This window comes from Chryseobacterium oleae (assembly GCF_900115055.1).
GTDB lineage: Bacteria > Bacteroidota > Bacteroidia > Flavobacteriales > Weeksellaceae > Chryseobacterium > Chryseobacterium oleae.
This window is the reverse complement of the sequence record NZ_FOVD01000005.1, coordinates 230687-288357: the sequence shown is the minus strand read 5'-3', so window position 1 is coordinate 288357 and position 57671 is coordinate 230687. Positions and strand designations below refer to the sequence as shown.

Below are 57671 nucleotides of genomic sequence, written 5' to 3'. Positions count from 1 at the left end.
GCTAATTCTTACAAATCCTGTTACTTTAAGGTCAGAGTTAACAGATTTTACATAGTCAGCAACAGAGATACTTCCGTCTTTAATGAAAGACTGGTGTACCAATGTGTTGTCTTTGTAGAATTTCTGCATCTTACCTTTAAGGATGTTGTCGATAATGTTTTCAGGCTTACCTTCTTTTACAAGAAGTTCTCTTTCGATCTCTAATTCTTTGTCGATCGTTTCCTGAGAAACTCTGGTTTCATCCAAAGCGATAGGGTTCATTGCAGCAACCTGCATAGAAACAGACTTAGCAGCTTCGTCAGCACCGTCTACTTTAGCAGAAAGGGCAGTGATCGCAGCGATTTTGTTTCCAGCGTGGATGTAAGCTCCAAGGAATGGTCCTTCGATTCTTTCGAATGCACCGATCTCGATTTTCTCACCGATAACTCCTGTTTGCTCGATTAATTTTTCAGCAACAGTAAGTCCGTGGAAATCTGTAGCTAAAAGCTCTTCTTTGGTAGCAGCGAAGATAGCCATTTCAGCTAATTCGTAAGCTAGCTCGATGAAAGCTTCATTTTTTGCAACGAAGTCAGTTTCGCAGTTTAGAGAGATTACCACACCTAAAGTGTTATCCTCGTTTACTCTAGCGATTACCGCACCTTCAGAAGATTCTCTGTCAGCTCTGTTTGCAGCTACTTTCTGTCCTTTTTTTCTAAGGATATCTACTGCTTTTTCGAAGTCTCCTTCTGCTTCAACTAGAGCTTTCTTGCAGTCCATCATACCTGCACCTGTTTGGTTTCTTAATTTCGCTACGTCTGCAGCAACTGGTGTATAAGACATAATATCTATTATTTTTTATTTAAGATTAGTATTAATTTTTAGCTTAATTTTAGAGCAGGGCAAAGATAATGATTTTAATGATAAACTAAAAAATGACTTTTCACGTTATTGATATATTTAATACTATTTTAAAGACTTGATTAATGAAAAAAATCTTTCTACTCATATTTCTATGCATTTTTACACTAGGTTTTTCCCAAAAAAAGAAAAAATCGAAATCTAAAGCTGTGGTAGAAAAAGAAACGGTAATCATCTATACAGAACAGGATGCGGAGGCTTCAAAAGAGGCCAGAGTGATCGCCGGTTTCCTGAAACAAAACCCCGGACATGCCAAATCAGATTATTTTAAAAGAAAACTGATCGATATGATCATGGCAGATAATTCTCCTGAAGCTAAACCTACCATTAGACCAATAAGCAAAGAGAAAATTGAAAAAATCGTTAAGAATAACGAACTGAACAGCGGAAAAGTGATGGCCGCTAATAAAGCATCTGCTGAAAATAATACCAAAAATACCGATAAAACGAATGAAGCTATCAAAGCTTTGAAAGAAGAAAGACTGGCAAGTTTTGCTTCGGTAAGTTCAGCAAAAACAGCAGGTGTTGCCAAATCAGAACCCAGTGATGCCAATAAAAAGACAGCAGCAATGCTTACCCATCTTTTCAATAATGATATCAATAAAAATGAAGCTTATATCAATATCAAAAACAGTTCAAACTGTAATCTGATCGTAAAAATAAGCGGAAAAAAATATTATAATCTGACGGTTCCTGCAAAAGGTCAGAATTTTATCCTGATTGATAAAGGGGAATATGTATTGACAACCATGGTATGTGATGCAAAGTATTCTTCAATCAAGAAAGTGACGCAGGATATTGAGATCGCTCTCAATATTGCTGACTAGAAAAAGAACAACAAGAAGAAAACTAAATAAAAAGCCGGTTAAGAAATTTTCTTAACCGGCTTTTATTTTATCCTTTAAACTGTCCCATTGCAATGAATTTCTCCTGCCTTTGGGTTTCAAGTTCCTGTCCTGAGAATTTTGAAAACGCTTTGATATTCTGTAAAATTGAATTTTTCAGATTCAGGTAAGCTATTTCCGGGTCATATTGAGCACCTCCAAGTGGTTCTTCAATAATACCGTCGATGAATTTTTCTCTTAAAGCATCTTTCGGGGTAAGGTTCAATGCATTAGCTGCATCTTCCTTGTGGTCCCAGTTTCTCCATAAAATAGAAGAACAGCTTTCAGGGGCAATTACGGTATACCATGTATTTTCTAGCATGTATACTTTGTTTCCTACACCTATTCCCAAAGCTCCACCACTTGCTCCTTCACCAATGATATAGGTGAAAATAGGAGTTTTAAGCTGAACCATTTCAAAAATGTTTCTGGCGATAGCTTCACCCTGTCCTCTTTCTTCAGCTTCCAATCCAGGATAGGCTCCCGGTGTGTCTACTAAAGTGACTACAGGAATGTTGAATTTTTCAGCAAGCTTCATCAGTCGCAAAGCTTTTCTGTATCCTTCCGGATTCGGCATTCCGAATCTTCTGTACTGTCTTTCTTTGGTTGTTCTCCCTTTCTGGGTTCCGATGATCATTACTCTCTGACCGTCCAATGTAGCTAAACCGCCGATCATAGCAGGGTCATCTGCGAAATTTCTGTCTCCGTGAAGTTCCAGAAAACTTCCTTTGTCTACCATTCCGTTGATATAGTCGATTGTATAAGGACGATCCGGATGGCGGGATAGTTGTACTCTCTGCCAAGGGGTAAGGTTTTGGTAGATTTCTTTTTTCTTTTCCAAAATCTTATCCTCAATCTGGCTGCATGCTAATTTTACATCAACACCACTTTCTTCTCCTACTAAAGAACAAGTCTGAAGTTGATCCATTAGATCTTTTATAGGAAGTTCGAAACTTAAATATTCCATTTCTTGAAGTAAATTAAATCTTTCAAATTTATGAAAAATTATGAAAAACTATTTAAAATTATTGATAGCATTGTTTATTCGGGAGATACTTTCCTCTTTTCCAATAAGTTCCATGATATCCGGAACATCTGGGCCTTTCAGTTCTCCAACCAAGGCTAAACGGAGTGGCATCATCACTTTTCCCATCCCCAGGCCTTTGTTTTCCGCGAAATCATGGATCGCCTGCTTGATAGTTTCTGAAGTATAATCAATGGTACCAAGGTTTTCTGCAAATTCTCCTAAAACGGCGGAAGTCTCGTCGTTCCATGCTTTTTTGGATGCTTTCTCATCATAAGAAGCAGGCGCTTCGAAGAAAAATTTCCCGTTTTCGTAGATATCTTTCGGGAAGGTAGCTCTTTCTTTCATCAAACCGATGATCTTTACGAGCTTTTCATCTTCTATGTTTAAATTGAGATCTGAGCTTTTTAAAATTTGAAGTAATTCTTCGTCAGATTTTAATTGGATATACTGGTGATTGAACCATTCTGATTTTTCTTTGCTGAATCTCGCTCCGGCTTTATGAACTTTATTTAAATCAAATTCTTTTGCCATTTCATCCAGGGATAAAACTTCTTTATCGTCGGCAGGAGACCAGCCTAATAAAGAAACCATATTGATGAATGCTTCAGGAAGATAGCCGCTTTCTCTGTAACCTTTAGATACATTTCCTGTTTTAGGATCAGTAAAATTTAGCGGGAATACAGGGAATCCGAATTTATCACCGTCTCTTTTGCTTAATTTTCCGGAAAGTCCTTTCTTTAAAAATTGTTTTACAGAAGCGGTTAATGCATTGTCTTTTTCATTCTCACCCAACATAGATTTGAATCTTGGACTTTTTACTTCAGAAAAGAAAGATTTAATAAGTGCTGCAGATTCTTCAAAAGAAAATTCATTGTTTTTGGCTACAAACTCTTCCGTGAAAGATTTTGTAATACTATCAATATTATCTTTATTGATTAATGTTGAAACGTCAGGCTTTAAAATCAGCGAAAGGTGCGCAAACTGCGGAGCTTCCCAACCCATTGCTTCGTACAGTAAAGTATGTAGACCTAAAGACGGAAGCCATTCTTCACCACGGATCACGTGAGAAATTTCCATTTCGTGGTCATCGATGATGTTGGCGAAATGATAGGTTGGCATTCCATCGTTTTTCACTAAAACTTTATCGTCTAAAGTATTGGTGTTTACGGAAGAATGTCCACGGATAATGTCTTCAAGATTTAAAGTTCTGTCAATTGGCATTTTGAATCTCACCACATAAGGTGTCTTCTCATCCAGTAATTTCTGAACTTCCTCCTGAGAAAGGGCAAGACTGTTTCTCAGTTGGTTTCTGGTTTTGTTGTCATAAGAGAAAACATCTCCTTTCGCTTCGAACTCTGCACGTACGGCATCAAGCTCTTCAGGCGTATCAAAAGCGATGTAGGCATAGTCTGTTTTCAGGATCTGCTCCGTATATCTGTCGTAGATATCTCTTCTTTCAGACTGTCTGTAAGGTGCAAATTTTCCTCCTTTCTTAGGACTTTCATCAGGAATGATGCCGCACCATTCTAAAGCTTCTTCTATGTATTCTTCAGCGCCTTCCACATATCTGGCGGTATCTGTATCTTCGATTCGAAGGACAAATTCACCACCCTGGTTTTTAGCAAAAAGATAATCATATAATGCGGTTCTTACGCCTCCCAAATGCAAAGGTCCGGTAGGACTTGGAGCAAAACGAACTCTTACTTTCTCCATTTCAATTAAAATTTTGGTGCAAATTTACTTAAAATTACCTGAGTTCGGGTTAAGAAAATTAGGATAATAAGGCTGGAAGCTTGAAGCAGAAGGCTTGAAGCTATTATTGAACGATAATTTTTAACAATTACCCTAAAATTTAATGATATGAGTTTCAGGAATGAATAAAAATCTGATTTGGGATTGAATAACTTCCATCTTCCTGCTTCAGACTTCCATCTCTTTATCTATTTTTTAAGCATCAAAAGTTTAAAGAACAAGACCGGGTTTTTATATTTAACCCTATACTTTTCTTTTTTCCATTCTGTTCGCAGTTTTTCTTTTTCGGATTCTGAATGCGTTTCCGATAAAAGGATTTCGTATTTGAAATGGATCAGCTTTAGCCTGTATTTTTTATAAAGTTCCGGATCAGCTTTGATATAGCCGATGTATTTATGGGTTACCTTTTCATAGGAATCTTTCATCAGCTTCCAGTTTCTCGAAAGGCTGGTGGAAAGGATTCTGTAATAAAATAGTTTCTTATCTATAAATCCAATTTTGTACCCTTTAGAAGTAAGTCTCAGATTCATGTCCCAGTCTTCCGTATTGATGTTTTCATCAAATGGGTATTTTACGAGCAATTCTGTTTTTACGAACGTTCCTACATTGGAAGTTCTGTTTTCAGAGACATTTTCATGGAAAAAATTGGGGAGACTGTCTATGACCTGTTTCTTCTCTTTTGGCGTGTAGGCATCTGTTGTGGTATCTTCGGACTGATAATATTTATACCCGTCGGAAAGGATAAAGTCTACCGGATTTTCCTGAATGTAGGCTACCTTCTCTGCAAGACTGTCTTCCGTATACCAATCATCTCCGGAAAGCAGGGAAACATATTCTCCCGAAGCTTCGGAAACAGCTATGTTGATATTTTTTGCCACCCCGAAACTTTCTGTATTCCTGATCATTTTATAGTGCTGCCCAAATTGGGAAAGAACACGCTCTGCATTTTCAAAAGTCTTATCCTTTGAAGCATTATCCAGTAGTATGATTTCATAATTGGGATAGGTCTGTGAAATGGCGGACATACAAGCCTGTTCGATGAACTTTTCATGGTTCATGGTGATGATAATAAGGCTTACAAGTGGAGGAGTATTCATTGTTTAATCAATTAATAATTTTTGGAAGACTGAATCGGTAGATTTTCTTACCATAATCAGGAATGAAAGTATGATAATCTTTTTAAATAGAAAAAGTATAATAAAAATTTCTATTTTTCAGGTTGAGATAAATATGTTTTTAATTTAACCTGCTGACCAAGATTATTGCATCATGGTATATATTTTTGTTAAAATAATGTCTTCCACATTATCTACAGGAACTCCGCTTTGTCCGTAAATGAAAAAGCTTTCATATCCCTCATAGTTGGGAACAGCTTTTTTGATGTGCCACTTTACGGGAAGATAGCTTGATACATCATTGGAATATCCCAATACGGTTAATTTCATGGGATCGAAATGGTTGTATAAGTCAATAGCATATTGAGAAACGGCTTCACGACTTAAAGCGATAATATTCCAGTCACCGATCTTCAAAATTTGGATATAAACGGTTGCAGATTTAGCAAGAGTACCTGAAGTATACTGATGAATAATTCTGTTGGCCCATCTTACATTTCTTTCAGAGGTCTGATCGAATTTTCCGGTGTTCGCTTTTTTAATACTCACCGCCTTATTGAAAGTGAAATTATTAAGCGGGATAGCAATGGAGTCAAATTTAACAGTAATTTCCCCGGTAACAGCCGACGATGATGCCGAAAATAAATTACTGAAATCCTGAGTCAGTTTATTAGCCGTTTGATCCGGAGTATCTGTTTTATAAGGATTAATATCACCTGCACATCCCTGCATAAGCTGTACATTGTTAATGTTCTTTAGTATACCGAGTTTATCTCTTGTAGCGCCCACATAATTGGATGAAATGGTCACGAAATCGCGGGGCTGACTATGCCACACAGGATGGGTACTTGCACTCATAATAACACCGTTCACAGTATTGGTATTGCTCTGTTTGGCCATAACCATGGTGATGTTGTTGTCTAAATCTTTCGAAATATCTGCCCTGTTGTATCCTATATTGGTTTTGCCTTTGACAAAACTTAAATTACTGTCTGTCTTATTGTTAATTGCATTTTGTGTAGCCGTTAAAACAGAATTTTTTACAATATCGAGATATTTGGGATCAGGATTGCGGTAGAAGTCCTGAAGACATGAATAGCCTTGAGACAGAGGCGCATAATGGGTATGGGAGCAATTGATTAAAATTGCATTTTCATCGATATTGAATGTATTTTTTATTTCGGCTTTTATTTTACGTGAAAAAGAATAATTGATGCCACACAGATCCAGGGTAATAATAAGTGCTTTTTTTGAGTTTTTTTCAAAATAGGACGCATATGCATAAATCGGCGTCTGGTTATGCTGAGCGTAGTATAGTTTATTCTTACTGGAAGTGAGGTATAATTTATTATTAGTATAGGCAATATTGGATAAATAGGTGCCGTAAGTGGTACGGTTAGGAGCTCCGATTTTTGACCAGCTGTCGTTAGAGGATGAAATACTTCTAGTCCACAGATCGTTGTCATATTTAGACAAAGCAATCAAGTTCGTTCCATCGTTGGTTAATGATCGTACAGCATTGGCTTTTCCTATATTTTTCCAGGGCACATTAAACGGACTGGTATCTCTTACCCAAAGCGTATTGTTTTTCTTGGTTCCGTACAGTTTATTATTGAGAAAGGTAAGCCCGGTAGTTTCGTAGGCAAATCCGATATTCACCCATGGACTGTCATTTTCATCTGGATTTTTCGTCCACAGTTTATTGTATTTGTCTGTGCCGTACAGCTTGCCGTTTCCATAGGCCAGTGCGGTTACATAATAAGCCGTTCCTATCGAAACCCAATTGAGCGCACCGGCAGTGATATCAGCTTGCCAAAGCTTGTTGTCACTTGTCGCCATATAGAATTTTGTATCTGAGGAACACATAGCAACAGCATTTTTTGCGATGCCCGTTTCCTGAAAGCTGATACTGAACCTTCCCTGTTTGGGATCACCGAAGCCGGCGAGAGGAGAAGACAGTATGGTAGCGTTTGGGTTGATGGATTCTTTCGAAAACCCTACTAAATAGTTTTGTCCAAAGATGAAATTCTGAAGCAAAAACAGGGTGATAAAGCCTGCAAAGATCTGCACTTTAGTTCTAGACATTGTTAATTCTCTTTTACAATTTTCTGTTCAAAAACTTCTTTATTTTCGTAGGTTCCTTTAAGGAGGTATATTCCTGCCGGCAGATCGGAAATATCAATGAAATTGATATCTGAGTAGGTTTTTAGCAACCTGTTATCCATACTGAATATCTGTAGAGAAGTAACGGTTTTTTCTATATTAAGTTCTCCTGATGTTGGATTAGGGTAAAATAATGTTTTGCTGTTTTCAGATACCGGTTTTCCCTTAACCGATACATTGTCTATAAACCAGTTGTTGCCATCATCATCTTTCTTTACAAAAGCAATATAGATTTGTTTTTTGTCAAATTTTGATAGATTGATTCTTTTCAGGCTGAAATTTTTGCCGAATGAAGCGTCAGTATAAGAAGCGATGGTTTGAAACTGATCACGATCGAGTTGTGAATCTGTGGATATTTTGATCTCGTATTTTGTAGAATTGCCAACAAATGAGTTGTGTTGCAAAAAGGTGAGAAAATTACCCTCATAACCTGTTAAATCTATTTTAGGACTGATTAGCCAGTCTTCATTTAATTCACCTGAATTCTCGTACCTTACAAAGAAACATTGATCAGATCCGTCCTTATTCAGACTCTCTAGCTGCCAGTTATTAAAATCATCACCGGCATCATTTTTTCCTCTCAAAACAACCCATTCTTCAGGCGATTTTGAAAGGCCGTAACTATTAAAATTATCAGAAAACTGACCGTAAAAGAAAGAACTGAATAACAAAAGACCTGTAAAAATCAATTTCATATTTGTGTTTTTTCTGGATAACAGATTGATTTATAATTAAAAACAAGTCAGAAAATGATCTTGTCTAAAATCATTTTTTGACCCGGGAAATTTACATTATTTTTGAATACAACGTGAAAACAAATAAAGATTAATTCAAATAAAAGGATATATTTATTTTTGCTTCAAATAATTGAGTCCTAAACTAATACGTTTGAATTTATTTAAGTTGGCTTTCTGTTTTAATAGAATTGCTAATGGTGAGTTATTTTTCAGGAAACAGACTACTGGGGAGCTTGGATTTCTGCAGTGGGTAAATCAATTAATTGCCCCAGATATTGCCCAAAAATTTCAGGATCCAGTCGGTAATCTTCATGGAAGCCTTCGTAATCCTGCGGATAAATATAAAAATTAAGATCGAAATTCACTTCTTTGGCCAATGTAGAGAAAATAGCAAAATCGCCCCATACCGAACTGAACCAGCTAAGTCCCTTAGCTCCGGCTTTTGCAAACAGAACGTTCGTCCAGGCTGCACCACTTGGTCCTATGATATAATCAGCGTTGTTCACCATGTAGATTTGTTCGTGGATGTTGAGATCTTCAAAGAAAACTTCCTCAAACCCATATTTTTTTGCCGTTTCAAAGATTTCCTCATCGTTATATTTTCTATATTGGGATCTCCTTGAGATAAATATTTTTTTAACAGGCTCGATTCGGACTTTACTTAGGTCTAAATTATCGAAAGCTATTTTTCTAAGATACTGCAGAGAAGATTTCGACAGCTTGGCAAATCCTGCCTCATATTTTACACCAGGCATAATATTCGGGACTGCATAATTGGTACTGGTGATATGCCACAGCTTTTTAAACTGATAATAATTTTTTTCGTGGCTCAGGAAGACAATTTTATAATCCTTCAGAAAAAACATCAGAAGATCTTTCAGATTTTCAACCTTTTGTACATCCTGATCTATAATAATCAGTTTGTTCTTCGCGTCAGGGATATACTGGAAAAATTCAACTTTAGACAGAATATCTACCAGAAAATGATAATAGTTGAAGGTGAAAGTTCCACCCAGGAAAATCGCTTCATCATCATAGTACACATTCTTATGATTCTTTACTTTCGCAAGCGTCATAGAGTGCTGCAACAGATTGTTCGTATTGTATACGTACGTTATCCTGTCATCATCATGCCATCTTTCATAGAAGATCTTATCTTTTTTCAGGTTTAAGAAATACGTGGAATTGGGAATACAGAGCACATCCTTAAGCGCCAGAATCTCTATGGCGTTTTTAGGTGTTTTTACAGAAACCTGGGGAGCATCAAACGTTTTAGGCAAAAAAAGTTCTGCCTCCTGTTTTTCGCTAACGAGTATTTTTTCTGTACAATACTGAGAGGGGATAGAATCCAGCGGTAAAAAATCTGTTACCAGTCTTTTTGCCTTTCTGAAAAAAGACTTGATATAATATTTTTTTCTAAGTGCTTTAAGCTGTTTTTCTAAATTTTCAATTTGTTCCTTTGCATTCATACGCTATAACTTAGGATGACCTAAGAAGTTCGGTCGTTATTTCCGGAGGACATAGACTGTTCTTTTCTATATAATTTCCTGGTAATAACGAATGGTTTCATCAACCATTTTATCAATGCCAAATCTGGTTTCAATTAATTTCCGGGCATTCAGTGATATCCTGTTTCTCAGATCATCGTCTTCAAAAATGAGACTTATCTTTTCATGGAAGTTTCCTTCCTCAGCAATAAAGCCATTTACAGGCTCCTGTATGATCTCTTTAAACGAATCTATAGAGGAACATACAACAGGTTTCTGCATTGCCATTACTTCCAGCAAAGATAAGCTAAAATTTTCACCTTTGGAGGGGAAGCACACGACCTCTGCCTTGCTGATAAGCTGTACAATTTCCGGCCCCGGTTTGTTGCCATAAAAATGGATCGAATTTTGGGTCTCTTTATCAGGAATATGCTCAGTGATATAGGTCGGATAATGATTGGGATTCCCTATGAAATGAAGCGATGCTTCAGGATATTTTTTTTTAAGCTGAATAAAAGCACTGATCACCGTTTCTGCACCTTTTTCAAAAGATAAATTGCCTAAATAAAAGACGGATTTAGGAATGATTTCCGCATTCTCCTCAGGTTTGTAGAATTTTTCATCAATGCCATTATAGATCAGTCTTGGGTTTTTGATGTCGAAAAGGCTTTTATTGATCGTCTCATTGTATTTTGAGATCGTAATAATGTTTTTTGATTCTTTAAAAGCTGCTTTTTCACAGAAGACTCTTCCTTTATGAACTTTTTTGTACCCGAAATATTTTTCCAGAACGGACCAGGAGCCATGGCATCGGATCACATAAGGAATGGTTTTAGGAATTGAAAGTGCTAAACCATCAAAGTCATGTGTTTCTGCAATATCAAAATGAAGATTGTTTTTTCTGATCCAGGTACTTATGGTATCGGATATTATTTTTTTCTCCGATAAATAGGTTTTAAAATGAATCTGTTCGAAAGCTTTCACTTTTCCGGTAAAAGACCTTAGCAGTTCAAGAAGAGGATTCGCTTTGAAGATATCCTTCACAGAATGGATCTTTACACCATCTTCTTCTATATCAAATGTGTATTTTGAGATCAGGAAAATATGGACGGAGATTCCTCTCTTCACAAGTTCTGCACATAAATTTTTATAAAAAACGCCTGTACCACCTACTTTAGGGGTGCGGGAACATTGGTATTCCCGGGTGACAATAAGTACATTTTTTATTTCTTTCATGAATTCAGTTTAAATACTGTGTTTACCCAATGGTCGAGTGTATACTTATAATAAACTTCTTCAGGCAGCTTTTCGTATGGCGTATTGAAAAATTCTTTTTTTACATTGCGGAAATTCTTATCCAGCACCAAAATATTATTAGGATTGTAAAAATCATAAGTTTTAATGGTAGGATTATCGGTGATCACCTTTTTCTCCAGAGCCATCGCTTCAAATATCCTGAAACTTAGTCCCGTCTGGTCGGCACGCATCAGATCAAGAATAACCTTGGTGTTTTTATAATAAGTGGGAAGAGCATGATGTGGTATTTTTTTTCTTCCGAATTTTAAAATTTCAATATTTTTTTTGTCAATGATCTGGTTCAGCTTGTTTTTCCAGCCTTTCTTTCCTGCGATATACACTTCAAACTTAACTTTCATCGGGCAAAGCCTGTTGATCAGAAGATTGAGCGCAGAAAGTCTTTTCTGATCGTAGGACGTGATATAGAACAGATCTAGTTTCGGACGCTGTTTGGATGCCGGAACATGATCGAGATAATTATAATTGGTGATTTTTTCGAATCCGAAATTCTTTACATCATTATCGTCAAAAGAAAATATAGTGTCAAAATAGTGCAGAAGGTGTGTAGCAGGATTCCTGGCCATGCTGTCGTAAAGGTAGGCGATGTTACGGTCTGCATATTCTCTGATCTTTTGGTGGATGCTTTCGTCAATAGCTTCAGGATTGATGACCAGAATCTGATCCTGTTTTCCGATTTTTTCCAGAGATTCAAGAATGAAACTTTGTCTTTTGTAATATTTGGGGTTTTTGCCCAGAAAAATTTTGCTGAAAGTGTTTTTTATACGCTCACCAGTATTTTTATGGGTAAAGGCTCCGATGTTGATATGGCACGCCTGAATGCCTCTATCACTCAGTTTTTCCACTATGTGCTCATCATAATGCCAGAAATCGAAGCTGATTAAACAAATTTTCATACTGCAAAAATAAAAATTTCATATTTAAATTTATATTTTTGATGCAAAGCCTGGCCATAATGATAAAGAAAATTTTAATTGATGCTGAAAGATTGAAGTACCCGAAGTCTGGAATTGCGAACGTATGTGTTTCATTAATAAAGGGTCTGGACGAAAAAGGCTCTGATTTTGAGTATACTTTTTATGGTCCAAAAAAAAATATTCCGGACACGAAAAAAAAATTTAAAATGATCGACTGGAAGTTTTGGCAAAAGAAAATTTCTGTCAATACCGGATCTTTTTCACTTATTCATACAGCACATCAGCTTTCTGACTATTTTCATACGATTAAAAGCGGGCAAAAAAAGGTAGTTACGCTCCATGACCTTAATTTTCTTCACGACAACAGTTCTGAACAGAAAATTGCGAAAACGACAAAGCTTGTTCAGAAAAACATCGGAAATGCAGATGCTGTGGTCTGCATCTCAGAATTTGTAAAAGAAGACTTTCTTAAAAACAGAGAACTTTTTACACTAAAAAAAAATGTGAAAGTAGAAGTGATCTACAACGGACTGATTTTTCCTGAAACGACAGACTTCAGCTCTGAAAATAAATACAGTTTTATCGGAAAAAAATATATTTTAAACATCGGGGTGCTTTTCCCAAAAAAAAATCAGGAAGTTCTTCTGGATCTTATTTCAAAAAATGACAGAGAATTGGTGCTGGTCACTTCTTCGGCAAAATCAGCCTATAAAGAAAAATTTCTGGAAAAAATAAAAACGCTGGGATTGGAAGACAGGGTACATATCCTGGAAAATGTAGATAACAATGAAAAATATTTCCTTTTGCAGCATTGTGAATCATATTGTCACCCGTCATTGGCAGAGGGCTTCGGAATTCCACCTGTAGAAGCGATGTATTTTGGAAAACCTGTCTTTTTAAGCAAGCTGACGAGTCTTCCTGAAATAGGAGGGGATCTGGCTTTTTATTTTGATGATTTTTCCGCAGAACATATGCAGCATGTCTATGCTTCCGGAATGCAGATGTATGGCTCTAAAACAGACGAATATGCCTCTCAGTTGAAGGAAAGAGCCCTGAAGTTCGGATATCTGGAGATGGCCGGAGCATATGAAAAATTGTACCAGGAGCTTCTGAATTAAAGCTTGATTTTCCCGAGCCTTAATTTCCATTTGAAAATATCAAAGCTGTCGCCCCCTTTGATATCGATTCTTTTGATCTCAAATTTATTTTTCCATGGGTAATAGGCAATATTGTTGCCGATACGTACCGCCGAAGTGATTCCTGCTTTTTCAAGTATGGAAAAGAATTGTTTTTTCTGTTCACCTTTCTTAGGAAACTTACCGTAAGGGTAGGCGAGTACTCTCGTAAAAGGAATTTGTTTTTCCTCCAGGGTGCGGATGTTTTCCTGAATATCTTCAGCAGCTTCCTGCAGCGAGATTTGTGAATAGTTTCGGTGGGTGTGGCTATGTAACGCAATCTCTACATGTTCAGGATTAAGAGATTTGATCTCATCGAATGTCATCATTTCGCGTTTTTTGTCTGACTGATCATTCGAGATAAGCCCGGTAGGGATGAAGATCGTAGCTTTCAGCTGATATTTTTCCAATAAGGGAACCAGATACTGAAGATTGTTGAGATAGCCGTCATCGAAAGTAAGAATAAGCTTATGTTTCAATGTTTGGTCTTTATTAAGATCATTGAAAAATAAGGTATTGTAGTGGCTTTTAATATATTGGAACTGCTTTTCCAGACTTTCAGCAGAGACGGTCAGACAATCTTTACCGGAAATTTCTTTCTCCGGAAGTATTTTATGATACATGAGGATGCGGACACTCTCCTCTTTTGAAAATCCAAGTGTCCTTTTAGCAAATCTGAGCATGGTTATATGAATTTTGAAAATCGTATGTTTTATGGAATTTATACCGATAAAAATTGCCAACGATCCATATAATTCTATTGTTTTTATTTACTGACTAATTTATTCCTTGAATAGTAGATGAGTCTACATAAACAGACATCTGTTACAATCCTCAAATTTAATTAATTATTAGATGCGCTAGCTTAAAAATACATTAAAATAAGATTTAAAAGCTTGAACAGTTGATGACAAAGCTAAAGAAAGTAAGGCCGGATAAAGGCTGTTAAAAGATAAACAAAGGGTATCCGACTATCTACAACCAGTTGCGTTTTAAAAGAAGTACAGAATACTGTTAAACCATATGAACTTTGGATAAAATATCCTGTCAAGGATAGCAGAACTATTCAGATCCGGGTAAGTTTCAGACTTCCTTTCCCTCATTAAAATAAAAAACTCTTATCCCGAACTCAGGTTAGATAAAGAACGGTCATAAAAAAACAGCCGGAAGCAATTAGAGTAATGCAGTCCGGCTGTTTATATTTTTTAATTCAAAAGATATTATTTGAATTTGTAAATCTCGTTAATCTTGATATATTTCAGGAATGTGTAAAATGCTCCTGTGATTGAGATATAAAATCCGGCCACACCATCCAGAAAACCCAGTTTGAAAAAATAGGTCTTCGTAAAATCGTAAAAGGGAGAAAAAATAATTTTAAAAAGGGATACCGATTTTCCGTTCAAAACCTTTTTTTCGGCCATCAATTGGGTGTAATTATTGATTTTCTCAATATGATGGGCGATACTTTTATAGGTATAATGATTGATATTTCCCGGTAGTTTTCCTTTTTTATCCTGAGTGATAAAACATTCATGTACCAGATCATCGGTATATTTTCCGTGACCTTTTTTGAAAAATCTTTCTCTCCACACGTTACCCCAACCGCCATATTTTATGGTTTTCTTCAGTAAGATATTGTTGAAGTGAATCTCATAGACTTTATAGGGAGGATTGGCACTTTTTAAAATTTCTTTAATAGCATTTACTGCCGTTTCGTCCGGAACTTCGTCGGAATCAAGGAACAAAATCCATTCTCCCGAAGCTTCAGACAGGGTATAGTTTTTCTGACAGCCGAAGCCGAGAAATTTTTTTCTGATAAATTTTACTTTCGGAAACCCGCTACAGATCTCCTCAGTTTTGTCTGTGGAAAAAGAATCAACGACAATGATCTCATCAGCGATCTCATGGATGCTACTGATACTTTGCTCAATGACTCTTTCCCCATTTAAAACAATATAACAGACTGATAACTTCATTAACGAAATTCTGTAATAGTTTTTTCAATGATTTTGACACAGTCTAAAAGCTGCTCTTCAGTAATTACCAAAGGTGGTGCCAATCTGATGATATTTCCGTGGGTAGGTTTTGCAAGAAGGCCGTTTTCTTTTAACTGTAAGCATAGATTCCATGCTGTAGAGCTGTCCGGAGTATCGTTGATCAGAATAGCATTTAAAAGACCTTTCCCTCTTACTTTGGTAATAAGACTGTTCTTTTCAATGATTTTTTCGATTTCTGATCTGAAAAGCTGCCCAAGCTGCTCTGCTCTTTCTGAAAGTTGTTCATCCGCCACCACATCTAAAGCGGCTACTGCCACAGCACACGCAATCGGGTTTCCTCCGAACGTAGAGCCATGTTGTCCGGGCTTAATAACATTCATGATGGAATCATTAGCCAATACTGCAGATACGGGATACATGCCTCCGGAAAGGGCTTTCCCTAAGATCAGAATATCCGGCTGTACATTTTCGTGGTGACAAGCGATCAGCTGTCCTGTTCTTGCGATACCGGTCTGAACTTCGTCTGCGATGAAAAGGACATTATGTTTTTTACATAGCTCGGAAGCATTTTTCAGGAAACCTTCGTCCGGAACATACACACCGGCTTCACCCTGAATAGGTTCCACTAAAAATGCGGCGATATTTCCTGCTTCTCTGTTTAATACTTCTTCTAATGCTGTAGTATCATTGTAAGGAATCTTGATGAATCCTGGTGTGAAAGGACCATAGTTCAGGTTGGCATCAGGATCATTGGAGAAAGAAACAATAGTAGTTGTTCTTCCGTGGAAATTATTTTCACAAACGATGATCTTGGCTGCATTTTCTGAAATTCCTTTTACCTCATAGCTCCATTTTCTGGCCAGTTTTACGGCAGTTTCTACGGCCTCAGCTCCGGAATTCATAGGCAGAACCTTATCGAATCCGAAAAGGGTAGTGATCTTCTGCTCGTACTCACCTAATTTCGAATTGTAGAATGCTCTTGAAGTAAGAGCCAGTTTTTGGGCCTGTTCCACTAATGCGGCTACAATTTTCGGGTGAGAATGTCCTTGGTTCACAGCAGAGTATGCTGAAAGAAAATCATAATATCTATTACCTTCTACATCCCATACAAAAACGCCTTCTCCACGGTCAAGAACCACTGGAAGAGGGTGATAGTTATGCGCTCCATGTTTGTCTTCAAGGTCAATAAAATACTGTGAGTTTTTTGCTGTTGCTGCTGTTGACATATGTTTTGGTTTTCGACAAATTTAAGCATTATTAATGAGATGCATGAACAAAAACGTAATACGGTACACGCCAGTAATTAAAGTGTATTTTAAGGCAGGATTAGGCTGTTTTAGAAAATATTCCTTTTACAAATCAGACAAAGCAGGTTTTATATCTTTATCATATGTAATTTTTTTTCTTTAAAAATTTCAGAAAAAAAGCATAGCCATTTTTGGGATATGCTGTTTTCGTTATGCTCATCAAGTTATATACTACTGCTTATTTCACGGTATACTGTTTTTTCTCCATCCGAAAGACTAAAGTCGGCTTTCTTTTTTGAATACTGCTTCTTCGGAGAGTTGTATTCCATTTGAATGGTAAGTGTTGCCGTATACTGTTCTGCGCTGTGCTGGTATTTTTTATCGATTTGCTCTTTTATATCATTTGGAATGTTGATTTCTGAGATGAAAAAAGCATCAAAGCCATAATCTTTCTGTTCGGCCAGGATGGTTCCGGCGCATTCCACATCTCCTATTCCTTTGATGTTCCACGTAAAAGTTTCATGAGTTTTTTCACCATTGTCTACATAAGATGGTGCAAAGAAGAGAAGATTCCAGAAGGGCTCTTTCCGTTTATTGGTGTAAAAAAGGGATTCATTTTCCAGAGTATTCAGATACTGATTTCTGAATACCTCTGCATTTTGATGTTTTTCCTGGATTGCGGCTGTTTTCAGCTTCCAGTTTTCTACAACTTTCTGATGATCTGAAGCACTGAGAAACACACCTTTTTCATCCACTTTCACTGCAAGAGGATAAGAGCTCTGTTCCAGTTCATGGAGAATTTCCAAAAAGTTGTTTTCAAACGGCAGGGGAGCGCCTTCTATTTTTTCTATCAGCCAGTTTTTGGTGTGATCTTCATTCTCGGTTTCCTGTATATTGAGCTTACAGGATGAGTGAAAGCCTTTTTTTTCTCCAAACTGTACTTCAAGTGAGTTTTCCACATGATAAATGTGGCTCCCTGAATATTTCTGAAAAGGTTTTACCCGGTTTTCTTCCATGCTTTTTTTGTTGGTGTGAACTTCTTCTTTAGCTACCTGAGAAACATTTGATGTCAAGTCATCATTGTGTTTTTCAAGTCTGATTTAATGAGGGATGTAGTTGGCTTCGTTTTATAAATAATAGGCGAAAAATTCTCTGAAAACGGAGTATGCATCTCTGGCTTCAAAATAGCTGGGACTGGAGCTGGTTACGTTATTAAAATGATGTCTTTTAAATAATTTTTTAATACGCGTTTGATGATAATATTGAGAAACCGAGACAATGCTTTTATAGGATAAACTGTCAGCTGTTTTTATAGAATTAATGACCGTCTTCTCGGTAGTATCTCCATGATTGTCTGTAATAATGTTTTCAGAAGGAATTCTGTTTTCAATCAAATATTTTTTCATTTCGTTTCCTTCCCAGTATCCTTCTTTACCAAAGCCACCACTTACTAAAACTTTTTTTACCTGATGATCCTGATATATTTCAATTGCTTTGTCCAGTCTGGCCTTCAATCTTGGGGACAGGGTTCCGTCCTTATTCACTGTGTTACCAAATACAACCGCTAATTCAGCATTTCTTCTGGTGTTCGTTAATCCGTCTGTAATGATATAAACAGAATGAATGAGAAACCATGCTGCTCCCAAAATGAAAATATATTTGAAGATATTTTTAACCATATGACCAGTAGATATTCGTACTGAATTTTTAGCTGTAAAAGGAATAAGTACAGTCAAAAAAGACAGAACAGCATCCCTTTCGCGGGTTTACCATCCTGTCTTGTGTTTTTTTTGATGTAGGGAATTACATTCTTAAGATGAAGGCCATTCTCCTCTGTAAGAAGAAGTTCCAAGATCGATTTGTTCTGCGCTGATCACAAAGCTGATATACATACTGTTGTCATCTACTGCATCGAAATCTACTTCATGCTGGATCACATATCCGTTTTCCCACTTCAAAGTAGTCAGTGTTCCTTCTTCGTGAGATTTGTTGAATGTTACTTCTCCGGTTGTAGGCTTGTACTTTCCGTTAAGAAGACTTTCCAGGATGTCTGATTTTTCAGTAGCTTCTACTGTGATTTTGATCAATGCATTGGAAGGATCTGATGCTACTCTTCCTGATACGTCTGTAGAACGGGATACACTGTAGTTAAGTTTTAATAACTTTTGCCCTTCACCGCCGTTGAATTTTAAAATTCCTCTTGAATTTCTTTCTGCCATGATAAGTAAATTTTAATTGTTAATATTGTGTGGTTTGTTATGTTATGTCACCAAAAATAGAAGTATTTATATTATCAGGGAAAAGTTTTTCAGGAAATTTTAAAAAGTGTCGTAATTCTTCTACTAACAACTGTTAGGTAAATTATTTATTGAGAATCAGTTGTTTATAAGTTTTAGTATTAAGTATTTATGAACTTCCGATGGGGAGGGAGATTGGAGGAATTCTGGAATGAAATGGGGTAAATATTTAATGGAAATTAAAATTTATGAATGTTGATAATAAAAAAAACTGCCCCAAAATGAGGCAGTTTACAATTTGTATGTAGAATAATCTTAGTGATTATCATATTTTCTATCCATTACAAAATCCTCCATGAATTTTGTCGTATAGTTTCCAGCCAGATAATCTTCATTATCCATAAGTTGTCTGTGGAAAGGAATGGTAGTTTTCACACCTTCAATATAGAATTCTTCCAGTGCACGTCTCATTTTAGCAATAGCTTCCTCACGGGTTTGAGCCGTAGTGATAAGCTTAGCGATCATAGAGTCATAGTTGGAGGGAATAGTATATCCTGAATAAACGTGAGTGTCTACTCTGATTCCGTGTCCGCCAGGAATGTTTAGTCCTGTAATTTTCCCCGGAGATGGTCTGAAGTCTGCGTAAGGATCCTCAGCATTGATTCTACATTCGATTGAATGAAGTTTCGGGTAATAATTGATTCCGGAAATAGGAGTTCCCGCAGCAAGAAGGATCTGCTCTCTGATCAGGTCATAATCAATTACCTGCTCAGTAATAGGGTGTTCTACCTGGATTCTTGTATTCATTTCCATGAAATAGAAATTTCTGTGCTTGTCTACAAGGAATTCGATAGTACCTACGCCTTCATATCCAATGAATTCAGCAGCTTTTACAGCGGCAGCACCCATTTGCTCACGAAGCTCGTCTGTCATGAAAGGAGAAGGTGTTTCTTCAGTCAGTTTCTGGTTTCTTCTCTGTACAGAACAGTCTCTTTCAGAAAGGTGACATGCTTTTCCGTACTGGTCACCGGCTACCTGAATCTCAATGTGTCTAGGCTCTTCAATCAGTTTTTCCATGTACATACCTCCGTTTCCAAAGGCAGCCACAGCTTCCTGAATAGCAGATTCCCAGTGATCTTTAAGGTCTTCAGCTTTCCATACTGCTCTCATCCCTTTTCCACCACCACCAGCGGTAGCTTTGATCATTACCGGATATCCTGTTTCTTCAGCTACTTTTATAGCATGCTCATAAGATTCGATCAGTCCGTCTGAACCAGGTACACAAGGTACTCCGGCAGCTTTCATCGTCGCTTTGGCATTGGCTTTATCACCCATCTTTTCGATCTGCTCAGGAGAAGCACCAATGAACTTGATGTTGTTTTTCTGGCAGATTCCTGAGAAATTAGCATTTTCAGAAAGGAATCCGTAACCCGGGTGGATAGCATCAGCATTGGTAATCTCTGCTGCTGCGATAATATTAGGGATTTTAAGGTATGAGTCTTTACTCATAGGAGGACCGATACATACGGCTTCGTCAGCAAATCTTACGTGAAGACTGTCTTTGTCGGCTGTAGAGTATACCGCAACGGTTTTGATCCCCATTTCTTTACAAGTACGTAGAATACGCATTGCAATTTCGCCACGATTGGCTATTAATATTTTTTTGAACATCTTCTTCAATTTGAAAATTAGATAATTTGAAAATTAGATTAATGTTATTTTGAATGCAGAATTGAGTCTAACATCTAATGTCTAACATCTAACCTCTAAATTAAGATGGATCTACTAAGAATAAAGGCTGATCGTATTCTACCGGAGTAGCATCGTCTACTAAAATCTTCACGATTTTTCCGCTGATCTCAGAATCGATCTGGTTGAATAACTTCATTGCTTCAATTACACAAACTACTTTTCCTACGGATACTTCGTCACCTACATTTACAAATACATCTTTATCCGGAGATGGTTTTCTGTAGAAAGTACCGATCATTGGAGATTTGATCACTACATATTTACTGTCATCAGATGCTGCTTCCGCTTTTTCAGCCGGTGCTGCTGCAGGAGCTGCTGCCTGAACAGGAGCTGCCGCCTGAGGAGCTGTGTGGTATACCGCTGGTTGTGCATAAACTGCATCGCTACCAGCTAATGGAGTTTTAATAGTGATCTCGAAATCTTTAGTTTTGTATTTAACTTCTGAAACTTCAGCCTTAGATACAAACTTGATAAGATTTTGTATGTCTTTAATGTCCATAAATTTGATATTTGATTTTGGGTCAAAGATACCAAAAAAACATAAAAAACAACAAAAAACCGCCCGATTTTATCAAAATCGGGCGGTTTTTGTATTAAAATGAGGCTTTTTCAGTGAAAAGCGACTCTTAGTTTTCTTCTGTAGTTGCTACTTCTTTTTCCAATACTACTTTACCTCTGTAGTAAAGTTTTCCTTCATGCCAGTGAGCTCTGTGGTAAAGGTGAAGTTCACCAGTTGTTGCATCTTTCGCTAATTGAGGAACTACTGCTTTATAATGAGTTCTTCTCTTATCTCTTCTTGTGGACGACTGTCTTCTCTTAGGATGTGCCATTTTGAATAACTTTTTTAATTGATGAGCGATGAGATTCATCATCTCATCATATTTAAATTATTTTATTTAATTATTGTCTTTTAACTTTCTCAGCGCTTCCCATCTCGGGTCGCTCTCATGTTCTTCCTCCTCAGGCTCTTCAATATCTTTCGGACTGAACCTGTTTAGGATTTCAAGATCTTCATCGCTTACATTCGGTGAAACTTTTTTCATCGGTATAGAAAGCTGTACATTTTCGTAGATCAGCTGTGCCACGTTAAAGGCATGATCTGAGGCTGGAATAGTAATGACATCTTCATTGCTGTCATCATATTCTTCACCAAAATGCACCAAAATTCCAATCTCGTTTTCAATAGGATAGTCGAATTCTTCATTCGTGAGATCACAAATGAGTTCTACTGTCCCGTCTACTTTGATCTCAAATTCTAAAAACGTAGTGTGCTTCTCAAGGAAGACATCGGCTACTATTTTAGGATTTGTAAATTCCTGTTCAGTGTCAAATAATTGAAAGAACGATTTATCTATCTCAAATTTGAACACGTGCTTCCCGTTTTTGAGTCCGGAAAAGCTTACGTCATAGTTTCTTAACTTGTCCATAAAATGAGTGTGCAAAAATATGCAATTTTTTTATAATAACAAATAAAATCCATAACAAATTAATTTAAAATTTGTTTTAACGAATTATCCTTCATTTTCATCAGGCAGATCTTCATCTACTCCGTTGTCTACAACCATTTTCCTTGGCTGCATACGGTTGGTCATCAGATCGTTATATTCGCTTCTGTTCTTAAATATTTTAATAGCAGTGAAGATCGCTTCTGTAAAACTCTGCTCATCTGCGATGTTTTTTCCTGCAATATCATAGGCCACTCCATGGTCCGGAGAGGTTCTGATAAAAGGAAGTCCGGCTGTATAATTCACGCCTTCCTCGTAGGCTAAAGTTTTGAACGGTGCCAGTCCCTGATCGTGGTACATGGCTAAAACCGCATCGAAATTTCTGTACTTATTCGGCTGAAAGAAGCTGTCTGCAGGGTAAGGCCCGAAAGCCAGTATTCCGTTGTCAGAAAGTTCTTTGATGGCAGGTTCTATAATTTCGATCTCTTCTTTTCCGATCACGCCTCCGTCTCCTGCATGTGGGTTTAGTCCCAATACAGCGATCTTTGGTTTCTGTACACAGAAATCTTCGATCAATGTCTGATTCAGGGCTCTGATCTGTTTTTTTATTTTTTCTTTGGAAATATTTTCTGCTACGCTGGCAATTGGAATATGGTGGGTAGAAACCGCTACTTTCAGATCTTCTGTAACTAAGAACATCAGTCCTTTTTTACTGAATTTTTCTTCAAAATAGCCTGTGTGTCCGGCATGTTTAAAACCCATTTTCACCATTTCATCTTTGTTGATAGGCGCTGTAACCAGTACATCGATGTCGCCTTTCATTAAGGCTTCCGTCGCAAGTTCCAGAGATTCAATGGCCATTTTGGTAGATTCTTCAGTGGGAACACCCAATTCTACATTCACATTATCCTTGGTAAGGTTCACCATATTCAGTTTTCCCGGCTGAGCCTGTGATGCTTCATTCACGTAGTTGAAATTCAGATTCAGCTTGAAAATATTTTTCTGGAAGGTAAATAACTTTCCCGAGCCAAAAATCACCGGAGTGAAAAAATCCGTAATGGTTTTGTCTGTCAGGGACTTCATGATGATCTCCGGACCGATGCCGTTAAAATCACCTATTGAAATTCCTACTCGTACTTTATGGTTTTTTGGGCTCATTTTGATTATCTTTGAAGATTATAATTTACAAATTTAGCAAAAAATAATATGTTCACAGGAATTATTGAAGCAGTTGGCGTTATTGAAAAGATTGAAGAAAAAGGAAGCAACATAGATTTCACCCTAACATGTCCTTTTACGAGCGAATTGAAAATAGACCAGAGTCTGGCTCATAACGGGTGCTGCCTGACAGTTGTTGAGATTAAAGATGATCAATATGTAGTAACAGCCATCAATGAAACATTGGAAAAGACCAATCTTGGAAAATGGAATGTAGGTACCGTAGTAAACCTTGAGCGATGCATGAAGATGGATGGAAGACTGGATGGACATATTGTACAGGGGCATGTAGATAAAACCGGTGAAGTAGCAGGAATCGAAAATAAAGACGGAAGCTATTTTATTACCATTAAATATGAAGATAACGGCAGTTTTGTAACGGTTCCGCAGGGTTCTATTACGGTAAACGGAATAAGTCTGACGGTTGCGAAAAGTGAAGATACCCAGTTTTCTGTGGCCATCATCCCATATACCTGGGAGTTTACCAATATGCAGCATCTTAAAATAGGAGATCAGGTTAATTTAGAATTTGACATTATTGGTAAGTATATTGCTAGGTTAATTAAAAAGTAGGATGCCGATAAGTAAATACAAAGGATACAGTTTAAGGAACCGGGTGTTTTTCGGATTCCTTCTCGTTTGTTTTTTAAGTGTTGTCGCTACATCGCTCGTTCCCTATTTTGTCTTAAGGAATAATTCTCTGCAGCAAAGTAATATTGATATGCAGGAGAAGACGAATGCCGTGATGAGATACCTTGACTATGCCGTAAGCCGTACTCTTGTGGAGACGGAAGATCTGCCGATGGTATTGGGGAACAAGATTTTTGAGATAGCGGATATTAACCAGCACGATATTGTAATCTATGATCTGAAAGGAAATTATCTTCTATCCAATAAAGACGAGAGCCTTATTGATCAGAAAACGATTCCTATTCATATCGTGAATAAAATTCTGTCTACCGACTCAAGGGTGGATATCAAAGGCTATGATAAGAAAAAAGATGCAGGACGTACTTCTTCTTATCTCCTGTTAAAAAACAATGAACTGGAACCTATAGGAATTGTATATATTCCCTTGTATCATAATGAATCTGCCTATCTGGATGTTCTTCACCAGTATATCAAATACATCTTACTGGTAGATATTTTCCTTATCCTTTTCAGTATCTGGATAAGCTGGGTGACATCGAACAGTTTAGCGAAAAATATCACCAAATTTTCTGATATGATCACACGTATTACATTGTTTGAAAATGAAATGCGTCCTATCAGATACTATAAAAATGATGAGCTTAATGCTTTGGCAAGAGCTTATAACAGGATGATTCTTCAGATCCAGGATCAGAAAGAAAGACTGCGTTTCAAAGCATCCGAAGAAGCCTGGAGAGAAATGGCAAAACAGGTGGCTCATGAGGTGAAAAATCCTCTTACACCGATGAAACTTACCATCCAGAATTTTGAAAGAAAATTTGATCCGGAAGATCCAAATATCAGAGAAAGAGTAAAGCAGATGAGCAAAACAATGGTAGATCAGATCGACCTGATTGCTACTGTGGCTTCAGCGTTCTCAGAATTTGCAAAACTTCCTGAAAAAAATAATGAAGTCATTAATCTGAATACCGAAGTGGAAGATATTCTGCGTGTTTTCAATGATGACAGTATCTTTATGCATTCCAATAAAGGGAATATCATGATCAATATGGACAGGATTTACCTTTCCAGGATCATTACGAACCTTGTGACCAATGCTAAGCAGGCTCAAAGTGATGAACGTAAGTTGATCATCAATGTAGATGTGGAACAGCATCAGAGACGGGTTATGATCTCTGTGCAGGACAATGGAATCGGGATTCCTGAAAATATGTACGAAAGAATATTTGAACCTAATTTTACTTCTAAAAACAGCGGTATGGGCCTTGGTCTCTCGATGGTCAGAAAGATGATCGAGGATTATAAAGGAGAAATCGCTGTGAAATCTGAAGTAGGGAAGGGGTCTACATTTACCATTACACTGCCTACGAATTTATAGTGAAGCCTTTTACCTTTAAACATTTCGAAATTCAACAGTCAAAAAACGTCTTCCGTGTAGGAACAGACGGAGTATTGCTGGGTGTTTTGGCTGATGTGGAAAATGCATCGGAAGTTTTAGAAATAGGAACAGGAACCGGCCTGATTTCATTAATGCTTGCTCAAAGAAATACAAATGCCAACTTTCTTGGCCTGGATATTAATGGAGATGCCGTTTTACTTACCGGAACGAATTTTGAGCATTCGCCTTTTCATTCAAGGCTGCAAAATATCCATCAGGACCTTAAAACTTTTGAGACTGAAAAGAAGTTTGATCTGATTGTTTCAAATCCTCCTTATTTTGAAGAATCCGGCTCGGATAAGGACAAAATTGCCCGCCAGACCGTAGAATTGAATTTCCAACAGCTTATTGTAGCTTCAGTAAAATTTTTGGACGATCAAGGTATTTTGTCAGTTATTATTCCTGCTGAAGCTGGAGACGACTTTATTAAAATAGCTCTAGAAAATCAATTGTTTTTGAAGCGTAGAATCAATGTCAAAGGGATAGAATATTCCAAAACGAAAAGATTAGTTCTTGAATTTTCATTGGCAGAAGTGCCAGTTCAGGAGTCTGATTTCGTGATAGAAAAAAGTCCGAGACAATACTCGGACCTATATCTTGAACTCACGAAGGAGTTTCATGTCTTTAAAAAGTAGAAGCTAGAGATTAGAAGTTAGAAGTTAGTTGGTAACTGCTTAGTTTTTCTCTAAATTCCTTAATTTCTCAATCTCTTAATTTTTACTCAAATAACTCAGCCGTATCCAGTACAGAAACTTTTCCGTCCTCACATCTGATCGCTTCACCAGGGAAGTTTTGGATCATATGGTAATCATGGGTTGCCATTACTACAGCGGCTCCGTTTTCAAGGGCTACCTGCTTTAGAAGGGTCATGATTTCGTTGGATGTTTCAGGGTCAAGGTTTCCGGTAGGCTCATCGGCAAGGATAAGGTCAGGGTGATTCAATAAAGCTCTGGCAATGGCTATACGCTGTTGCTCGCCACCTGAAAGCTCATGTGGCATTTTGTGCTTTTTGCTCTTCATATTCACACTTCCCAAAACTTCATTGATGCGGTCTTCCATTTTTACTTTATCGTTCCATCCTGTAGCTTCAAGAACGAATTTTAAGTTTTTTTCAACCGTTCTGTCCGAAAGCAGTTGGAAATCCTGGAATACGATTCCCAGTTTTCTTCTTAAGTTGGGAATATCTGAAGGTCTTAGCTTGGCTAGCTCAAAACCTACCACAGCACCATGTCCGGATGCCAAAGGAATGTGTCCGTAAAGCGTCTTTAACAGTGAGCTTTTTCCGGAACCCGTCTTTCCGATAAGGTAGCAGAATCTGCCTTTTTTAATGTTAAGATTAACATCAGAAAGAACAGTGAAGTTTTTTTGCGCAATCTTTGCGTTCTGTAAGCTTATAATATTATCTCCGGAGATATTTGTATGCGGCATAATTCAATTTTATGGTGCTATTTCTAAAATATTTTTTCAGATCTTAAAAATAGAAAAAAGAAGCTTAAAAAACCTAAACTTTAGGAAATTTTAACAACAAAAAATGCCTGAAAAACTTCTTTTCAAGCATGATTTGTATATGATATCCGAGATATTATCTCTTAGCGCGCGCAGCACTAACAGTTAAACTCTTTCTGCCTTTAGCTCTTCTTGCTGCCAAAACTCTTCTACCGTTTGGCGTAGACATTCTTTCTCTGAAACCGTGTTTGTTTCTTTTCTTTCTTTCTGATGGCTGGAATGTTCTTTTACTCATTACTATATATTTAAATCGTAATTAATCTATTAATTTTCAGGTTGCAAAGATATAGAAATTTTTAAAAGTTACAAATTTTCCTTGTCTTTTTTTGGAAATTATTTGAAATGTTTTTGATCCCTTTATTCATAAACCCTGAGATAGAAAAGAAATCCGGGTGCAGAAATTACATTGAGATGATTTATTTAAAAGCTCTATCTTTGGAAACTCAAATTTAAAGAAAAATAAGCACACGATGTTTACACCAACAGAACTTTTAGATATCAATACATTACTTACGCCTGAAAGCAAGATCGTTATCCTTACTCATTACAATCCGGACGGAGATGCGATAGGTTCCAGTTTGGGACTGAAGCATTACTTAAGAGCCAAAGGAATTCCTGCAGAAGTAATTGTACCAAATGATTTTCCGAAATTTCTGAAATGGATGCCGGAATCCAAAAAAGTGATTATCGGGGAATACAAAAGGAAATATGCATTTGAGCTGATCAGTGGGGCAGATGTGATTTTCTGTCTTGATTTCAATGCGCCTTCAAGAATCGGTATTTTAGGAGAATGGTTGACGAAGGCGAGAGCTAAGAAAATTCTTATCGATCACCACCAACAGCCTGAAGAATTTGATTTTGTTTATTCAGATACTATAATTCCTGCAACTTCCCAGATGATCTATCATTTTATTGAAGCTATGGGGGATGAAGCGTTGGTGAATCAGGATATGGCAGAATGTCTTTATACCGGGATTATGACGGATACCGGTGGTTTCCGTTTCCGTTCTACAAGTGCAACTACGCATAGGATTATTGCTAATTTAATTGAGAAAGGAGCTGATCCTTCTGTGATCACTTCAAATACCTGGGATACCAATACTGTTTCCCGTCTTCATCTTCTCGCTCTTGTACTGGGTAGAATAGAAGTAGTGAATGATGGTAAGGTTGCTGTTTTGTCGCTAACCAGAAACGAGCTTAAGGAATATGGTTTCCAGAAAGGAGATACGGAAGGTTTCGTGAACTATGGACTGAGCATTGCTGGAGTGAAAATGGCTGCTTTCTTTATGGAAGATCTTTATGATGATTTTATCAAAATTTCTTTCAGAAGTAAGGATGATGTAGATGTGAATCAGTTCTCCAGAAAGTACTTTAACGGAGGTGGACACATCAATGCGGCAGGTGGAAAATCTTCCGGTTCACTTGAGAATACAATTGAAGATTTTAAGCGTTTTATTGAAAATTCTTAAATACGGATCAAACCATATTACAGGCTCTCAATTTGGGGGCCTTTTTTGTATCCTTTCTCTTCCAATTCCTGACACGTGTATTCATAAACTTCCTGAAACATAATGTCCAGGTTTTTCTTGCTGAATAAACTGAACTTCGTCATTTTAGGAGGATCTAAAAAAATATCACAGGATTTTACTTTAGAGTAAACCGATTTGGCGATGGCTAAATGGAGAATCCTGTCAAACTCTTTCATTAAACTCATCTTTTTCAGTTCGTCATAGCTTATTGAATTGACGTGGGAAGCAATTAAAAAATCGCATTTGTCAATAATAGGTTCAATGGGAAGGTTGTCGAGAACGCCGCCATCCACATATATTTTTTCTCCAATTCGTACAGGTGGAAGAATAAACGGGACGCTTGATGAAGCCAGCAGTGGCCCGAAAAGTTCTCCTTCAGAAAAGAAATCCACAATTCCATGGGTCATTTCGGTGGCTGTCACGTAAACGGGGATTTTCAGGATCTTAAAATCATTCTCGGGAAAATGATCATTAAATAGTTTTAAAATGAAATTTGAGCTGAAAATACCGTTTTTAGAAAGCTTCAGATAAGACCTTGAGAAGAAGGTGGTGTTTCTCACAATATCCATCATCTCGTCCGGAGATTTTCCAAAAGAATAAAAAGCCCCGACAATAGAGCCTGCGCTTGTTCCTGAAATGATTTGTGGCTTCAGATTATATTCTTCCAGTGCTTTCAGTACGGCGATATGGGCGATTCCTCGCATTCCTCCACCGGAAAGCGTAAGGCCGATAACCGGCGGTTTCTTTTTTTTGAACGAGAATAAACCCATTGAGATAATTATCCCTACTAATATACAAGAATTTTTGATATGCAGAGGCTAAGACTCTTGCTGAGGGTTATCTACAGGACCAGTTTTTTGGGAAGATTATGCAGAAGCTCTGTATTGATAATTTCTGCACAGATAGCTGGTTTTTCCCAGTGTCCGTTGTGTCCGCAATCCAGAACATAGGATTTTATATTGGTTCTGTCTGGAAGATGTTTGATCATCATGTCTGTTTTTACAGCATTGTCATGTTTTCCGGCTAAAACCAGGATTTTAGATTCCAGATTTTCCATGATGTGTTTCTTGTCCGTTCTTTCCACCATGCCTTTTACACAGGCAAGAGCTCCCATATTGTTCGTAGAAAGGGCAGTGGCAAGGGCAATTTCAATTTTTCCTTCCAGAATGTCTCTTTCATTGGGATTAAAAAGATTGGGAATGCCGGCTTTGGCGTAATGGGGGAAAGAATCTTTGATGATTCTGTAGCTTTTGATCCGCTGCTTTTTTTTCTCCTCATCATCGGCGAAATAGGTCGAGAAGAACAACGTAAGGCTTTTAAGGGTTTCAGGATATTTTTCTGCGAAGGCCAGTGAGGTATAGCCGCCCATGGAATGTCCAAGCAAATGTACTTTACTTAGTTTTTCATGGTCTAAAACTTTTTTCACTTCATCAGCCATCAGTTCCATGGTGTGAACTTCCGCGAGGATATCGGATTGGCCATGACCGGGAAGGTCTATTTTCAACAGTGAAAAATGATCGGAAAGATGAGGTTCCATATCGCTCCAGATAGAAAGGTTTTCCATAAAGCCGTGAAGCAGCACCAAAGTTTCTTTCCCGTTTCCTTTTCTTTCGAAGTTCAGCATGATCTTAAATTTTATAACAGTTAAAAATATTTCAGCAAACAATGTCAGTCTGAAATCTATTGTATCTTCAAATGTAAATAAAAAAAGAGCATTCTGAAAATGCTCTTCTGTCTTATTGGGTTAATTCGGTATACACTTTCTTTTCCCAAGGCTTTATATCAGTGATGCCGTATCTTTCTTTTTTAGAGATCGCGATATTGTCGAGAATATCTACAAAGTTCTTATAGTTGGCTTCATCTGTTGGTTTTACAATCACTGTGAAAATTTCTGGTTTCGGGGCGTTTTTGTAAGCTTCAGAAATAATCTTAGAGATTTTCACCCCACTGAAATCTGTTTCTTTTAGGTTTCCGGAATTTAAATCTATCGCATTGCTCTGATGATAAAACACCCTGTTGTCTTTCCCAAGAATAAAGGTAACCTGGTTTTTGTCTTTGATTACTTCATCATTAATAACGGAGGGATTAGGGTCTTTTGCAGGTAGTCCCAGATCCATTACATTAGGTTTTGTAAAATTGGTAGTGAACATAAAGAAGGTGATCAGTAAAAATCCCAGATCTACCATTGGGGTCATATCCACGCGGATTAATTTTTTCTTTTGCTTGCCGCCCTGCTTTTCTTGTGCAATTACTTCAGCCATAATTCATAATTTTAAATGTTAAACGGTACTTGATGAAGCGTCTAGAATTCATCGTGATTCGAGGGAACCGATGCAAAGTCTGTACCTAAATTTCTTAAATGATATAAAAAATCTAAAATCAATTATAATTTAACATTAAATTTTCTTACAACTGTTTAAATTCATAAATTTTTATGATACTTTATGGATTTGTTTGTTATTTCCTGATCATCAGTTTCTCCGATAAAACAATTTTTCCATGATGCTGAACCTGAATGAGATACACGCCATTGTTGAATTGAGAAACAGGGATGCTGATCTTTTTCTCTTTGTATTTTTGGGTGAAAAGATTTCTTCCGGACATGTCGGTAATATGTACAACCGTTTCTGCGGGAAGATGATCCAGATGAATCATATCTTTTGCCGGATTGGGATAGATAATGGGCTTATTAATAAGTTGAGTTTCTCCAGTGTTTAATTGGGTGGAACTTAATTTGACGATCCAGGCGTCATTGTTTCCGTGGTAACCCGTAATGTTTCCGTCTGCAGAAAAAATCATACCTGCGATTATATATCCGCCATCCGCTGTCTGCTGAATGGAATAGGCTTCATCAAAATCACTTCCACCCAATGGTTTCTGCCATTGTATGTTTCCTGTGTTATCTAATTTTACGATCCAGCAATCGAAACTTCCATGATTTCCTGTAATATGACCATCTAAAGAACCAGTTGCCCCGGCGACGATATATCCTCCGTCAGAAGTTTGTTGGGTAGAATAGGGGTGATCTTCACCGCTGCCCCCAAAATATTTTTGCCATAATGTATTTCCATTAGAATCTAATTTTGCCACACAATAATTAGATGTTCCAAACATGAGCGGTATTTCAGAGTTTGTAGAATTAGACATGCCGGCAACAATATATCCTCCATCTGATGTTTGTTGGATAGACTGTGCAGTATCAGCAAGATTACCCATCAATGATTTCTCCCATTGTATCGTTCCTGAAGCATCTAATTTTACGATCCAAAAATCTCCGTTTCCATAATTTACACTCATGTCTCCATTAGTAGAACTACCTGTGCCTGCCATAATATATCCTCCGTCAGAAGTCTGTTGGATTGAATTTGCTCCTTCATAAGAAGTTCCGCCCAGTGACTTCTGCCATTGCATAGTTCCTGAGGCGTCTAATTTTACAATCCAGTAATCGGAAATTCCATGATTTCCTACGACATCTCCGTTGGTAGAATAAGATTCACCGGCAACGATATAGCCGCCGTCGGTAGTTTGCCGGATACAATTGGCCACATCCTGATTACTTCCACCTAATGATTTTTGCCATTGCAGAGTTCCTGAAGCATCTAATTTCACGATCCAGTAATCAAAATTTCCATGATTTCCTGTCACATCTCCGTCGTTAGAAGTAGATTCTCCCGCAATAATATATCCTCCGTCAGAGGTTTGCTGAATAAAATTGGCGTTGTCATCAGTACTTCCACCCAGTGATTTTTGCCATTGTATCGTTCCTGAGGCATCAAGTTTTACAATCCAGTAATCAGAACCTCCATGATTTCCCGTCACATCTCCGTCGGTAGAATTAGATAATCCGGCAACAATATAACCTCCATCTGAGGTTTGCTGGACAGATTTTGCATACTCTCCCTGGCTTCCACCCAGTGATTTCTGCCACTGTATAGCAGGGGAGGTCTGTGCCGGCAGAAAGGAATAAATAATAAGAGAAAATAAAAAAGTAAATTTAAAATATTTCATATGTAATTGTAATTGAGTGACTCAGGGTGTAATTTAATAAAAAAAATAAATTATTCTCAAATCAATTAGTAAGTGTAGATATTCTTCTAATAAGTGTACAAAAAAGCCTTACCAAAATAAATTGATAAGGCTTTATGATATTTAGATTAATCTTACTTCGTTGTTTTGTAGTAATTAACTCCGCACTCTAAGAATTTTTTAAAATCCTCTTTCGGCATATATCCGGAAACCGGTGTGTTGATCACTTTTCCGTCCGGTGTTATCAGAACGTAGTGCGGCTGGGAATTGTTGTTGAAATTCACCTGCTGGAATAAGCTCCATCGGTCACCAATTGTTTTTACTTTTTTGATCTGTCCGTCACCAAGATCGATTTTGGTTTTCTGATCTTCCGGAAGTTCTTCCTTATCATCAACATATAACGAGGCCAGTACTACATCATTCTGAAGGATCGGTAAGATATCCGGTTCGCTCCAGACGAATTCCTCCATCTTCCTACAGTTTTCACAGCCGTAGCCGGTAAAGTCGATGAGGATTGGTTTGTTTTCCTTTTTAGCAAGTTCAATGGCTTTAAAGAAATCATGTTCAGGATGCATTCCGAGGATGCCGTCTTTCTCATCGTGGAAATAGCTGACGTTCAGCGGAGGTAAAATACCACTTAGCATCTGAAGTTTTGGACGCTCTGCTGGAATTAATCCCTGGATCAGATAAATCACAAAACCGATTCCCAATGCTCCCAATATCTTTCTTGTAATAGAAATCTTAGGTTTTTTATCATCGTGCGGGAATCTTATAATTCCGAATAAATATAAAGCCAGTCCCAATGCAATTACGATCCAGATAGCAATGAAAAGTTCTCTTTTTAATAGGAATGTTTTAGATACCAGGTCAGCCTTAGATAAGAATTTTAAAGCTAAAGCCAGTTCTACAAATCCAAGAACCACTTTCACAGTATTCATCCATCCTCCTGATTTTGGAAGACTCTTTAAAGCCTGCGGGAATAAAGCCAGCAAACCGAATACGATAGCCCACGCCAGTCCAAACCCTGCCAAAGCAAAGGTAAGCAGCATCGGAACATTGGAAGATCCTGTTACCGCACTTCCTAATAAACCGCCCAAAATAGGACCGGTACATGAGAAAGAAACAATAACCAGCGTTAATGCCATGAAGAAAATACCCACAAGTCCGCCAGCCTCTTCAGCTTTTGAAGATTTGTTGGCGATAGAACTTGGCAGCGTAATGTCATAGTATCCGAAGAAACTTCCTGCAAAGAAAATAAATATGATAAAGAAGGCGATATTCAGCCAGACACTGGTAGAAATTTCATTGAAAATATTCCCTGCAATCCCGTCAATCAGGTGGAATGGAACACTTAATAATACGAAAATTAAAAGAATGAAAAATCCATAGATCAGTGCATCTCTTTTACCTTTTGCTTTGTTGCTGCTTCCTTTTGTAAAGAAAGAAACCGTAAGCGGAATCATCGGGAAAACGCACGGCGTCAGTAAGGCAATTAAACCTCCTGCAAATCCTAAGAATAAATATGTCCAGTAATTTTCGTCAACTTTTGTAGAAGCAGTTCCACAATCCGTTAAAGGTTTCTGGAAATCAATGGTCGCTATTTTTAGCTGCTTAGGATCTAATTGTGAGGTTTGCGTAACGGTTACTTCTCCTTTTGCAGGAGTTGCAACGACAGTTTCTATCGTTTTCGCTGAATCTTTTGCGGTCTCGGTTTTTTCCTCTGCTGTTTCTTCAACAGCTCCTTTCGGGGTTACTTTTTGGTTGAATTCTAATGTATTCGGCGCAAGACACACTCTGTCGTCACACGTCTGATACGTAATTTCAGAAGTTACATCACCCGGTTTTGTTGGGTCTTTTAATTTGAATTTCTGTTTGAAACCGGCCGAGTTGGAATAAAAAACAATTGTTCCGCCAAAAGCTTCCGAAAATTCCTCATGCTTTTTACCAACCTCGGTAAATTTTCCGATCAGCTCAATATTCTTCCCTGAAACTTTATATTCAGTAGGGATTCCTGTATCTTCCGGAAGGTCTTTGGAATAAATATGCCAGCCGCTTTCCATCGTAGCATTCAGAACAGCTTCATATTGATTGTTCCCCAAATCGTTGATGGTGAACTTAAATTTTACAGGATTCTTGATCTGTGCATTAATTCCTGCCGCTAAAAAGAGCAGCACTACTAAAAACCAGTTTCTAAATTTCATTTTTTCTTTTCATTAAAAATTTTGAGAATACTTTTCGTTTTCTCATCCTTTGCGTATCGTCTGTCCTGCCTTAGGGGAATAATTCCAAGCACGGAATTGTTGCCATCACACAGGATCCAAATTTTTTGCCTCGCTAAAATAGATAATTTTTCGTCCCTAAAAAATTTAGAAACTTTCTTTTTCCCTGAAAAACCTGCAGGATAAAACTCATCTCCATCCTGTTGTTTTCTTAAACGCAGTGGAAGTTGTAGTTTCCCGGTATCAAAATCCCATTCAAAACAGTTATTGATTCCTTCAATGTTTTCAATGGTGTCATCAAGGCTGATGTGAGTTTCATTTTCAGAGAGACTCAGGTTTTCAGCCAGAAGAATTTCTTCTTTCTCTTCTTTTGAATCAGATTTCTTAGCTAAAATTAATTCATTTCTGTTGATAATCAATACATAATCGCTGGAAAAAAAAGTGCTCCCACTTTGAGCTGAGAAGATTTTTTTAATCTCTTCTTCCTTTTTAAAACCGTATTTTTTTAGAATTTCAAATTTTACAAAATCACTTTCATTATTCAGCTTTTCTTTTGATATAATTTTTTCTTTTAAGTTAAAGGTAGAAATGCTGTTTTCTATTTCTTCAATCTGCTTTTGAACAAAATTTTTGGTTTGATTTAAGTAATCGGAACTCCTTTTGAAATTGTCGAGAAAATGGTCATTCGTTTCTAAAAGCCTGGGAACGATTTCGTTTCTGATTTTGTTCCTTAAATAATCACTCTTTTTATTGGAAAGATCTTCCCGGAAATCAATCCCGTTTTCCTCAGCATATTCATAAATTTCTTTTTTTGAAAAATTAAGAAGCGGACGAAGCGTATGATTGCTGTCTGCAGGAATTCCACTCAGTCCGTCGATTCCTGAAGCTTTCGATAGATTAATGATAAAAGTCTCCAGCTGGTCGTTCAGATGATGGGCAGTTACCAGAAATTCCAGCTCTTCCTGATTCTGAATTTCCCTGAAAAAACGGTAACGAAGTTCTCTGGCCCAAAGCTGAATAGAATTTTCCGGTTTTTTATCTTTTTCCGAAACCTCATACAGGTGAAACGGAATATGATTTTTCTCACAAAAATCCTGAACCGTTTTCTGATCCAGATCCGAATCTTCACCACGGAGTTTATAATTAATGTGGGCAATCTGATAAACTAGCCCCAAACTCTGAAAAAGAGAGGCCAGAACCATAGAATCAGCACCGCCGCTCACTGCCAGAAGATAGCGGTGATTTTCCGGGTTCCGGACAAGGTTTTCAAGCTGGTTTTTAAAACTGATTTTTTCCAAAACGTTTGCTGAGAATTTCGTTCGTACAAAGATAATGCATATAGTTCAATTGAATTTTCCTAACTTTGATTCGTCTAAAAATGATTACGTATGAAGATTTTTAAAATTTTAGCAGTTTCTGCAATGGCGTTGGGATTGACCTCTTGTGTCTCCAAAAAGCAGTACGATGCGTTAAGTTCAAACTATAAGCAGTGTATTGAAAATATTGGAGAAAGACAAAGAGAGATCCAGGATTTAAAGTCTCAGAATTCTGCATTGTCAGGGGAAAATAATCTTTTAAAAAGCCAGCATGATGCTTTGAAATCATCTTTGGATGCCTGTCTTTCAAATACGGGTAAAAGCTCAGCGAATATTGATAAACTGGTTGGAGAAATCAATGCTTCCAATTCTTATATCAAGCAGCTGATTTCAAACAATGCGAAAAACGACAGCCTGAATATGGCATTGTCTAACAAGCTTAAAAGATCTCTTGATAATGTAGCGGATGATGATGTACAGGTAAAAGTATTGAAAGGAGTGGTAATGATCTCTCTTTCTGATAAAATGCTTTACAAGACAGGAGATTACAACATTCAGCCTACAGCTCAGGAAGTATTGGGTAAAGTAGCTAAAGTGATCAATGATTACGATAAATATTCTGTCCTGATTGAAGGAAATACAGATAACGCACCTTTAAATTCTCCTAACTTACCGAGAGACAACTGGGATCTTTCTGCATTGAGAGGTACAGCGATTGCGAAGGTTCTTCAGACACAGTTCGGTGTAGATCCTGCAAGAATCACAGCAGGTGGACGTTCTGAATACAATCCTAAAGCAACGAATATGAGTGTTTCCGGAAGAGCAGACAACAGAAGAACAGAAATCATCATTATGCCTAAGCTGGATGAGTTCATGAAATTAATGGATATTGCTCCTAAAAAGTAATTCAAACCTCACATACCCATAAAAATAAATCCCGAAGCAATTCGGGATTTATTTTTTTAATCAAATTAATTCTTCTTTTTTCAATAATGAAATAATCCGTTGAAAAAATGAATTGGATATTTGTGTCTTAGTTTTTTTGGACGAAGAATCCGCTCTGCCTATTGGCCCAGCGGTCTTCTGATTCTCAGTGTTATTTAGTTTTTCCCCTGCATTCATTTCCTTTTTTTCTTAGTGTTTTTACCCCTTGTTCTCTGCAAATGTATAACTATGTTTGATGCAAACATATCCGTATTTTCCCGGTATTTTACATCGTGGTTTTCCCGGAATAATGAATTGAGGTTCAATTGGTGCTTACTTTTGCGAGGAAAAAAGGTCCGGAAATTACTGATTTTAACCGTGTCAAGGTTCGAAACCTTGACACGGTGAGCAGGGCTGCTAAAAAAAACTCATGTCCCGAACTCAAGTTAATTTGATAAAGTAATCAGTAGTTTGTATTAATTCTATTATTTATTTTAAAAGAATGCTTATATTTAAATCTCTATAAAGAGAAATAATAGAGATATCCGAAAATCTTAAAGAGTAGGAAATTAATACTAAACTAAAAAATATGAAAAATTTAAAAAAAATGTCAAGAGAACAAATGAAAGAAGTACAGGGAGCAATTAGAGATTGTAACCCACAGATTATTTGTCGTGTAACCAGAGACTGTTGCCCGGGTTGGGTATGTGGTAGACCGGGTCAGTATTGTATAGCTTTGTAATAGAGCAGCAGATATAACTGAAAAAGGAGGGGAATTCATTTCTCTCCTTTCTTATGAGATGCTGATAGAACGAAGGAACTCAAAAAGAAATTTTAAAATGATTAAATTTGTTTAAATTAAAATTTTATGAGCTTTTTTGAAGAAAAGAATCCTGAAATGGACAGGTATCTGGAAACGCATGCTTCCTCAGAGCCTGAAATTCTGAGAAAACTAAGAAGAGAGACTTATCAGAAAACTACGCAGCCGCATATGATATCCGGATATCAGCAGGGAAGGCTTTTGACGATTGTTTCCCAAATGATTCAGCCTAAAAATGTACTTGAAATAGGAACTTTTACTGGATATGCGACTCTTTGTCTGACGGCAGGACTGGCCAAAGACGGGAAAATAACTACGCTGGACGTTAATGAAGATCTTGCTTACCTTCCTAAAAAATATTTTGCAGAAAGTGAATTCGCGGGACAGATTGATTTTAAACTTCAGGACGCTAAGGAATTTTTGAGAGAAACCGATCAGACTTTTGATCTTATCTTTATAGATGCCGACAAAGAGAATTATGCAGAATATTTCAGATTGATTAAGCCCAGAACAAAATCCGGTTCCGTGGTGATGTTTGATAATGTTTTATGGTACGGCAAAGTACTGGAAGAAAATCCAAAACAAAGATCCACCCAGATCATCAAAGAACTGAATGATTTGATCGCAAAAGACGATGATTTTGAAAATCTTATTTTACCTTTGCGTGATGGAGTGAATTTTCTGAGAAGAAAGTAAGACACAAGATACAAGACAACAGATATCAGACGAACTTCAGTAAATCTGATATCTGTTGTCTGAAATCTATCATCTAAAAAATTATGAATAAAGGAATTTGTAACGTTACAGTAGCACCGGTCCGCGCAGAAGGTTCTGACAAAGCGGAAATTGTTACGGAAATATTGTTTGGAGAAAGCGCTGATATTTTGGAAGTGAATAAAAACTGGACCAAAATAAAGATGCATTATGACGGATATGAAGGATGGATGGACACCAAACAGCTGAGATCTGTAACAGACGAGGATTTGGCCAAAAGAAAAGTAACCGTAGTGACTGAGGATTTTTCTTCAGTACTGATGAAAGACGGAAAAACCCTTCTTTCAATGGGATCTGAGGTGGAATTTCCGGTAGTGGCTTCAAGAAGAAGTCATGATCTCCGTGAAAGTATTGCTTTGGCGGCAAAGGAATTCCTTAATGTGCCCTATCTGTGGGGTGGCAAAAGCTTTTTTGCGGTAGACTGTTCCGGTTTTACACAACTCGTTTATAAAATTCATGATATAAAATTACCCAGAGATACGTATCAGCAGGCAGAAGTTGGTGTACCTTTGACTTTTGTGGAAGAGAGCCAGCCGGGAGATTTAGCTTTCTTTGAGAATCCGGAAGGAAAAATTATTCACGTAGGCATTATGCTGGATAACCAAAAGATTATTCATGCCTCTGGAAAAGTAAGGATAGATATTCTTGATTCTACGGGGATCTTTAACAAAGAAATGAATAAACATACGCATAAGCTGAGAGTGATTAAAAACATGCTCTAGCCTTAAATACGGTCGGAATGGAGAATATTATTTTTACAGCCTTTGATATTTTTAATTTCGGATTACTGGTTTTTTTCTGGTGGTTTACCCTGAAACATTACAAAACCCTTCCTAAAAGAATTCCTGTCCATTTCGATTTTGACGGAAAGGCAGATAACTTCGGGAGCAAAATATATTCTTTTTTTACCCCGGTTATCGGAACCGTGTTATTTTGTCTTTTTGCCTATGCATTGAGGCATCCCGAAACCGCTAATTTTCCTGTAGAAATCACAGATCAGAATAGAGATGCTCAGTTTCTGATCATGGAAACTTTTCTGAGATGCCTGTTCGTACTGATCATGCTGATTTTTATGAACGGTCAGGATTATATGTTCCGATATTCTTTTGATGAAAATGTGAAGCCTAGAATTCCGTTATCTACGGCTATTTTATCGGTGATCGGAAGTCTGATCGTGGTATTCATTCTTGTAGCTATATTCAAATGATACAATCTAAAGAAAATTCAACACATTATACCTGGGGAAACGGCTGTGACAGCTGGGTTCTGAATGATTCCAACAACCTTTCCGTAAAACAGGAAAAAATGCCTTCAGGAACTGCTGAAAAACTGCATTTTCATGCAAGGGCAGAACAGGTTTTTTATATTTTAAAAGGAGAAGCGGTATTTGATATTAATGATGAAAAGTTTTCTGTGAAGGCGGGAGAAAGTATTTCCATTCAGCCTCAATCAAAACACTATATTTCCAATGAATCTCAGGACGATCTGGAATTTCTTGTGATTTCCAGCCCCTCTACCTATAACGACCGAATTGAAATTGAAAAATAATTAAGATGTCATTCCTATACAACATATTTGTCAGTCTTCTCATTTTTGGAATGAAAGTTTTCTCTTTGTTTAATGATAAAACTAAAAAAGGAGTTGAAGGAAGAAAACAGTCTTTAGATCTGGTAAAAGCGGTATTTTTACCTTCTGATAAGGTAATCTGGATGCACGCGGCAAGCCTCGGTGAATATGAGCAGGGACTTCCTGTTTTGGAAAAGCTGAAAGAAAAATTCCCGACTCATAAGATTCTTGTAACTTTCTTTTCCCCTTCAGGTTATGAAAATGTGGTGAAAAAGAAACATATCGCTGATGTGATCTGCTACCTGCCCTTCGACAAAAAGACCACCATAAAAGAATTTATATCTCAGTTTGATCCCGAATTGTTTTTCACTGTTAAATATGATTACTGGTATCATCTACTGGCTGAGCTTAAACAGCGTGGCACTAAGATCTATGTGATCTCTGCTTTGTTCTATGAAAGACAGGCGTTTTTTACTTCCTACGGCAAATGGTTTGTCAAACAGCTCAAAAAAAATGTAGACTGGTTTTTTCACCAAACGGAATTTTCTTTTGCATTGGCCAAAAGTATCGGTCTCAGTAATTCATCGGTAACAGGAGATACTAGATTCGATAGGGTAAAGCAGCTGAGAGTACGCGACAATCATGTAGATTTTATTTCTGAATTTATAGGAGATCATCAGGCGATCGTTTTCGGAAGTTCGTGGCAGGCAGAAGAGAAAATAGCGGCCACTATTTCTAAAATGAATGCGGATTTAAAATTAATCATTGCCCCTCATGATCTGAAAAGGGTAGATCATTTAAAAAATATTTTCCCTGATGCATTAGTCTATAGTGCCATAAATAAAAGTGAACTTCCAGTTTCTGAATATCAGGTTTTAATCATCGACAGCATCGGTCTGTTGTCAAAACTTTATTCATACGCAGATGTAGCTGTAGTAGGAGGCGGTTTTCATGATGCCGGGCTCCACAATATTCTGGAAGCAGCAACATTCGGTGTACCTGTGATCTTTGGAAATCATTACAGAAAAAATCCTGAAGCAGACGACCTGATTGCAGCAGAAGGCGGAAAGTCTTTTACCGAGGAATACGCGGCGGCAGATTTTGTGTTGTTTCTCTTTAATAATGAGGAAGAGCTACAGGGAATGTCAGACAATGCCCGAAAGTTCGTTGATGGCAAGCCTGATGCGACTCAACTTATTCTTCAGAAAATATCTTAAGTCTGAGAGTTTTGAGAAGTTATGAGTTTTAAATTATAAGTTATGAGATTCGGGTTGCGGGTAAGAGGGTTTCACATTTCACTTGCGCAACAAAATTGACGATTGACATTCTTAACCCAAGAAAAGTCTAGTATCTGCTATCTATTTCAAACTTCACATTTCACTTGCGCAGCAAAATTGACCATTGACATTCCTAACCCAAGAAAAGTCTAGTATCTGATGTCTGATGTCTGAAATCTGTTATCTTAAATCTCTATCTCAAAAACCCCTGACTTTTCGTATCCTTCATGATTTGGTCTATGTCGTCCGGAATATTTTCAGATTCAAGCCAGTTGAGGTCTAAACCATTATTGATACAGAGTTTCTGCAGATAATGATTTTCAGAAATTTTCTGGTGAGTGTCTCTTAAAAGTTCATCGATTTCCATCCAATAATCTTCATCCAGTTTTTTCGTTAAAACCAAAGCTTTGAATACTTTATTGATAATGTAAATATAGAGCTTGTAAACGTTGTCAAACCTTTGTCTGCTCAGGTCTTCGTTTGAATCCAGAATTCTATTGACCAGTAAAATATTCAGGGAAACTTCCCCGAATTTATCTGTAGTTATTTTAACATGCTCGGTAATATCTGCGCTCACGGTTCGGACGGTGCTCATGAAATACTTGGCATTTCCTACATATTTAGATGCGAGAAGAAGTTTTTCGGCAACATTTTCTTCCATGGCATTTCTCTTATCATCCGTAGTTTCCTGATCAATCAGCTCGAAATACAGTTTTTTAGACAAAAGTTTGTCCTTTTTCAGTAATCTGAAAATAAGACGGTCTTTTTCTACATTGGAAAAAGCACTCAAAGCTGCTTTAAACTCTTTGGAGTACTCCATTAATTGAATATTTTAGAATATTTCAGAAATCCGTTAACCGCCCAATTGGCTGTGTAATAAAGCGATTTTACAGTAGAAAATCCCATAAAGTCTTTATAAACCAGATACTGATCTTTGATGATGTTTTTTTTCTTTCGGGAAACACTGTTCTCACGCATCCTGTACTTGGCTAATGTCTTATTGATGGGCATTCCTTGTGGGATTACTTTTAAAAGATTCAACCACATCACATGGTCTTCACGTTTGCTTTTTACCGGGAATAAAAATTTCCCAACTCTTTTGGTGTCGTACATCGTAGAAACCGGTGCCAGTCTGCAGGTTTTCAGAAGATTGGAAAAAGTGACTACTTTATCGGCTAAGAAATCCTTTAAAACAGGCTGTAGTTGCTCATTGCATCTTGAATAGTTACAGTAAACCAGTTCTGCATTGTTTTCTTGCATATAATCGGTCATGGTTTCCAGATATTCGGGATACCAGAAATCATCGGAATCCAGAAAGGCGATGTATCGTCCTGTAGCTCTCTCCAGACTGTTGTTTCTGGCATTTCCTGCGCCACCGTTTTTCTCAAGGACGTGCAATTTTATCCGGGGATCATTGTATTTTTTTATAATATCTACGGTATTGTCTTTGGAAAGATCGTCTGTGATCAGCCATTCCCAGTTTTCGTAGGTTTGATTTAAAACAGACTGTATCGTTTCTTCGATAAATTCAGCAGAATTGTAACAGGGAGTGATGATGGAGACCAGGTCTTTCATTTGCGTATTTACTGGGGTAAAATTATAAAAATTTTTTCTCATAAAGATGCCACGACGCAATTCCTACACCAATCACCACAAGCATACATATGAAACTCATGAAAAAAGGATTGTAATTAGCAAATAGTCCAAGCGTAGCAAATACCCTGATAATAGGGAAGTGGAAGATATAAATACCATAAGTGAAATCTCCGTATTTTCCGAAATTATTCAGAAACTTCAATGAATAGGCGATATACAGTACGATAATGCTGATCATGATGGGTGAGAATAATTTGATATGCAGAATCAGATCAATCCAAACTGTAATGATGGCAATAATGAACAGTGTGTTTTTATATTTGATAAACTGATCAAAATGAAAGTAGATTAACATCCCTCCAATGAAATAACAAAGTGAGCCCGGCAACTGTCTGGAAACAGCAGACTTTCCAATCATGTCAAAATAATTAAGAAACACCAGAGAAAGGAAGTACAGAATGATCAGGCTGATATTCCTGTATTTATTGTTTTTTCCGAATAATAAAAAGATCAGTGGAACCGCAAAATAAAAACACATTTCAATCTTAAGGGTCCATAGTGCACCATTGACCGCTTCGTTTCCGAATACTCCGGGAAGGGAAGGAGCCATAAAGTTCATGAAGATAGAGTTCCAGAAGAAATATTTATAAACCTGTACATTTCCAAAATAGTCAGAGAAAGAAAGTGTACTTACCAGACTCAGAAGTACAGTGCAGAGAAATACAACCAGTAGATAAGCGGGAACAATTCTATTGATTCTTTTCTTGATATAGCTTTTCAGGCTGGAAGATCTTTCATAGCTCCTAGCAATAAGGAATCCACTGACAATAAAAAATGCAAAGACGGCAACCTCTACGGGGCTATGCGTTAAAAAATCAAGTTGGCTAGAGTCAGTTAAAGCTCCCAAATGCCCTACAAAGACGATGAAAGCGAGGAGAACGCGGATGAAGTCAAAATTATTTTTCGTTATACTCTGCATTTTTGTTTTCTTTCTGCAAAAATAGTTTTTTTAATAAAAAGCGGAGGGTATCTCAGATTCAATATTTGTTAAATAACGCCTATTATGAGGGCTAATGTTCTAAAATTTTTAGAAATATGGAATATTGAAATAATTTTTCACAAAAAATAGTGTTATAAATCAAAAAAATTATAATTTTAGCCCTTGAAAATTTTATATATGAAGAAATTAGCATTACTATTTGCAGGTTTATCATTATTTTTAGCTACGGGATGTAATGATGATGGCGACACCACGATGGAATATCCTCTTGTAGGCGTTTGGCAGCCGCTTAAAGAAGTGGTGACCACCGTTGAAACAGGAGAAGATCCGGTTTCAGATCTTATTACCTATACCGACTGTCAGAAAGAATCAAGATGGAGGTTCAATACTGAAGCATCCGGAAAAAGAACGGACTGGGATTTTATTGGTACCACGCCGCAGTGTGCTATTCAGGCAGACAGAAATTTCACTTACACATATGATAAAAGCTCAAAAACAGTAGTGATCAAATATCAGGGGACAGTAGAACCTTCCAATGCCAAAGTGGTTACCCTCAATGACGTGACCCTAAACCTTTCGGTAAGAGAAGAGACTCAGGATCCGACTGTATATAAAACAAGAACCTATACGTTCAAGAGAATTCCTCAATAATATACATTCCATACCAAATACAGATCTCATCTCCGGATGAGATTTTTTTGTTGAAGGGCATTTCCGAATTAATTAAAATTAAAATTCCTATTTCTTTTAAAATCATTATTTTTGTGAAAATTAGAATGGGAGTTGAAAAATGTAACATCTAATATCTAACATCTAATATTTATAATAAAGTGTTTTACGATCATCAGCAGATAGAAAAAAAGTGGCAGAAGTACTGGGAAGAAAACCAGACCTACAAAACCTCCAATAACACGGACAAACCTAAATTTTATGTTCTCGATATGTTTCCGTATCCATCCGGAGCAGGGCTTCACGTGGGGCACCCGCTTGGATATATTGCGTCAGATATTTACGCGAGATATAAAAGACACCAGGGTTTCAATGTCCTCCACCCGGTAGGTTATGACAGCTTCGGACTTCCTGCTGAGCAGTATGCGATCCAGACTGGGCAGCATCCGGCGATCACCACTGAGGAAAATATCAACAGATATGAAGAGCAGCTGAAAAAGATCGGCTTTTCATTCGACTGGAGCAGAGAAGTGAGAACTTCAGATGCATCTTATTATAAATGGACGCAGTGGATCTTTATCGAGCTGTATCATTCATGGTACAATAAAAGTACCGATAAGGCAGAACCTATCCAGACTTTGATTCAGCATTTTGAAGAAAAAGGAACCGAAGGATTAAATGCCAACCAAAACGACGAATTAAATTTCACGGCAGAAGAATGGAAAGATTCTTCAGACCTTGATAAAGAAGATATCCTTTTAAATTACCGTCTTGCGTTCAGAGCAGAGACTACCGTAAACTGGTGTCCGGCTTTGGGGACTGTGTTGGCGAATGATGAGGTGAAGGACGGAAAATCCGAAAGAGGAGGATTCCCTGTATTCCAAAAGAAAATGATGCAGTGGAGCATGAGAATCTCAGCCTACTCTGAAAGATTATTACAGGGATTAAATACGCTGGACTGGCCGCAGCCTCTTAAAGATGCGCAGGAATACTGGATTGGAAAATCCCAGGGAGCACAGGTTCAGTTCCAGGTAGAAGGTCATGACGAAATCGTTGAAGTGTTTACAACAAGACCTGATACTATTTTCGGGGCAACATTTATGGTGCTGGCTCCTGAAAATCCTCTAGTAGATACTATTACTACGGAAGCTCAGAAAGCAGAAGTAGATTCTTATATTGAAGAAACGTCTAAGAAAACGGAAAGAGACAGAATGGCTGACGTGAAAAACGTGAGCGGTGCTTTTACGGGAAGTTATGCTGTTAATCCTTTCAGCGGCGAGAAAATGCCGATTTATATTTCAGATTATGTATTGATGGGGTATGGAACAGGTGCTGTAATGGCCGTTCCTGCACATGACGAACGTGATCACAGATTTGCAAAGAAATTTAACCTTGATATTAAAAAGGTAGTCGATACCGATGAAGATGTTCAGGAAAAATCTTTCGACTCTAAAGATTCGGTGTGTGTAAACTCTGATTTCTTAAACGGATTGAATTATAATGATGCCAAATCCAAAATCATTTCTGAAATCGAAAATAAAGGAATTGGCCACGGAACTACGAACTACAGACAGCGTGATGCCATTTTCTCAAGACAGCGTTACTGGGGAGAACCTGTTCCTATATATTATAAGGAAGGAATGCCTTACACACTTCCGGTTTCTGCGTTGCCGTTGGAACTTCCAGAAGTTGAAAAATATTTACCGACTGAAGATGGTGATCCGCCATTAGGAAACGCGAAAGTATTTGCGTGGGATGAAGCCAATCAAAAAGTGGTTTCCGTAGATCTGATTGATGATAACACGGTATTCCCGTTAGAATTATCTACCATGCCGGGTTGGGCAGGAAGCTCATGGTATTTCCTTAGATATATGGATCCTTCCAATGATGAGGTTTTTGCTAATAAAGAATTGTCAGATTATTGGGGACAGGTAGATTTATACATCGGAGGAAGCGAGCACGCAACCGGTCACTTATTGTATTCCCGTTTCTGGAATATGTTCTTAAAGGACAGAGGTTATATTACTCATGATGAACCTTTCCAAAAATTGATCAACCAGGGGATGATTTTGGGGATGAGTGCATTTGTATACAGAATTGACGGAACGAACCAATATGTTTCAAAAAATCTTTCTGAAAATTATAAGACGCAGAAGATTCACGTTGACGTATCCTTATTAAAAGGAACCTCAGATGAATTAGATACGGAAGCTTTCAAAGCATGGAGACCTGACTATGCTGATGCTGAATTTATTTTAGAGGACGGAAAATACATCACAGACCGTGAGGTAGAAAAAATGTCCAAGTCTAAATATAATGTGGTTAATCCTGACGATATCTGTGAGGAATACGGAGCAGACGGATTAAGATTATATGAAATGTTCTTAGGTCCATTGGAGCAGTCCAAGCCTTGGAACACACAGGGATTAAGCGGAGTTTACGGTTTCCTTAAGAAATTCTGGAACCTGTATTTCAACGGAGATACTTTTGAGGTTTCTGATGAAGAGCCTACAAAAGCAGAATACAAAGTTTTGCATACCTTAATAAAGAAGGTGGTATACGACATTGAGAACTTTTCATTCAATACATCTGTATCATCATTTATGATCGCTGTTAATGAGCTTCAAAAAATAAAATGCAACAAACGCAATATTTTGGAACCCTTAGCCGTTATCATCTCTCCGTATGCACCGCACATCTGTGAAGAGCTTTGGAGTCTGTTGGGGAATAAGGAATCTGTGGAATTTGAGAAATTCCCGGTGTTGAACGAAGATTATCTGGTAGAAGACGAAATCGAGTATCCGGTAAGCGTAAACGGTAAAATGAAGTTCAAAATTTCTCTTTCAGCTCAGTTATCTGCGAAGGAGGTAGAAGATTTGGTGATTTCTGATGAAAAAATGCAGCCTATTTTGGAAGGTAAAACTCCTAAAAAAATCATCGTAGTGCATCACCGTATTGTGAATATCGTAATTTAAAAAAAAGTTAACATTGGCAAATTAAAAAAAATGAGGGTCTTATTTTTTTAAATTTCTAACTCAAATGTTAAAATTGAGGAAAATAAATAAAATAATTAAAAATAATTATTATATCGAAATCGTATTAAAATTTCTTTATCAGAAAAATGCAAAATGTTTATTTAAGACTCTTGCATTTTAATTAATTTTGCCTTTAATTTACACCTTGTAAAATTTTAAAACAATATAATTTAGTTAAATATGGAAATGAATGTTTCAAAAAATGATGAGCAAGTAGTTGCTAGAAAAGCAGGAGGTTTAAACCCGGCTGTTATTATTCCTATTTTATTCGTTATAGGAGTTTGTATTTATTTATTTGTTCTTGGGAACCCAGGAAACTTTAAAGACGCAGAAAAACTAGGTGGTGGATCTGTAGCTTTCTCTAGTGTTGAAGGAAAAGACATTCACCCAGAATCGTTTTTAGGTATTATCTACAAAGGAGGGGTTATCGTACCAATCTTGATTACTTTCATGATTACTGTAATCGTTTTCTCTTTTGAAAGATATTTCGTACTAGGTAAGGCTGCTGGAAAAGGTAACTTAGACAACTTCGTAGTACAAGTAAGAAGCTTATTGAATCAAAACAAAATTGATGAAGCTTTAGAAGAGTGTGACAGACAACAAGGATCTGTAGGTAACGTAGTAAAAGAAGGTCTTACTACTTACAAAGCACTTTCTCACGATACTACTTTAAATAAAGAGCAAAAAATGGTAGCTCTTAACAAAGCTATCGAAGAGGCTACGACTCTTGAAATGCCAATGCTTGAAAAGAACATGATGATTCTTTCTACATTAGGTACTGTAGCTACATTGATCGCACTTTTAGGAACTGTAATCGGGATGATCAAAGCATTCTTCGCATTAGGTTCAGGTGGTGGTACTCCAGATGCTGCTGCACTTTCTACAGGTATCTCTGAGGCCTTGATCAACACGGCATTAGGTATTGGTACTTCAGCTATCGCGATTATCCTTTATAACTTCTTTACATCTAAAATTGACGGATTAACTTATAAGATCGACGAGATCGCTATGAGCATCCAGCAGTCTTTTGCTGAATTCAACTAAGAATTGAATTTGTAGCAAGGAATTTGCATTCCAATTAAAAGAAGTTTAATTTAAAATAATTCAAAACAATGGCGAGAGTCAAACCAAAAAGACATGGAGTAGTGACGGATATGACGGCAATGTGTGACGTTGCCTTCCTACTACTTACGTTCTTTATATTGACCACTCAGTTTAAAAAACCTGACGTGGAGCAGATTAAACCGCCATCTTCAATATCAGAGAAGTTACTTCCTGATGCAAGTTTGATGACCATCAACGCGACTCCGGACGGAAAATTCTATTTCCAGCCGGTAGAAAATGCATCAGAGAGATTACAGCTTTTAGAAAAAATGGGTCAAAAGTATAATATGACTTTTACCAACCAGGAAAAAGCTGCCTTTCAAAAAGTACAAGCAATTGGGGTTCCTATGAACCAATTGAAAGGCTATCTTGATTTGTCAGATGAGGAGCAGAAAAGCTTTAAGAGTCCTACTGGGATTCCTATGGATAGTACAAATAAGCAGTTAGTAGAATGGGTAAAACAGAGTTTAAGCGTAAATCCTGATTACAAATTAGCAATCAAGGGTGACGTTACTACTGAGTATCCTAAAGTTAAAAGCCTATTTGAAGGTTTAAGAGATATTGATTTTCTTAAATTCTGGTTGATTACATCACAAGAAGGTAAACCATAATAATATCATTTAGAAATGGCAGAAGTACAAGTACAGGAAAAAGGCGGCAAAGGCGGCAAGGTACGTTCCAAGAAGCAGAATACCAGAGTAGATATGACTCCAATGGTGGACTTGGGTTTTCTATTGATTACCTTCTTTATGTTCACAACCACATTTAGCAAACCGAATGTAATGGATTTAGGGCTTCCGGCAAAACCAAAAGAGGATCAGCCGAAACCACCTCCAACAGAAATTAAACTTTCTAACTCAATTTCTTTATTACTAGGGAAAGACAATAAGATTTTCTGGCATCAGCAGGATAATTCATCTTTAAATGATCAGACTCTTAACGAAACTACTTATGATAGAGAAGGGATTAGAAAAATAATTGAGAAAGCAAAAGCAGGGGCAGCAGATAAAACAAAATTTACTGTTATTATTAAGCCTACTGACGATGCTGTATATAAGAACTTTGTAGATATTCTTGACGAAATGGCCATTACCAAAAGTGAGCAGTACGGGGTAACCGATGTGAAGCCTTGGGAAAAAGCTATTTATGATAAGAAAGTTGGGAATAATGGAGCTTCGGCTGCACCAGCTACAAAGTAATTTAACCATAAAACTGTAAATCTATGGCAGATGAAAATGTATACAATCAGAATCTTACTTTAGATGAGATTGTATTTGAAAATAGAAATAAGGAATATGGTGCCTATGATCTTAGACATCAGTATCCAAGACTTCTGACAAAATCTTTTATTGTTGGAACGGCATTATTCCTGGTTGCGGCTTTGTCTCCTTTTATTTATCTTACCATCAAGAGACTTACCGAACCGCCTAAGCAAGAAGTGAAGGCAGATTTGGTAAACATCATTGAAGAAGATCCGATCATTGACCAACCAAAAGAAGAAGAACCACCTCCACCACCTCCTCCAAAGGAAGAAGAAAAAATCGAGGTGATTCAGAACGTAGTTCCGGAGCCAGTAAAAGCTCCAAAGATTGAAACGCCACCGCCGCCAATTTCTAAGCAGTTAGAAACGACGACTGGTTTGAATAATCAGGAAGGGGTAAAAGCTCCGGCTTATACACCACCGCCACCACCGCCATCTACAGGTAACAAAGCCAGTACAGCGGAAGTAAAAACAAATAACCCTAACGAGATCTACAAAGATGTAGACCAGTCTGCAGAATATCCTGGAGGTATGGCCGCATTAAGAAAGTATCTTGGGGAAAATTTTGATACTTCTCTAATGGAAGGAGGTGAAGGTACCCTTAAGGCGAAACTTAAGTTCGTTGTAGAAAGAGACGGAACTGTTTCTGCAGTTACTATTGAAGAGAAATCTCCAAATGGCGACTTCAACAGTGAAGCTGTTCGTGTAGTTAAGAAACTTAAAAAATGGACTCCTGCGAAAAGAAACGGGGAGAGCGTTAGATCTTACTATAGCGTACCGTTTACTATGAACTTTGAATAAGACTTATTTATTCGAATTATAAATAAAAAGAGAAGCATATGCTTCTCTTTTTTATTTTTTTTGGTATTTTTGTTACATGATGTTCAATTGGTTATCCTTAGTTACCGGATTATTTTATATCGTCTTGGGAATTGTAGTTATTATCTACAAGTTTTTCTTCACGATTTTAGAGCCTGCTATTGCTTATGCGATGGGTGCAGTGCTTATTCTTTATGGAATATTTAGAATCTATAGAGCAGTTTCAAGAATTAAAGATTCAGGAAATGAGAAATAGTTTGAAAATTGCTTTGCTTTCTGTGATAAGCATCGCTGCTGTAAGCTGCAAAAAAGAAGATAAATCTCCATCCTATCATAAAGGAGACCTTACTATCCTTACCGACGAGTCTTTTAAAAGCGTTACCGAGGCTTTGGCAGACGGATATATGATCAATTATCCCGAAACTCATATCAAAATAGAAACCAAAAAAGAAGATTTAGGTTTTCTTGATTTGCTTCATGATAAGGCAAGAATAACGGTTATGTCGAGAGATCTTACCCCTGAAGAGAAAAAAGCATATGAAGAACAGGTGGATTTGAAGTTTCTTCCTGCTAAATTCGCTGCAGATGCAGTCGTTTTTGTTGTTCCAAAAGATTCTCCGAAACAGAGTATTTCCATGGATGAAATTAAAAGCGGGCTTGAATCTGATGCCAAGAATTTTATTTTCGACGGAACTAACTCGAGTAACCTGAACTTTGTCGCCCAAAAACTGAAGAAACAACCGAAAGACCTTAAATTCTCCATTATTCCGGGAAGCCAGAATATCATTGAAGAATTGGGTAAACATACTGATAAAATCGGAGTTATCGGCCTGAATACGTTCAGCCGACCTTACGATAAGACTTCAGAAAAACTCAGAGAAATAGTGAAAGTTCTGCCTGTAGAAGATAAAGGAAAATTGTACAGCGTGGATAATGAAAGTCTACGTCAGATGACCTATCCGTTTACCAGAGTTCTTTATTTCTTAACCAATGAAGGAAACTTTAATATCGCTAATGGATTTATCAGATATTCATGTACACAATTGGGGCAGATGATTGTAGAAAAAGAAGGTCTGCAGCCCTATAATATATACAAAAGAGAGGTTCAGATGCGTTAAAAAATATTAAAATAGCATTTTAACTTTTGCAAAAACTTTGTTTTGGTCTGAAAATTGTGGAGCTTATAACTCAAAATATAGAAAATATAAAATGAAAGATATAATGATTATGAATGTAAAGAAAATTGCTTTTGGAGCAGCCGTGGTATTTTTTGCCGGTTTAGCCTCTGCACAGACGTTGCAGGATGGTATTAACAGTATAGACAGTGATAAATACGCACAGGCTAAAACCAATTTTACTGAAATGGTTGCCAAAGCACCTACAGCAGAAAATTACTTCTATTTAGGGAATACTTACCTTAAGCAGGGTGAACCTGATTATGCTAAAGCTGTTGAAAGCTTTAACAAAGGTTTAGCTGCTGATAGCAAAAGCTACCTGAACAAAATCGGTTTGGCTACCGTAAAGTTAGGGAAAGGGGATAAAAGCGCAATTGCTGAAATTCAGAAGATTGTGGCAGATTCCAGAGAAAAAGATGCAGAAGTATTATTCAGAGCTGCTGAAGCTTTAACTTTATTCGAAAAAAATAACGCTCCTGATGCAGCGATCCAATTCCTGACAAAAGCTGTTGAAAAAGCTGAGAAAAAAGGAGTTCCTGCTCATTACTATTATACACTTGGGGATGCTTACAGAATCAAAAGAGCTCCGGGTGAAGCGATGTCTGCTTATGACAAAGCGTTACCTTTAGCTAAAAATAAAGCATCTGTTTATACAAGAATGGCTACTTTATGGATGGCTGCACAACAATGGCAGCAAGCTAAACAAAGTATTGACAAAGCTATTGGGGTAGACGCAACTTATGCACCGGCATACAAAGCTCTGGCTTCTTATGATATCAGATACCAGCAGAATGCAAAGGCAACACAAGACCTTATCAACTATACAAAATATGCTGATGAGGATCCATATACTCAGTTAGAAATTGCTAAATTATATTTCACCAATGAAGATTATGCAAACTCTAAAACTGTACTGGACAAGATCTTTGATAAAATTGATGATCCTATCAAGTTTAAATTAAGAGCTTACCAGTCTTATGCTGATGGAAACTACGCAGACGCAAAGCAGAACATGGATACTTTTGTATCTCAGGCTGAGAAAACAAGAATACAGCCGGCTGACCAAGGACTTCAGGGACTTATCGCAGCAGGTTTAGCTAAAACTGAAACGGATGCAGCTAAAAAAACAGCTTTAACTACAGAAGCTCAGCAGAAAATTGCTATTGCTAAAGCGGCTAAAGATGAAACCATGAAGTGGGATATTGAACTTGCCAATATTGCGGGTGGTGGAGCTTCTCAGGCTGAAGCGGAAAAAGGACCTACAACTCCTGAGATTGAAGCATTGAAGAAAAAAGTAGCGGCTAATAAAGAAGATTCTGACTCTCTGTTTAAATTAGCAACAGCTTACCAGGATGTGAAAAACTGGAACGGAGCTATTCTTACATGGCAGAAAATGAGTGCACTTCTTCCGGATTGGGCACCAGCTTATTACAGCCAGGGGTATTCTTACCAACAGGCAGGAAACAATGATGCTGCAAAATTAGCATACGAAAAATTCATCAGTACGGTGAAGCCTGCAGATGCGGAAGCTAACAAACAAACTTTAGCATATGCTTACTTCGCGGTAGCGTATATGAATAAAGATTCTGATGCTGCAAAAGCTAAAGATTATGTAGCTAAATCTTTACAGCTTGATCCTACTTACCAGGATGCTGTAAAATTGAACGCAGAAATCAATAAGTAATTTAAATTTTAAATTATAGATATTAAAACTTCCCATTCTCAATGTTTGGGAAGTTTTTATTTTAAGCCTTATATTTGAACCTATGAAAACAGACATACTTGCTTTTGGAGCTCATCCTGATGATGTAGAACTGGGTTGCGGCGGAACAATAGCCAAAATGATTTCGGAAGGAAAAATATGTGCCATTGTAGATCTTACCAGGGGAGAACTCGGAACCAGAGGAACCGATGAAACCAGAAGAATGGAGGCCGCTGAATCCGCAAAGATTCTTGGCGTGTCTGCAAGAGAAAACTTAGGCATGAAAGATGGCTTTTTAGTCAATTCTGAAGAATATCAGATGGAGATCGTAAAAATGATCCGTAAATACCGCCCGGAAATCGTCTTGGCCAATGCAATTGATGACAGACATCCGGATCATGCAAAAGGTGCGAAATTAGTGTCAGATGCGTGCTTCCTTGCCGGACTGAGAAAAATCGAGACCCATTTGGATGGCGAAAACCAGGACGTATGGAGACCGAAGCATATTTTTCATTACATTCAGTGGAAAGATATTAAACCTGAGTTTGTAATCGATATATCTCAGCATCTTGATAAGAAGATTGAAGCATGCATGGCCTTCAAAACGCAGTTTTATGATCCAACATCCAGTGAACCGGTTACTCCGATTGCCACAAAAGACTTCTTTGAAAGCCTGACCTACCGTGCTCAGGATTTGGGACGTTTGTCGGGAGTGACTTATGCTGAGGGATTTACGTCTGAGAAGCTCATTGCGATGAAAAATTTTGACGGAATTGTTTGGTAATTAAAAAATCTTCCCTATATTTGCACTCACAAAACGGTGATTGTAGCTCAGTTGGTTAGAGCGTCGGATTGTGGTTCCGAAGGTCGGGGGTTCGAGACCCCTCATTCACCCAAGAAAAGTACACTATTACAGTGTACTTTTTTTATTTCTATACATTTTCAATGCTAAATTAATAAACACCATTTGGTGTGTAAATTCTCAATTGACTGTTTGATACTCCGTAAGAAAAGTATATTTTTGCAGTTCAAAACATAAAAAGTCATCATGACGATACATGTTTAGAGCAAAAACTATAACCTTAACTTAAAAACATTAAACCATGAGAATGAGAAAAATTATCCTGAATTTATTCTGTTAATTCATCGATACTGATTGTTTCCGGAAACCTGGAACGAAAGTAAATCCTCAAAACTTCTTTACAAGTGCAGGTTGTGGAATCAACACACTTAATTAGATTATTTCTCGTAACGGGATATAATCTAATCATATTGGATAAACTTCAAATCTTTTACTGGTAACAATGCAGTATTATTTAACAGGCCAAGTACTTTTTAAAATCAAAACCAGCCTTTTTCATCAACGAGTGTGATTTAGAAAAGTTTTCATTTCATATGGAGTTCAGAAACCATTTAAACGAAGCGGAACCGAAAAGCTAAACGAGTAGGGAAACATTATGAAACTAAACATGAAGAGAATTATTTTATTAAAAACCATGAAAAAACTCTACTTTTTATTCTTAATCCTCAGTTCAATTTCTGCATTCGCACAAACGTATAGTTACACAACATACAATACTTCGAATTCAGAAATAGGGAGCAATTATATTGCTGATATTAAAGCTGATGCCAATGGATTGTTATGGCTTGCCACTTATAACGGCGTTTCAACTTTTAACGGAACAACTTTTACCAATTATAATACGACCAATTCCGGTATTGCATCCAATTCAATTATAAAAATTCAAATTGATGGCCTGGGCAGAAAATGGATTGCCTCTCAACTTAATGGGATTATTATGTATAACGGAACGACTTGGACTAATTATACAACCTCCAATTCAGGTTTGCCCACTAATGAAATTAATGATATAGCTGTTGACGGACAAAATAACCTTTGGATTGCAACAGACTCAGGTCTTACAAAATTCAATGGTACAACATGGTCTAATTATACCTCTGTGACAAGTCTGAATTCTGTAGCAACAGACACTAATAACGGAGTTTGGGTTACCAATGGCGGTGTATTGTATAAATTTAATGGAACTGATTTTAATTTTATAGCGCAAGGAACTCAAAAAATATTGAGAATTGCCAACAATACGATCTATTTGCAAGGTTCTGACAGTTTAGTTACGATAACAACGAGCGGAACTAACCTTGCGTTTATCTATCAAAGCACTTCTTGTCTTGCAGGATACAATCCTAACGCCGTGGATGTTGACAGTAACAGCAAAGTGTGGATTGGATTTAACGGATCAGGGTTGCAAAACTTTACGGATTGCACCACTTACACGAGAAATAATACAAATCTTGGTCTGCCTGATGACTATTTCAGTGCCGTCCGTACACAATCTTCAGGGACTATCTGGCTGGGAACATTACAGCTTGGTTTAGTGAAAATGTCTCCAAGTGCCGGTCTGCCAGGTTGTTTTCAAAAAGTGAATGCAGGGAGCCTGCATAGTGTAGCTATAAAAACAGACGGAACATTATGGGCTTGGGGAATTAATACTTCAGGACAGTTAGGAAATGGGACAACCACTAACAGGTCAACCCCAAAACAAGTAGGAACGGCTAATAACTGGAAAGAAATTGCTGGTGGAAGCAACCATACCATTGCTCAGAAAACAGATGGAACGCTTTGGGCCTGGGGAGCTAATTCTGGTCAATTGGGTAATGGGACAAATACAGAGCAACATACCCCGGTACAAGTAGGAACTGCTACAGACTGGAAAACTTTTGATACCGGAATGTATCATACGGTAGCAATAAAAAATAACGGAACACTATGGGCCTGGGGACTCAATCCTTATGGCCAGTTAGGTACTGGTAACACGACTACCAGTTTAGTGCCGGTTCAGATAGGAACTGCTACCAATTGGTTGGCTGTTCAATGTGGACAGGATTTTACTATTGCATTAAAAACAGACGGAACCCTTTGGGCCTGGGGTAGCAATACTTATGGAACAATCGGAGATGCTACTAATACCAACAGGTTGATCCCTACTCAGGTTGGAACTGCCAGCAACTGGCAAAGTCTTGGTGTTGGAACGCTTCATGTCGCTGCACTGAAAACAGACGGAACCCTTTGGACGTGGGGGTATAATGCCAATGGACAATTGGGAGATGGAACAACGGCAAATAAAAATATTCCAACACAAATCGGAACTGCCACTAACTGGCAGACCGTTGCTTCGGGAGGAAATCATACTCTTGCTATAAAATCAAACGGAACACTGTGGACATGGGGAAGAAATCAATATGGTCAGTTAGGAAACGGATCGACGACGAACACCAGCGTTCCTGCACAATTGGGCAGTCTTACGACCTGGAAAGCTATTGCTGCTGGAATATCACATACTTTTGCCTTAAAGAGTGATGGAACGGTCAGCACATGGGGGTTAAACCTTTATGGTCAATTAGGTGATGGTTCTACTATTGATAAAAATGTTCCGACAGCTATTGCCTGTCCAACTTTAGGGGTAGATGACTTTACAGTATCAAAGAATTCTCTAAAGACATATCCGAACCCGGTGAATGACAAGCTTATTATTTCGTTTGATCAGAAGATATCTTTGGTATCGGTTTATAATCTATTAGGTCAGGAGGTGTTGAGCAAAACAATAAATGCTAATGAAGGCACATTAGACTTTTCCGGCTTAGCATCAGGAGTTTATTTGGTTAAGGTCAATTCAAATGATGAGACTAAGACATTGAAAGTCATTAAAAAATAAAAGATATCAAAAATTAGATCAATGAACTGCTTATTCATACGATCTGGTTTTTGACTATGATTCATAAAAAAGTACACTTTAAAAGGTGTGCTTTTTTATTTTATGCCATTCCTGAAATTTCATTTTCAATCATCTTATCTTCTAAAAACATCTACATTTAAGTCAA

Annotated in this window: 55 protein-coding genes and 1 tRNA gene (1 of these 56 cut by a window edge); 25 read left to right on the top strand and 31 right to left on the bottom strand. The window is 37.4% G+C overall.

Features of this window, described 5'->3' with window-relative positions; translation table 11 throughout:
* Positions 1 to 819, bottom strand: partial view of a translation elongation factor Ts gene (tsf, locus tag BM143_RS16945; protein ID WP_090025737.1) — the 5' portion only. The gene continues 9 nt to the left of window position 1, outside the view; 819 of the gene's 828 nt are visible here — the first part of the coding sequence; the start codon lies at positions 817 to 819; its stop codon lies off the left edge, out of view.
* 143 nt (positions 820 to 962) lie between these two features.
* On the opposite strand from tsf, the gene BM143_RS16940 reads away from it, so the two are divergent.
* A complete protein-coding gene (locus tag BM143_RS16940) occupies positions 963 to 1724 on the top strand; it encodes a DUF6759 domain-containing protein (protein WP_090025735.1) in 762 nt (253 codons plus the stop codon).
* 67 nt (positions 1725 to 1791) lie between these two features.
* On the opposite strand, the gene BM143_RS16935 is transcribed toward BM143_RS16940, so the two are convergent.
* From BM143_RS16935 to BM143_RS16900, 8 genes are all read right to left on the bottom strand, one after another.
* A complete protein-coding gene (locus BM143_RS16935; protein ID WP_090025733.1) occupies positions 1792 to 2748 on the bottom strand; it encodes an acetyl-CoA carboxylase carboxyltransferase subunit alpha in 957 nt (318 codons plus the stop codon).
* A 48-nt stretch (positions 2749 to 2796) separates the two neighbouring features.
* Positions 2797 to 4521, bottom strand: a complete 1725-nt coding sequence (gene gltX, locus BM143_RS16930; protein WP_090025731.1) for a glutamate--tRNA ligase — start codon at positions 4519 to 4521, stop codon at positions 2797 to 2799.
* A gap of 227 nt (positions 4522 to 4748) precedes the next feature.
* Positions 4749 to 5657, bottom strand: a complete 909-nt coding sequence (locus tag BM143_RS16925; RefSeq protein WP_090025729.1) for a glycosyltransferase family 2 protein — start codon at positions 5655 to 5657, stop codon at positions 4749 to 4751.
* Positions 5658 to 5819: 162 nt separating this feature from the next.
* Complete coding sequence (locus tag BM143_RS16920) at positions 5820 to 7760, bottom strand: PQQ-binding-like beta-propeller repeat protein (protein WP_090025727.1); 1941 nt, start codon at positions 7758 to 7760, stop codon at positions 5820 to 5822.
* A gap of 2 nt (positions 7761 to 7762) precedes the next feature.
* On the bottom strand, positions 7763 to 8533 hold the full coding sequence (locus tag BM143_RS16915) for a T9SS-dependent choice-of-anchor J family protein (protein ID WP_090025725.1): 771 nt from the start codon (positions 8531 to 8533) through the stop codon (positions 7763 to 7765).
* A 263-nt stretch (positions 8534 to 8796) separates the two neighbouring features.
* Positions 8797 to 10044, bottom strand: a complete 1248-nt coding sequence (locus tag BM143_RS16910; protein WP_090025723.1) for a glycosyltransferase family 61 protein — start codon at positions 10042 to 10044, stop codon at positions 8797 to 8799.
* 66 nt (positions 10045 to 10110) lie between these two features.
* Positions 10111 to 11298 carry a glycosyltransferase family 4 protein gene (locus tag BM143_RS16905; protein WP_090025721.1) on the bottom strand — a complete coding sequence of 396 codons (1188 nt, stop codon included), beginning with the start codon at positions 11296 to 11298 and terminating at the stop codon, positions 10111 to 10113.
* Positions 11295 to 12272, bottom strand: coding sequence for a WaaS/CpsH family glycosyltransferase (locus tag BM143_RS16900; protein ID WP_034723222.1), 978 nt, complete (start codon positions 12270 to 12272; stop codon positions 11295 to 11297). Before BM143_RS16900 ends, BM143_RS16905 begins: the two co-directional genes overlap by 4 nt.
* A 59-nt stretch (positions 12273 to 12331) precedes the next feature.
* Between BM143_RS16900 and BM143_RS16895 the strand changes: the two genes are divergently transcribed.
* On the top strand, positions 12332 to 13411 hold the full coding sequence (locus BM143_RS16895) for a glycosyltransferase family 4 protein (protein WP_090025836.1): 1080 nt from the start codon (positions 12332 to 12334) through the stop codon (positions 13409 to 13411).
* Here the strand turns inward: BM143_RS16895 and BM143_RS16890 are convergent.
* The 11 genes from BM143_RS16890 to pdxA all read right to left on the bottom strand — a co-directional run bounded on the left by BM143_RS16890 (position 13408) and on the right by pdxA (position 23304).
* Positions 13408 to 14151, bottom strand: coding sequence for a polysaccharide deacetylase family protein (locus tag BM143_RS16890; RefSeq protein WP_051890852.1), 744 nt, complete (start codon positions 14149 to 14151; stop codon positions 13408 to 13410). The genes BM143_RS16895 and BM143_RS16890 overlap by 4 nt on opposite strands.
* Positions 14152 to 14688: 537 nt before the next feature.
* A complete protein-coding gene (locus BM143_RS16885) occupies positions 14689 to 15444 on the bottom strand; it encodes a glycosyltransferase family 2 protein (protein WP_090025719.1) in 756 nt (251 codons plus the stop codon).
* Positions 15444 to 16691: an ornithine--oxo-acid transaminase gene (gene rocD / locus BM143_RS16880; protein ID WP_090025717.1), complete on the bottom strand. Its 1248-nt coding sequence runs from the start codon at positions 16689 to 16691 to the stop codon at positions 15444 to 15446. Before rocD ends, BM143_RS16885 begins: the two co-directional genes overlap by 1 nt.
* 245 nt (positions 16692 to 16936) lie before the next feature.
* A complete protein-coding gene (locus BM143_RS16875; RefSeq protein ID WP_090025715.1) occupies positions 16937 to 17785 on the bottom strand; it encodes a hypothetical protein in 849 nt (282 codons plus the stop codon).
* A gap of 54 nt (positions 17786 to 17839) precedes the next feature.
* Complete coding sequence (locus tag BM143_RS16870) at positions 17840 to 18391, bottom strand: YdcF family protein (RefSeq protein ID WP_090025713.1); 552 nt, start codon at positions 18389 to 18391, stop codon at positions 17840 to 17842.
* Between the two features lie 132 nt (positions 18392 to 18523).
* Positions 18524 to 18931 (bottom strand): type VI secretion system tube protein TssD, encoded by a 408-nt coding sequence (gene tssD / locus BM143_RS16865; RefSeq protein WP_090025711.1) that lies wholly within the window; start codon positions 18929 to 18931, stop codon positions 18524 to 18526.
* Positions 18932 to 19264: 333 nt separating this feature from the next.
* Entirely contained in the window at positions 19265 to 20620 is a 1356-nt protein-coding gene (accC, locus tag BM143_RS16860) for an acetyl-CoA carboxylase biotin carboxylase subunit (protein WP_090025709.1), read from the bottom strand.
* Between the two features lie 100 nt (positions 20621 to 20720).
* Positions 20721 to 21200 (bottom strand): acetyl-CoA carboxylase biotin carboxyl carrier protein, encoded by a 480-nt coding sequence (accB, locus tag BM143_RS16855; protein ID WP_034723234.1) that lies wholly within the window; start codon positions 21198 to 21200, stop codon positions 20721 to 20723.
* Positions 21201 to 21327: 127 nt separating this feature from the next.
* Complete coding sequence (gene rpmF / locus BM143_RS16850) at positions 21328 to 21531, bottom strand: 50S ribosomal protein L32 (protein WP_007843326.1); 204 nt, start codon at positions 21529 to 21531, stop codon at positions 21328 to 21330.
* 66 nt (positions 21532 to 21597) lie between these two features.
* Entirely contained in the window at positions 21598 to 22128 is a 531-nt protein-coding gene (locus tag BM143_RS16845) for a YceD family protein (RefSeq protein WP_090025707.1), read from the bottom strand.
* Positions 22129 to 22212: 84 nt separating this feature from the next.
* A complete protein-coding gene (pdxA, locus tag BM143_RS16840; protein WP_072921286.1) occupies positions 22213 to 23304 on the bottom strand; it encodes a 4-hydroxythreonine-4-phosphate dehydrogenase PdxA in 1092 nt (363 codons plus the stop codon).
* Between the two features lie 48 nt (positions 23305 to 23352).
* Here pdxA and BM143_RS16835 point away from each other — a divergent pair, with 48 nt between their 5' ends.
* The 3 genes from BM143_RS16835 to BM143_RS16825 are packed head-to-tail and all read left to right on the top strand — an operon-like array spanning position 23353 to position 26088.
* Positions 23353 to 23937, top strand: a complete 585-nt coding sequence (locus BM143_RS16835) for a riboflavin synthase (protein ID WP_072921288.1) — start codon at positions 23353 to 23355, stop codon at positions 23935 to 23937.
* 1 nt (position 23938) lies between these two features.
* Positions 23939 to 25393 carry a sensor histidine kinase gene (locus BM143_RS16830; protein WP_034723240.1) on the top strand — a complete coding sequence of 485 codons (1455 nt, stop codon included), beginning with the start codon at positions 23939 to 23941 and terminating at the stop codon, positions 25391 to 25393.
* Complete coding sequence (locus tag BM143_RS16825; protein ID WP_090025705.1) at positions 25393 to 26088, top strand: tRNA1(Val) (adenine(37)-N6)-methyltransferase; 696 nt, start codon at positions 25393 to 25395, stop codon at positions 26086 to 26088. The genes BM143_RS16830 and BM143_RS16825 overlap by 1 nt, the downstream gene beginning before the upstream one ends.
* Before the next feature lie 82 nt (positions 26089 to 26170).
* Here BM143_RS16825 and BM143_RS16820 read toward each other — a convergent pair whose 3' ends face one another.
* Positions 26171 to 26881, bottom strand: a complete 711-nt coding sequence (locus tag BM143_RS16820) for a cell division ATP-binding protein FtsE (RefSeq protein WP_034723244.1) — start codon at positions 26879 to 26881, stop codon at positions 26171 to 26173.
* Positions 26882 to 27035: 154 nt separating this feature from the next.
* The gene (gene rpmH / locus BM143_RS16815) at positions 27036 to 27194 is read right to left on the bottom strand and encodes a 50S ribosomal protein L34 (RefSeq protein WP_034701860.1); all 159 of its coding nucleotides are present in this window, start codon (positions 27192 to 27194) and stop codon (positions 27036 to 27038) included.
* A 235-nt stretch (positions 27195 to 27429) separates the two neighbouring features.
* On the opposite strand from rpmH, the gene BM143_RS16810 reads away from it, so the two are divergent.
* Positions 27430 to 28428 carry a DHH family phosphoesterase gene (locus BM143_RS16810; protein WP_090025704.1) on the top strand — a complete coding sequence of 333 codons (999 nt, stop codon included), beginning with the start codon at positions 27430 to 27432 and terminating at the stop codon, positions 28426 to 28428.
* Between the two features lie 17 nt (positions 28429 to 28445).
* Here BM143_RS16810 and BM143_RS16805 read toward each other — a convergent pair whose 3' ends face one another.
* The 6 genes from BM143_RS16805 to tilS form a co-directional block, all read right to left on the bottom strand.
* Entirely contained in the window at positions 28446 to 29258 is an 813-nt protein-coding gene (locus BM143_RS16805) for a patatin-like phospholipase family protein (RefSeq protein WP_090025702.1), read from the bottom strand.
* A gap of 71 nt (positions 29259 to 29329) precedes the next feature.
* The gene (locus BM143_RS16800) at positions 29330 to 30112 is read right to left on the bottom strand and encodes an alpha/beta fold hydrolase (RefSeq protein WP_090025701.1); all 783 of its coding nucleotides are present in this window, start codon (positions 30110 to 30112) and stop codon (positions 29330 to 29332) included.
* Positions 30113 to 30224: 112 nt separating this feature from the next.
* The gene (locus BM143_RS16795) at positions 30225 to 30749 is read right to left on the bottom strand and encodes a biopolymer transporter ExbD (protein ID WP_090025699.1); all 525 of its coding nucleotides are present in this window, start codon (positions 30747 to 30749) and stop codon (positions 30225 to 30227) included.
* Between the two features lie 196 nt (positions 30750 to 30945).
* Entirely contained in the window at positions 30946 to 32496 is a 1551-nt protein-coding gene (locus tag BM143_RS16790) for a T9SS type A sorting domain-containing protein (protein ID WP_090025697.1), read from the bottom strand.
* A 152-nt stretch (positions 32497 to 32648) separates the two neighbouring features.
* A complete protein-coding gene (locus BM143_RS16785) occupies positions 32649 to 34715 on the bottom strand; it encodes a protein-disulfide reductase DsbD family protein (protein WP_090025695.1) in 2067 nt (688 codons plus the stop codon).
* Complete coding sequence (gene tilS, locus BM143_RS16780) at positions 34712 to 36031, bottom strand: tRNA lysidine(34) synthetase TilS (protein WP_090025693.1); 1320 nt, start codon at positions 36029 to 36031, stop codon at positions 34712 to 34714. Before tilS ends, BM143_RS16785 begins: the two co-directional genes overlap by 4 nt.
* 90 nt (positions 36032 to 36121) lie before the next feature.
* Here tilS and BM143_RS16775 point away from each other — a divergent pair, with 90 nt between their 5' ends.
* The 7 genes from BM143_RS16775 to BM143_RS16750 all read left to right on the top strand — a co-directional run bounded on the left by BM143_RS16775 (position 36122) and on the right by BM143_RS16750 (position 41350).
* Positions 36122 to 36955, top strand: coding sequence for an OmpA family protein (locus tag BM143_RS16775; RefSeq protein WP_090025691.1), 834 nt, complete (start codon positions 36122 to 36124; stop codon positions 36953 to 36955).
* Between the two features lie 607 nt (positions 36956 to 37562).
* Positions 37563 to 37715 (top strand): CCPGW family putative bacteriocin, encoded by a 153-nt coding sequence (locus BM143_RS24350; protein WP_449384778.1) that lies wholly within the window; start codon positions 37563 to 37565, stop codon positions 37713 to 37715.
* Between the two features lie 126 nt (positions 37716 to 37841).
* Positions 37842 to 38489, top strand: a complete 648-nt coding sequence (locus BM143_RS16770) for an O-methyltransferase (RefSeq protein ID WP_090025689.1) — start codon at positions 37842 to 37844, stop codon at positions 38487 to 38489.
* An 83-nt stretch (positions 38490 to 38572) separates the two neighbouring features.
* Complete coding sequence (locus BM143_RS16765) at positions 38573 to 39289, top strand: C40 family peptidase (RefSeq protein WP_090025688.1); 717 nt, start codon at positions 38573 to 38575, stop codon at positions 39287 to 39289.
* Between the two features lie 17 nt (positions 39290 to 39306).
* Complete coding sequence (locus tag BM143_RS16760) at positions 39307 to 39774, top strand: DUF1648 domain-containing protein (RefSeq protein WP_090025687.1); 468 nt, start codon at positions 39307 to 39309, stop codon at positions 39772 to 39774.
* A complete protein-coding gene (locus BM143_RS16755; protein ID WP_090025686.1) occupies positions 39771 to 40115 on the top strand; it encodes a cupin domain-containing protein in 345 nt (114 codons plus the stop codon). The genes BM143_RS16760 and BM143_RS16755 overlap by 4 nt, the downstream gene beginning before the upstream one ends.
* A 5-nt stretch (positions 40116 to 40120) precedes the next feature.
* On the top strand, positions 40121 to 41350 hold the full coding sequence (locus BM143_RS16750; protein ID WP_090025684.1) for a 3-deoxy-D-manno-octulosonic acid transferase: 1230 nt from the start codon (positions 40121 to 40123) through the stop codon (positions 41348 to 41350).
* Between the two features lie 253 nt (positions 41351 to 41603).
* Here the strand turns inward: BM143_RS16750 and BM143_RS16745 are convergent, their stop codons facing one another.
* Genes BM143_RS16745 through BM143_RS16735 form a run of 3 tightly spaced genes read right to left on the bottom strand, consistent with a single transcriptional unit; the run spans position 41604 to position 43985 of the window.
* Positions 41604 to 42230 carry a deoxyuridine 5'-triphosphate nucleotidohydrolase gene (locus tag BM143_RS16745; RefSeq protein ID WP_090025682.1) on the bottom strand — a complete coding sequence of 209 codons (627 nt, stop codon included), beginning with the start codon at positions 42228 to 42230 and terminating at the stop codon, positions 41604 to 41606.
* Positions 42230 to 42985 (bottom strand): glycosyltransferase family 2 protein, encoded by a 756-nt coding sequence (locus BM143_RS16740; RefSeq protein WP_090025834.1) that lies wholly within the window; start codon positions 42983 to 42985, stop codon positions 42230 to 42232. The genes BM143_RS16745 and BM143_RS16740 overlap by 1 nt, the downstream gene beginning before the upstream one ends.
* 22 nt (positions 42986 to 43007) lie before the next feature.
* The gene (locus BM143_RS16735; RefSeq protein ID WP_090025680.1) at positions 43008 to 43985 is read right to left on the bottom strand and encodes an acyltransferase family protein; all 978 of its coding nucleotides are present in this window, start codon (positions 43983 to 43985) and stop codon (positions 43008 to 43010) included.
* Positions 43986 to 44183: 198 nt separating this feature from the next.
* Here BM143_RS16735 and BM143_RS16730 point away from each other — a divergent pair, with 198 nt between their 5' ends.
* From BM143_RS16730 to BM143_RS16675, 12 genes are all read left to right on the top strand, one after another.
* Complete coding sequence (locus tag BM143_RS16730) at positions 44184 to 44657, top strand: lipocalin-like domain-containing protein (RefSeq protein ID WP_090025678.1); 474 nt, start codon at positions 44184 to 44186, stop codon at positions 44655 to 44657.
* A gap of 179 nt (positions 44658 to 44836) precedes the next feature.
* Complete coding sequence (leuS, locus tag BM143_RS16725; RefSeq protein ID WP_090025676.1) at positions 44837 to 47650, top strand: leucine--tRNA ligase; 2814 nt, start codon at positions 44837 to 44839, stop codon at positions 47648 to 47650.
* 240 nt (positions 47651 to 47890) lie between these two features.
* Entirely contained in the window at positions 47891 to 48754 is an 864-nt protein-coding gene (locus BM143_RS16720) for a MotA/TolQ/ExbB proton channel family protein (protein WP_034723277.1), read from the top strand.
* 68 nt (positions 48755 to 48822) lie between these two features.
* Positions 48823 to 49425 carry an ExbD/TolR family protein gene (locus BM143_RS16715; RefSeq protein ID WP_034701908.1) on the top strand — a complete coding sequence of 201 codons (603 nt, stop codon included), beginning with the start codon at positions 48823 to 48825 and terminating at the stop codon, positions 49423 to 49425.
* 15 nt (positions 49426 to 49440) lie between these two features.
* Positions 49441 to 50013: an ExbD/TolR family protein gene (locus BM143_RS16710; RefSeq protein WP_090025673.1), complete on the top strand. Its 573-nt coding sequence runs from the start codon at positions 49441 to 49443 to the stop codon at positions 50011 to 50013.
* A gap of 23 nt (positions 50014 to 50036) precedes the next feature.
* Positions 50037 to 50876 carry an energy transducer TonB gene (locus tag BM143_RS16705; protein WP_034723281.1) on the top strand — a complete coding sequence of 280 codons (840 nt, stop codon included), beginning with the start codon at positions 50037 to 50039 and terminating at the stop codon, positions 50874 to 50876.
* 76 nt (positions 50877 to 50952) lie between these two features.
* Entirely contained in the window at positions 50953 to 51150 is a 198-nt protein-coding gene (locus BM143_RS16700) for a DUF308 domain-containing protein (protein WP_081987447.1), read from the top strand.
* Positions 51140 to 52012 (top strand): PstS family phosphate ABC transporter substrate-binding protein, encoded by an 873-nt coding sequence (locus BM143_RS16695; protein WP_090025671.1) that lies wholly within the window; start codon positions 51140 to 51142, stop codon positions 52010 to 52012. The genes BM143_RS16700 and BM143_RS16695 overlap by 11 nt, the downstream gene beginning before the upstream one ends.
* Positions 52013 to 52103: 91 nt before the next feature.
* Positions 52104 to 53753, top strand: coding sequence for a tetratricopeptide repeat protein (locus BM143_RS16690; RefSeq protein ID WP_090025669.1), 1650 nt, complete (start codon positions 52104 to 52106; stop codon positions 53751 to 53753).
* Between the two features lie 82 nt (positions 53754 to 53835).
* Positions 53836 to 54555 carry a bacillithiol biosynthesis deacetylase BshB1 gene (gene bshB1 / locus BM143_RS16685; RefSeq protein ID WP_090025667.1) on the top strand — a complete coding sequence of 240 codons (720 nt, stop codon included), beginning with the start codon at positions 53836 to 53838 and terminating at the stop codon, positions 54553 to 54555.
* A 35-nt stretch (positions 54556 to 54590) separates the two neighbouring features.
* Positions 54591 to 54666: transfer RNA gene (locus tag BM143_RS16680), tRNA-His, on the top strand.
* Positions 54667 to 55267: 601 nt separating this feature from the next.
* On the top strand, positions 55268 to 57505 hold the full coding sequence (locus tag BM143_RS16675) for an RCC1 domain-containing protein (protein WP_167375305.1): 2238 nt from the start codon (positions 55268 to 55270) through the stop codon (positions 57503 to 57505).
* The last annotated feature ends 166 nt before the right edge of the window (positions 57506 to 57671 follow it).

Excerpts from the sequence above, each read along its gene's own strand:
- BM143_RS16940 (WP_090025735.1), top strand. The coding sequence starts at position 963 with ATGAAAAAAATCTTTCTACTCATATTTCTATGCATTTTTACACTAGGT.
- BM143_RS16935 (WP_090025733.1), bottom strand. The coding sequence starts at position 2,748 with ATGGAATATTTAAGTTTCGAACTTCCTATAAAAGATCTAATGGATCAA.
- gltX (WP_090025731.1), bottom strand. The coding sequence starts at position 4,521 with ATGGAGAAAGTAAGAGTTCGTTTTGCTCCAAGTCCTACCGGACCTTTG.
- BM143_RS16925 (WP_090025729.1), bottom strand. The coding sequence starts at position 5,657 with ATGAATACTCCTCCACTTGTAAGCCTTATTATCATCACCATGAACCAT.
- BM143_RS16920 (WP_090025727.1), bottom strand. The coding sequence starts at position 7,760 with ATGTCTAGAACTAAAGTGCAGATCTTTGCAGGCTTTATCACCCTGTTT.
- BM143_RS16915 (WP_090025725.1), bottom strand. The coding sequence starts at position 8,533 with ATGAAATTGATTTTTACAGGTCTTTTGTTATTCAGTTCTTTCTTTTAC.
- BM143_RS16910 (WP_090025723.1), bottom strand. The coding sequence starts at position 10,044 with ATGAATGCAAAGGAACAAATTGAAAATTTAGAAAAACAGCTTAAAGCA.
- BM143_RS16905 (WP_090025721.1), bottom strand. The coding sequence starts at position 11,298 with ATGAAAGAAATAAAAAATGTACTTATTGTCACCCGGGAATACCAATGT.
- BM143_RS16900 (WP_034723222.1), bottom strand. The coding sequence starts at position 12,272 with ATGAAAATTTGTTTAATCAGCTTCGATTTCTGGCATTATGATGAGCAC.
- BM143_RS16895 (WP_090025836.1), top strand. The coding sequence starts at position 12,332 with ATGATAAAGAAAATTTTAATTGATGCTGAAAGATTGAAGTACCCGAAG.
- BM143_RS16890 (WP_051890852.1), bottom strand. The coding sequence starts at position 14,151 with ATGCTCAGATTTGCTAAAAGGACACTTGGATTTTCAAAAGAGGAGAGT.
- BM143_RS16885 (WP_090025719.1), bottom strand. The coding sequence starts at position 15,444 with ATGAAGTTATCAGTCTGTTATATTGTTTTAAATGGGGAAAGAGTCATT.
- rocD (WP_090025717.1), bottom strand. The coding sequence starts at position 16,691 with ATGTCAACAGCAGCAACAGCAAAAAACTCACAGTATTTTATTGACCTT.
- BM143_RS16870 (WP_090025713.1), bottom strand. The coding sequence starts at position 18,391 with ATGGTTAAAAATATCTTCAAATATATTTTCATTTTGGGAGCAGCATGG.
- tssD (WP_090025711.1), bottom strand. The coding sequence starts at position 18,931 with ATGGCAGAAAGAAATTCAAGAGGAATTTTAAAATTCAACGGCGGTGAA.
- accC (WP_090025709.1), bottom strand. The coding sequence starts at position 20,620 with ATGTTCAAAAAAATATTAATAGCCAATCGTGGCGAAATTGCAATGCGT.
- accB (WP_034723234.1), bottom strand. The coding sequence starts at position 21,200 with ATGGACATTAAAGACATACAAAATCTTATCAAGTTTGTATCTAAGGCT.
- rpmF (WP_007843326.1), bottom strand. The coding sequence starts at position 21,531 with ATGGCACATCCTAAGAGAAGACAGTCGTCCACAAGAAGAGATAAGAGA.
- BM143_RS16845 (WP_090025707.1), bottom strand. The coding sequence starts at position 22,128 with ATGGACAAGTTAAGAAACTATGACGTAAGCTTTTCCGGACTCAAAAAC.
- pdxA (WP_072921286.1), bottom strand. The coding sequence starts at position 23,304 with ATGAGCCCAAAAAACCATAAAGTACGAGTAGGAATTTCAATAGGTGAT.
- BM143_RS16835 (WP_072921288.1), top strand. The coding sequence starts at position 23,353 with ATGTTCACAGGAATTATTGAAGCAGTTGGCGTTATTGAAAAGATTGAA.
- BM143_RS16830 (WP_034723240.1), top strand. The coding sequence starts at position 23,939 with ATGCCGATAAGTAAATACAAAGGATACAGTTTAAGGAACCGGGTGTTT.
- BM143_RS16820 (WP_034723244.1), bottom strand. The coding sequence starts at position 26,881 with ATGCCGCATACAAATATCTCCGGAGATAATATTATAAGCTTACAGAAC.
- rpmH (WP_034701860.1), bottom strand. The coding sequence starts at position 27,194 with ATGAGTAAAAGAACATTCCAGCCATCAGAAAGAAAGAAAAGAAACAAA.
- BM143_RS16810 (WP_090025704.1), top strand. The coding sequence starts at position 27,430 with ATGTTTACACCAACAGAACTTTTAGATATCAATACATTACTTACGCCT.
- BM143_RS16805 (WP_090025702.1), bottom strand. The coding sequence starts at position 29,258 with ATGGGTTTATTCTCGTTCAAAAAAAAGAAACCGCCGGTTATCGGCCTT.
- BM143_RS16800 (WP_090025701.1), bottom strand. The coding sequence starts at position 30,112 with ATGCTGAACTTCGAAAGAAAAGGAAACGGGAAAGAAACTTTGGTGCTG.
- BM143_RS16795 (WP_090025699.1), bottom strand. The coding sequence starts at position 30,749 with ATGGCTGAAGTAATTGCACAAGAAAAGCAGGGCGGCAAGCAAAAGAAA.
- BM143_RS16790 (WP_090025697.1), bottom strand. The coding sequence starts at position 32,496 with ATGAAATATTTTAAATTTACTTTTTTATTTTCTCTTATTATTTATTCC.
- BM143_RS16785 (WP_090025695.1), bottom strand. The coding sequence starts at position 34,715 with ATGAAATTTAGAAACTGGTTTTTAGTAGTGCTGCTCTTTTTAGCGGCA.
- BM143_RS16775 (WP_090025691.1), top strand. The coding sequence starts at position 36,122 with ATGAAGATTTTTAAAATTTTAGCAGTTTCTGCAATGGCGTTGGGATTG.
- BM143_RS24350 (WP_449384778.1), top strand. The coding sequence starts at position 37,563 with ATGAAAAATTTAAAAAAAATGTCAAGAGAACAAATGAAAGAAGTACAG.
- BM143_RS16770 (WP_090025689.1), top strand. The coding sequence starts at position 37,842 with ATGAGCTTTTTTGAAGAAAAGAATCCTGAAATGGACAGGTATCTGGAA.
- BM143_RS16765 (WP_090025688.1), top strand. The coding sequence starts at position 38,573 with ATGAATAAAGGAATTTGTAACGTTACAGTAGCACCGGTCCGCGCAGAA.
- BM143_RS16760 (WP_090025687.1), top strand. The coding sequence starts at position 39,307 with ATGGAGAATATTATTTTTACAGCCTTTGATATTTTTAATTTCGGATTA.
- BM143_RS16755 (WP_090025686.1), top strand. The coding sequence starts at position 39,771 with ATGATACAATCTAAAGAAAATTCAACACATTATACCTGGGGAAACGGC.
- BM143_RS16750 (WP_090025684.1), top strand. The coding sequence starts at position 40,121 with ATGTCATTCCTATACAACATATTTGTCAGTCTTCTCATTTTTGGAATG.
- BM143_RS16745 (WP_090025682.1), bottom strand. The coding sequence starts at position 42,230 with ATGGAGTACTCCAAAGAGTTTAAAGCAGCTTTGAGTGCTTTTTCCAAT.
- BM143_RS16740 (WP_090025834.1), bottom strand. The coding sequence starts at position 42,985 with ATGAAAGACCTGGTCTCCATCATCACTCCCTGTTACAATTCTGCTGAA.
- BM143_RS16735 (WP_090025680.1), bottom strand. The coding sequence starts at position 43,985 with ATGCAGAGTATAACGAAAAATAATTTTGACTTCATCCGCGTTCTCCTC.
- BM143_RS16730 (WP_090025678.1), top strand. The coding sequence starts at position 44,184 with ATGAAGAAATTAGCATTACTATTTGCAGGTTTATCATTATTTTTAGCT.
- BM143_RS16720 (WP_034723277.1), top strand. The coding sequence starts at position 47,891 with ATGGAAATGAATGTTTCAAAAAATGATGAGCAAGTAGTTGCTAGAAAA.
- BM143_RS16715 (WP_034701908.1), top strand. The coding sequence starts at position 48,823 with ATGGCGAGAGTCAAACCAAAAAGACATGGAGTAGTGACGGATATGACG.
- BM143_RS16710 (WP_090025673.1), top strand. The coding sequence starts at position 49,441 with ATGGCAGAAGTACAAGTACAGGAAAAAGGCGGCAAAGGCGGCAAGGTA.
- BM143_RS16705 (WP_034723281.1), top strand. The coding sequence starts at position 50,037 with ATGGCAGATGAAAATGTATACAATCAGAATCTTACTTTAGATGAGATT.
- BM143_RS16700 (WP_081987447.1), top strand. The coding sequence starts at position 50,953 with ATGATGTTCAATTGGTTATCCTTAGTTACCGGATTATTTTATATCGTC.
- BM143_RS16695 (WP_090025671.1), top strand. The coding sequence starts at position 51,140 with ATGAGAAATAGTTTGAAAATTGCTTTGCTTTCTGTGATAAGCATCGCT.
- BM143_RS16690 (WP_090025669.1), top strand. The coding sequence starts at position 52,104 with ATGAAAGATATAATGATTATGAATGTAAAGAAAATTGCTTTTGGAGCA.
- bshB1 (WP_090025667.1), top strand. The coding sequence starts at position 53,836 with ATGAAAACAGACATACTTGCTTTTGGAGCTCATCCTGATGATGTAGAA.
- BM143_RS16675 (WP_167375305.1), top strand. The coding sequence starts at position 55,268 with ATGAAAAAACTCTACTTTTTATTCTTAATCCTCAGTTCAATTTCTGCA.